58 protein-coding genes (2 of these 58 only partly in view) are annotated in these 57671 nt (G+C 65.2%); 13 read left to right on the forward strand and 45 right to left on the reverse strand.

All coding sequences use genetic code 11. The features are described 5' to 3' along the window. The 17 genes from QMK31_RS11430 to QMK31_RS11510 form a co-directional block, all read right to left on the reverse strand. Window positions 1-2 carry a 2-nt sliver of a YggT family protein gene (locus tag QMK31_RS11430; RefSeq protein ID WP_283501077.1) on the reverse strand. Its footprint begins 292 nt before the window's first position, so only 2 of the gene's 294 nt are visible here; its start codon straddles the left edge of the window (only 2 of its three bases are visible, at window positions 1-2); the stop codon falls past the left edge of the window. Between the two features lie 8 nt (window positions 3-10). Next, window positions 11-547 (reverse strand): cell division protein SepF, encoded by a 537-nt coding sequence (locus QMK31_RS11435; protein WP_283501078.1) that lies wholly within the window; start codon window positions 545-547, stop codon window positions 11-13. A gap of 32 nt (window positions 548-579) precedes the next feature. Continuing rightward, window positions 580-1317 carry a YggS family pyridoxal phosphate-dependent enzyme gene (locus QMK31_RS11440; RefSeq protein WP_283501079.1) on the reverse strand — a complete coding sequence of 246 codons (738 nt, stop codon included), beginning with the start codon at window positions 1315-1317 and terminating at the stop codon, window positions 580-582. 104 nt (window positions 1318-1421) lie between these two features. After that, a complete protein-coding gene (gene ftsZ / locus QMK31_RS11445) occupies window positions 1422-2633 on the reverse strand; it encodes a cell division protein FtsZ (protein ID WP_283501080.1) in 1212 nt (403 codons plus the stop codon). Window positions 2634-2945: 312 nt separating this feature from the next. Continuing rightward, complete coding sequence (locus QMK31_RS11450) at window positions 2946-4160, reverse strand: cell division protein FtsQ/DivIB (protein ID WP_283501081.1); 1215 nt, start codon at window positions 4158-4160, stop codon at window positions 2946-2948. A gap of 7 nt (window positions 4161-4167) precedes the next feature. Next, window positions 4168-5577, reverse strand: coding sequence for a UDP-N-acetylmuramate--L-alanine ligase (gene murC, locus QMK31_RS11455; RefSeq protein WP_283501082.1), 1410 nt, complete (start codon window positions 5575-5577; stop codon window positions 4168-4170). 53 nt (window positions 5578-5630) lie between these two features. Continuing rightward, window positions 5631-6725 carry a UDP-N-acetylglucosamine--N-acetylmuramyl-(pentapeptide) pyrophosphoryl-undecaprenol N-acetylglucosamine transferase gene (locus QMK31_RS11460; RefSeq protein WP_283501083.1) on the reverse strand — a complete coding sequence of 365 codons (1095 nt, stop codon included), beginning with the start codon at window positions 6723-6725 and terminating at the stop codon, window positions 5631-5633. Next, complete coding sequence (gene ftsW / locus QMK31_RS11465; RefSeq protein WP_283501084.1) at window positions 6722-8134, reverse strand: putative lipid II flippase FtsW; 1413 nt, start codon at window positions 8132-8134, stop codon at window positions 6722-6724. Before ftsW ends, QMK31_RS11460 begins: the two co-directional genes overlap by 4 nt. Before the next feature lie 5 nt (window positions 8135-8139). Continuing rightward, window positions 8140-9636: a UDP-N-acetylmuramoyl-L-alanine--D-glutamate ligase gene (gene murD / locus QMK31_RS11470; protein WP_283501085.1), complete on the reverse strand. Its 1497-nt coding sequence runs from the start codon at window positions 9634-9636 to the stop codon at window positions 8140-8142. After that, complete coding sequence (gene mraY, locus QMK31_RS11475) at window positions 9636-10727, reverse strand: phospho-N-acetylmuramoyl-pentapeptide-transferase (RefSeq protein WP_283501086.1); 1092 nt, start codon at window positions 10725-10727, stop codon at window positions 9636-9638. Before mraY ends, murD begins: the two co-directional genes overlap by 1 nt. Next, window positions 10724-12133 (reverse strand): UDP-N-acetylmuramoyl-tripeptide--D-alanyl-D-alanine ligase, encoded by a 1410-nt coding sequence (locus QMK31_RS11480; protein ID WP_283501087.1) that lies wholly within the window; start codon window positions 12131-12133, stop codon window positions 10724-10726. The genes mraY and QMK31_RS11480 overlap by 4 nt, the downstream gene beginning before the upstream one ends. Then, the gene (locus tag QMK31_RS11485; protein ID WP_283501088.1) at window positions 12134-13678 is read right to left on the reverse strand and encodes a Mur ligase family protein; all 1545 of its coding nucleotides are present in this window, start codon (window positions 13676-13678) and stop codon (window positions 12134-12136) included. A 15-nt stretch (window positions 13679-13693) separates the two neighbouring features. Further along, window positions 13694-15517, reverse strand: a complete 1824-nt coding sequence (locus QMK31_RS11490) for a peptidoglycan D,D-transpeptidase FtsI family protein (protein WP_283501089.1) — start codon at window positions 15515-15517, stop codon at window positions 13694-13696. A gap of 27 nt (window positions 15518-15544) precedes the next feature. Then, on the reverse strand, window positions 15545-16117 hold the full coding sequence (gene ftsL / locus QMK31_RS11495; RefSeq protein ID WP_283501090.1) for a cell division protein FtsL: 573 nt from the start codon (window positions 16115-16117) through the stop codon (window positions 15545-15547). Further along, on the reverse strand, window positions 16114-17070 hold the full coding sequence (gene rsmH / locus QMK31_RS11500; protein ID WP_283501306.1) for a 16S rRNA (cytosine(1402)-N(4))-methyltransferase RsmH: 957 nt from the start codon (window positions 17068-17070) through the stop codon (window positions 16114-16116). The genes ftsL and rsmH overlap by 4 nt, the downstream gene beginning before the upstream one ends. Before the next feature lie 99 nt (window positions 17071-17169). Continuing rightward, window positions 17170-17601 carry a division/cell wall cluster transcriptional repressor MraZ gene (mraZ, locus tag QMK31_RS11505; protein ID WP_092110083.1) on the reverse strand — a complete coding sequence of 144 codons (432 nt, stop codon included), beginning with the start codon at window positions 17599-17601 and terminating at the stop codon, window positions 17170-17172. A gap of 330 nt (window positions 17602-17931) precedes the next feature. Beyond that, a complete protein-coding gene (locus QMK31_RS11510) occupies window positions 17932-18309 on the reverse strand; it encodes an SCO2097 family morphological protein (RefSeq protein ID WP_283501091.1) in 378 nt (125 codons plus the stop codon). A gap of 119 nt (window positions 18310-18428) precedes the next feature. On the opposite strand from QMK31_RS11510, the gene QMK31_RS11515 reads away from it, so the two are divergent. Then, entirely contained in the window at window positions 18429-19619 is a 1191-nt protein-coding gene (locus QMK31_RS11515) for a polyprenyl synthetase family protein (protein WP_283501092.1), read from the forward strand. A gap of 57 nt (window positions 19620-19676) precedes the next feature. Here the strand turns inward: QMK31_RS11515 and QMK31_RS11520 are convergent, their stop codons facing one another. Further along, window positions 19677-20009, reverse strand: coding sequence for an Rv2175c family DNA-binding protein (locus QMK31_RS11520; RefSeq protein ID WP_502853032.1), 333 nt, complete (start codon window positions 20007-20009; stop codon window positions 19677-19679). 383 nt (window positions 20010-20392) lie between these two features. Here QMK31_RS11520 and QMK31_RS11525 point away from each other — a divergent pair, with 383 nt between their 5' ends. Both QMK31_RS11525 and pknB read left to right on the forward strand, forming a co-directional pair. Continuing rightward, window positions 20393-21559, forward strand: coding sequence for a LysM peptidoglycan-binding domain-containing protein (locus tag QMK31_RS11525; protein ID WP_502853117.1), 1167 nt, complete (start codon window positions 20393-20395; stop codon window positions 21557-21559). A 121-nt stretch (window positions 21560-21680) separates the two neighbouring features. Next, on the forward strand, window positions 21681-23618 hold the full coding sequence (pknB, locus tag QMK31_RS11530) for a Stk1 family PASTA domain-containing Ser/Thr kinase (RefSeq protein WP_502853119.1): 1938 nt from the start codon (window positions 21681-21683) through the stop codon (window positions 23616-23618). Window positions 23619-24142: 524 nt separating this feature from the next. On the opposite strand, the gene QMK31_RS11535 is transcribed toward pknB, so the two are convergent. The 3 genes from QMK31_RS11535 to QMK31_RS11545 form a co-directional block, all read right to left on the reverse strand. Next, complete coding sequence (locus tag QMK31_RS11535; RefSeq protein WP_283501096.1) at window positions 24143-25513, reverse strand: class II 3-deoxy-7-phosphoheptulonate synthase; 1371 nt, start codon at window positions 25511-25513, stop codon at window positions 24143-24145. 99 nt (window positions 25514-25612) lie between these two features. Next, entirely contained in the window at window positions 25613-26302 is a 690-nt protein-coding gene (locus tag QMK31_RS11540) for a lysophospholipid acyltransferase family protein (protein ID WP_283501097.1), read from the reverse strand. An 84-nt stretch (window positions 26303-26386) separates the two neighbouring features. Then, complete coding sequence (locus QMK31_RS11545; protein WP_283501098.1) at window positions 26387-27331, reverse strand: ROK family glucokinase; 945 nt, start codon at window positions 27329-27331, stop codon at window positions 26387-26389. Window positions 27332-27501: 170 nt separating this feature from the next. Between QMK31_RS11545 and QMK31_RS11550 the strand changes: the two genes are divergently transcribed. Beyond that, window positions 27502-29334 carry an AMP-dependent synthetase/ligase gene (locus tag QMK31_RS11550; RefSeq protein ID WP_283501099.1) on the forward strand — a complete coding sequence of 611 codons (1833 nt, stop codon included), beginning with the start codon at window positions 27502-27504 and terminating at the stop codon, window positions 29332-29334. 108 nt (window positions 29335-29442) lie between these two features. Here the strand turns inward: QMK31_RS11550 and QMK31_RS11555 are convergent, their stop codons facing one another. Genes QMK31_RS11555 through QMK31_RS11565 form a run of 3 tightly spaced genes read right to left on the reverse strand, consistent with a single transcriptional unit; the run spans window position 29443 to window position 34860 of the window. Then, entirely contained in the window at window positions 29443-29934 is a 492-nt protein-coding gene (locus QMK31_RS11555) for a peptide deformylase (protein WP_283501100.1), read from the reverse strand. A 52-nt stretch (window positions 29935-29986) separates the two neighbouring features. Then, entirely contained in the window at window positions 29987-31420 is a 1434-nt protein-coding gene (locus QMK31_RS11560) for a MinD/ParA family ATP-binding protein (protein ID WP_283501101.1), read from the reverse strand. 35 nt (window positions 31421-31455) lie between these two features. Continuing rightward, complete coding sequence (locus QMK31_RS11565) at window positions 31456-34860, reverse strand: pyruvate carboxylase (RefSeq protein ID WP_283501102.1); 3405 nt, start codon at window positions 34858-34860, stop codon at window positions 31456-31458. Between the two features lie 78 nt (window positions 34861-34938). Between QMK31_RS11565 and QMK31_RS11570 the strand changes: the two genes are divergently transcribed. Then, on the forward strand, window positions 34939-35751 hold the full coding sequence (locus QMK31_RS11570; RefSeq protein WP_283501307.1) for a ParA family protein: 813 nt from the start codon (window positions 34939-34941) through the stop codon (window positions 35749-35751). Window positions 35752-35890: 139 nt separating this feature from the next. Here the strand turns inward: QMK31_RS11570 and QMK31_RS11575 are convergent, their stop codons facing one another. The 7 genes from QMK31_RS11575 to QMK31_RS11605 form a co-directional block, all read right to left on the reverse strand. Continuing rightward, on the reverse strand, window positions 35891-36442 hold the full coding sequence (locus QMK31_RS11575; RefSeq protein WP_283501103.1) for a MerR family transcriptional regulator: 552 nt from the start codon (window positions 36440-36442) through the stop codon (window positions 35891-35893). Window positions 36443-36732: 290 nt separating this feature from the next. Further along, complete coding sequence (gene ftsR, locus QMK31_RS11580) at window positions 36733-37431, reverse strand: transcriptional regulator FtsR (protein WP_502853037.1); 699 nt, start codon at window positions 37429-37431, stop codon at window positions 36733-36735. Between the two features lie 29 nt (window positions 37432-37460). Beyond that, a complete protein-coding gene (locus tag QMK31_RS11585) occupies window positions 37461-37925 on the reverse strand; it encodes an FHA domain-containing protein (RefSeq protein WP_502853122.1) in 465 nt (154 codons plus the stop codon). Between the two features lie 145 nt (window positions 37926-38070). Next, window positions 38071-38688: a CDP-alcohol phosphatidyltransferase family protein gene (locus QMK31_RS11590; RefSeq protein ID WP_283501104.1), complete on the reverse strand. Its 618-nt coding sequence runs from the start codon at window positions 38686-38688 to the stop codon at window positions 38071-38073. A gap of 29 nt (window positions 38689-38717) precedes the next feature. Further along, window positions 38718-39233 (reverse strand): NUDIX domain-containing protein, encoded by a 516-nt coding sequence (locus QMK31_RS11595; RefSeq protein ID WP_283501105.1) that lies wholly within the window; start codon window positions 39231-39233, stop codon window positions 38718-38720. A gap of 45 nt (window positions 39234-39278) precedes the next feature. Next, window positions 39279-39833 carry an adenine phosphoribosyltransferase gene (locus QMK31_RS11600; protein ID WP_283501106.1) on the reverse strand — a complete coding sequence of 185 codons (555 nt, stop codon included), beginning with the start codon at window positions 39831-39833 and terminating at the stop codon, window positions 39279-39281. 39 nt (window positions 39834-39872) lie between these two features. Then, the gene (locus tag QMK31_RS11605) at window positions 39873-40352 is read right to left on the reverse strand and encodes a MarR family winged helix-turn-helix transcriptional regulator (RefSeq protein WP_283501107.1); all 480 of its coding nucleotides are present in this window, start codon (window positions 40350-40352) and stop codon (window positions 39873-39875) included. A gap of 141 nt (window positions 40353-40493) precedes the next feature. Between QMK31_RS11605 and idi the strand changes: the two genes are divergently transcribed. The 8 genes from idi to QMK31_RS11645 are packed head-to-tail and all read left to right on the forward strand — an operon-like array spanning window position 40494 to window position 46522. Next, a complete protein-coding gene (gene idi, locus QMK31_RS11610; protein ID WP_283501108.1) occupies window positions 40494-41033 on the forward strand; it encodes an isopentenyl-diphosphate Delta-isomerase in 540 nt (179 codons plus the stop codon). Continuing rightward, complete coding sequence (locus QMK31_RS11615; protein WP_283501109.1) at window positions 41026-42072, forward strand: polyprenyl synthetase family protein; 1047 nt, start codon at window positions 41026-41028, stop codon at window positions 42070-42072. The genes idi and QMK31_RS11615 overlap by 8 nt, the downstream gene beginning before the upstream one ends. A gap of 11 nt (window positions 42073-42083) precedes the next feature. Further along, window positions 42084-42992 (forward strand): phytoene/squalene synthase family protein, encoded by a 909-nt coding sequence (locus tag QMK31_RS11620; protein WP_283501110.1) that lies wholly within the window; start codon window positions 42084-42086, stop codon window positions 42990-42992. Next, the gene (gene crtI / locus QMK31_RS11625) at window positions 42989-44596 is read left to right on the forward strand and encodes a phytoene desaturase family protein (RefSeq protein ID WP_283501111.1); all 1608 of its coding nucleotides are present in this window, start codon (window positions 42989-42991) and stop codon (window positions 44594-44596) included. The genes QMK31_RS11620 and crtI overlap by 4 nt, the downstream gene beginning before the upstream one ends. After that, entirely contained in the window at window positions 44593-44913 is a 321-nt protein-coding gene (locus tag QMK31_RS11630; RefSeq protein ID WP_283501112.1) for a lycopene cyclase domain-containing protein, read from the forward strand. Before crtI ends, QMK31_RS11630 begins: the two co-directional genes overlap by 4 nt. Next, window positions 44910-45230, forward strand: coding sequence for a lycopene cyclase domain-containing protein (locus QMK31_RS11635; RefSeq protein WP_283501113.1), 321 nt, complete (start codon window positions 44910-44912; stop codon window positions 45228-45230). Before QMK31_RS11630 ends, QMK31_RS11635 begins: the two co-directional genes overlap by 4 nt. Further along, complete coding sequence (locus tag QMK31_RS11640; RefSeq protein ID WP_283501114.1) at window positions 45223-46122, forward strand: prenyltransferase; 900 nt, start codon at window positions 45223-45225, stop codon at window positions 46120-46122. Before QMK31_RS11635 ends, QMK31_RS11640 begins: the two co-directional genes overlap by 8 nt. Window positions 46123-46144: 22 nt before the next feature. Next, window positions 46145-46522: an RNA-binding S4 domain-containing protein gene (locus QMK31_RS11645; RefSeq protein WP_283501115.1), complete on the forward strand. Its 378-nt coding sequence runs from the start codon at window positions 46145-46147 to the stop codon at window positions 46520-46522. A 30-nt stretch (window positions 46523-46552) separates the two neighbouring features. On the opposite strand, the gene csrA is transcribed toward QMK31_RS11645, so the two are convergent. The 14 genes from csrA to QMK31_RS11715 all read right to left on the reverse strand — a co-directional run. Continuing rightward, the gene (gene csrA / locus QMK31_RS11650; protein ID WP_283501116.1) at window positions 46553-46909 is read right to left on the reverse strand and encodes a carbon storage regulator CsrA; all 357 of its coding nucleotides are present in this window, start codon (window positions 46907-46909) and stop codon (window positions 46553-46555) included. A 9-nt stretch (window positions 46910-46918) separates the two neighbouring features. Further along, window positions 46919-47941, reverse strand: a complete 1023-nt coding sequence (locus QMK31_RS11655; protein ID WP_283501117.1) for a hypothetical protein — start codon at window positions 47939-47941, stop codon at window positions 46919-46921. Beyond that, window positions 47916-49967: a flagellar biosynthesis protein FlhA gene (locus QMK31_RS11660; RefSeq protein ID WP_283501118.1), complete on the reverse strand. Its 2052-nt coding sequence runs from the start codon at window positions 49965-49967 to the stop codon at window positions 47916-47918. The genes QMK31_RS11655 and QMK31_RS11660 overlap by 26 nt, the downstream gene beginning before the upstream one ends. After that, complete coding sequence (locus tag QMK31_RS11665; protein ID WP_283501119.1) at window positions 49964-51124, reverse strand: EscU/YscU/HrcU family type III secretion system export apparatus switch protein; 1161 nt, start codon at window positions 51122-51124, stop codon at window positions 49964-49966. Before QMK31_RS11665 ends, QMK31_RS11660 begins: the two co-directional genes overlap by 4 nt. After that, complete coding sequence (locus QMK31_RS11670) at window positions 51125-51883, reverse strand: flagellar biosynthetic protein FliR (protein ID WP_283501120.1); 759 nt, start codon at window positions 51881-51883, stop codon at window positions 51125-51127. A 1-nt stretch (window position 51884) separates the two neighbouring features. After that, window positions 51885-52160 (reverse strand): flagellar biosynthesis protein FliQ, encoded by a 276-nt coding sequence (gene fliQ / locus QMK31_RS11675; protein WP_283501121.1) that lies wholly within the window; start codon window positions 52158-52160, stop codon window positions 51885-51887. Further along, window positions 52157-53035, reverse strand: a complete 879-nt coding sequence (gene fliP, locus QMK31_RS11680) for a flagellar type III secretion system pore protein FliP (RefSeq protein WP_283501122.1) — start codon at window positions 53033-53035, stop codon at window positions 52157-52159. Before fliP ends, fliQ begins: the two co-directional genes overlap by 4 nt. Then, entirely contained in the window at window positions 53032-53490 is a 459-nt protein-coding gene (gene fliO, locus QMK31_RS11685; RefSeq protein WP_283501123.1) for a flagellar biosynthetic protein FliO, read from the reverse strand. The genes fliP and fliO overlap by 4 nt, the downstream gene beginning before the upstream one ends. Beyond that, window positions 53491-54198 (reverse strand): flagellar motor switch protein FliN, encoded by a 708-nt coding sequence (gene fliN, locus QMK31_RS11690; protein WP_283501124.1) that lies wholly within the window; start codon window positions 54196-54198, stop codon window positions 53491-53493. It lies immediately after the preceding gene. Next, the gene (locus QMK31_RS11695) at window positions 54195-55106 is read right to left on the reverse strand and encodes a flagellar motor switch protein FliM (protein WP_283501125.1); all 912 of its coding nucleotides are present in this window, start codon (window positions 55104-55106) and stop codon (window positions 54195-54197) included. Before QMK31_RS11695 ends, fliN begins: the two co-directional genes overlap by 4 nt. A 61-nt stretch (window positions 55107-55167) precedes the next feature. Continuing rightward, window positions 55168-55998, reverse strand: a complete 831-nt coding sequence (locus QMK31_RS11700) for an OmpA/MotB family protein (protein ID WP_283501126.1) — start codon at window positions 55996-55998, stop codon at window positions 55168-55170. Window positions 55999-56021: 23 nt separating this feature from the next. Beyond that, the gene (locus tag QMK31_RS11705) at window positions 56022-56876 is read right to left on the reverse strand and encodes a motility protein A (protein ID WP_283501127.1); all 855 of its coding nucleotides are present in this window, start codon (window positions 56874-56876) and stop codon (window positions 56022-56024) included. Then, window positions 56876-57109 carry a flagellar FlbD family protein gene (locus QMK31_RS11710; protein WP_283501128.1) on the reverse strand — a complete coding sequence of 78 codons (234 nt, stop codon included), beginning with the start codon at window positions 57107-57109 and terminating at the stop codon, window positions 56876-56878. Before QMK31_RS11710 ends, QMK31_RS11705 begins: the two co-directional genes overlap by 1 nt. Window positions 57110-57271: 162 nt before the next feature. Next, window positions 57272-57671: the 3' end of a flagellar hook protein FlgE gene (locus tag QMK31_RS11715; RefSeq protein ID WP_283501129.1), read on the reverse strand. The gene runs 779 nt beyond the window's last position; 400 of the gene's 1179 nt are visible here — the last part of the coding sequence; its start codon lies beyond the right edge, outside the window — the gene reads right to left on this strand; its stop codon occupies window positions 57272-57274.

The following is a 57671-nucleotide window of genomic DNA, read 5'->3' on the forward strand; positions in this document are numbered from 1 at the left end:
ACACTTAAGTCTAGCCTTGCGCGAAGAAGGAGCTGTCCTCGGCGCCCTCTTCGGTGGTGCTGTCGCCGGAGACGACAACGTGCGACGGCGAGAGCAGGAAGACCTTGGCGGTCACGCGCTCGATCTTGCCGTACAGGCCCTGCGACAGGCCGCTCGCGAAGTCGATGAGACGGCGAGCATCGCCGTCGCTCATCTGCGACAGGTTGATAATGACCGGGATGCCTTCGCGGAAGGATTCGGCGATGGCCTGGGCGTCCTTGTAGGCGCGCGGGTGAACGGTGAGGATTTCATTCATTTCGGACGCAGCCACATCTTGGGGGGTCGAGGTCTTGCGCAGGGGGGTCACCGGCGCGCGCCCGGCATGGTTCTGGGCCGCGCTGGAGTGAGCGGCATTGTCGTGTCCACGTGCCGGAACGGCACTGACATGATTGGCGGAGCCGTTGTTGGCAGCGCCGTTGTTGTTGGAAGCACCGGCGGGCGCCTGGTACTCCAGCTCTTCGTCTGCCAGACCCAGGTAGACCATGGTTTTCTTGAGCGGGTTGGACATGTCGACCTCCGTGTTGGTTTGCTACTTCGAGATTAACCGAGCACCGGGCGATTGCCGGTGATTGCGGTGCCAATTCTTAGGTGTGTCGCCCCTTCGAGCACGGCCGCCGCGTAATCCTGGCTCATGCCCATGGACAGTGCGGTGGCCCCGGGAGCCTGCGTACGAATCTGCTCGCTGAGTTCACGCACCCGGGCGAAGGCCCGGCGCGGCTCAGCCGGTTCTCCGCTGGCGCCAAGCGGAGCAACAGCCATGAGGCCGAGCAAGCGCAGCCCGGAAGTGGCGAGAACATCATCAACGAGGGCCGACAAGTGCTGCGGGTTCACGCCGCCGCGCGCGTCATCGTCGGTGAGATTGACCTGTATGAAACAGTCGATGCCCGACTCTGTTGAGCTCAGCGCGGCGACGAGGGATGCACGATCAACCGAGTGGATGACGTCGGCATAGGCCCGAACCTGACGGGCTTTCTTGCCCTGCACCTGCCCGACGAAGTGCCAGACGAGGTCGAGATCGACCAGGTCTGCAGCCTTGGCCTGCGCTTCCTGATGCCGGTTCTCCCCCATGTTGCGCACGCCGAGGGAGTAGAGCTCCTCGATCAGGGACACCGGATGGAATTTGGTGACGACGATGGTGGTGATGCCGGCCGGGTCGCGACCAGCCACGCGTGCGGCGTCGAGAATGCCCGCACGCACCGCGCCCAGACGAGTGGGCAGATCCCCCGGCGCCGTCGTGTTCTGTGACGGGTCTGCGGGGTCCAGGTGAGAAAATGCCATGCTCTTGCTGCTCTGTTCGTGAGATGGGGTTCGGTGCAGGCGGCGAAAACGCTACGTCCCGGGGCCGCCGTGAAGGCGGCAGCCCCGGGACTGAAACAACTCGCCTATTTGAGGAAGTCGGGGATGTCCAGGTCGTCTGCTTCTTCTTCAAAGGCAGGGTCGGCCACGGTCACGCCGCTGGCGGAGTCCGAGCCGCCCCAGACGGAGGCCGCAAGCTCGCCATCGCTGTAGCTGCCCGAGTCGGTCGCTGGGGCTCCGGTGGCGCTGCCAGCGGATGCTCCCGCTCCGGCCGCGGCCGTTCCGGCACCCGCCGCGATTCCCGCCGCGACGAGGTCGGCGCGCCGCACCTCGACCGCCTTGGCGCCGGGCTCACCGCCGTCGAAGCCGGCAGCGATGACGGTAACCCGTACCTCGTCACCCAGGGTGTCGTCAATGACGGCACCGAAGATGATGTTGGCTTCGGGGTGCACGGCCTCCTGCACGAGGCGGGCCGCGTCGTTGATCTCAAAGATGCCGAGGTTGGATCCGCCCTGGATTGACAGGAGCACTCCGTGGGCACCGTCGATCGACGCTTCGAGCAGCGGCGAGGCCACGGCGAGTTCGGCCGCCTTGATCGCACGGTCAGCGCCGCGAGCAGAACCGATTCCCATGAGGGCCGAACCGGCGCCCTGCATGACCGACTTGACGTCGGCAAAGTCCAGGTTGATCAGGCCGGGGGTAGTGATGAGGTCGGTGATGCCCTGCACACCGGCCAGGAGAACCTGATCGGCGGTCGCGAAGGCTTCGAGCATGCTGATGCCGCGGTCGCTGATTTCGAGCAGGCGATCGTTCGGAACGACGATGAGGGTGTCGACCTCGTTTTTCAGCGAGGCGACGCCGGTCTCGGCCTGCGCCTGACGACGCTTGCCCTCGAAGCCGAACGGCTTGGTGACCACACCGATGGTGAGCGCACCGATCGACTTGGCGATGCGGGCGACGACGGGGGCGCCACCGGTTCCGGTACCGCCGCCCTCTCCGGCGGTGACGAAGACCATGTCAGCCCCGGCAAGGGCCTCTTCGATCTCCTCGGCGTGATCCTCGGCGGCGCGGCGACCCACCTCGGGATCAGCGCCGGCACCGAGGCCGCGGGTGAGGTCACGACCGACGTCAAGTTTAACGTCGGCGTCGCTCATGAGCAGAGCCTGAGCATCCGTGTTGATGGCGATGAACTCGACACCGCGGAGGCCCAGTTCGATCATGCGGTTGACGGCGTTGACGCCACCACCGCCGATGCCGACAACCTTGATGACGGCTAGATAATTTTGATTGTTTGACACGTCCGGCCTCCGGGTGGAACCCTAAACCTCTAGTCGAAGTTTAAAGTTATGCTGAGTATGCAATTCCTGATTACGAAAGTATGCGGACGCGGCGCGTCGCTGGGGAGGCGCGCCCGCGTGTCGCGAAGAACTCGTCGATTCTCTCCCTTGGCCCAGCTTCAGGGCCCAGTCGAGCTTCACTCGCCCGCACGCTGCTGGCGCCCCCGGCACGCCAGGCACGCCAGGCACGCCAGCAGTTTTCGGCAGCGCGTGCAGCATTGCGGCGCGCCACCGGGGCGGTTGGTGCTCGAACAGGGAACTCTGGGCCGCAAACTAGCGCAGTACGGCGCTGTCGGGTGACGAGACGTCGTATTCGTTCACCGTGCCGGCCGGGTGACCGATGAGCAGCGCCGCGAGCACGACCGCCTTGTACTCGGACTTCTCCGGGCTGCCCCAGACCACCCGTTCGCCGCCGAGCAGGCTCAGGGTGACGTCGTCCGTAGTGACCGCCGTCACCGAATCCAATTGAACACGGATGCGCTCCGGCAGCACGGCGAGCACCGCCGCAGCGGCTTTGAACCCCGCGCTGTCGATGCCGTCCGGCGCATCGACCAGTGGATAGCCAACGGTGCGTTCCGGCGTCGTCTCAATGACGACCCCCGCGGCGTCGACCAGGTCGAATCCGGTCGGACCGGCCAGCACCCCTACGGGCACCCGCTCGATGATGCGCACCACGAGCTTGCCGGGTGGGCGGCTCTCGGTGACATAGCTCTGGATGAGTGTGAACTGCGACAGCGCACCCTTCACCACGTCGGCGTCGATGAGCGGCAGCGGGGTTCCGAGCTGGTCGGCGAGGGCCGCCGAGACGTCCGCTGCCGGGATGCGGCTGGTCCCGACGACCTCGATCGTGCGCAGGGCCATGAGCGGTGAGTAGGCAGCACCGATGATGAACCCGAAAGCGAGCACGATCGAACCGAGACCGAGGATCCACGCGGTGCGCCGTCGCCTGGCACGTCCGGTGAACCGACGCACCTCGGCCCGTTCGAAGCGTTTACGGGCACGCTGCGCGGCCCGCAGCACCGACCGGGCCGCTCGTGCTCCCGCCGTGCCGCCGGAGTGCTCCACGGTCGGCACCGCCTTCGCAGCTGGCACCGCCTTCGCTGCTGGCACCGCCTTCGCTGCTGGCACGGCGGTGGCGGCCTGCCGCAGGACCGGCGTAGGAACAACCGTGAGCGGCGAAGCGGATGCGTCCCCCCCGAGCACGATCGGTTCCGTCGTGGTGTCTGACGGGTCGAAGCGTTTCGGCGCGCGGGCACGGTCGGTACCAGCGCGGCGCGTTCCCCTGGGCTTCGCCGCGTCGGGCTTCGCCGTCTTCGCCGGGCGGCCCGTCGCTGCAGCGGCGTCAGGCGTGGTGCGCGGCGCCGGCGTCGACTTGACGCGGGGTGTTTTCGCTGCCGCCTGTGCCGTTGGTTCCGCGGCCGGAGACGGCGCGCGGTCCGGCTCGCGTGGCGGCTTCCCGGGGCGGTCGAAGCCGGCCGGCCGCCTCACCGCAGCCTCATCCGTGAACCTGTTCGAGCGCGGCGAGCAGTTGGGGCACAATGCGATTCACGTCGCCGCAGCCGAGGGTCACGACGAAATCGCCTTCGCGGGCGATGCTGGCCAGGTAGTCGGCGGCATCCTGCCAGTCGGGCACGTAAGCAACGTGGGACGGGTCACGGAACCGCTCCGAGACGAGTGCGCCGGTGACACCGGGTTCTGGGTCTTCGCGGGCGCCGTAGACGGCGAGCACGATGGTCTGGTCGGCGAAGGCCTCGAGGGTGTCGGCGAATTCCTGGGCAAACAGCCGGGTGCGGCTGTACAGGTGCGGCTGGTGAACGGCGATGATACGGCCCTCGCCCACAACGGTGCGGGCCGCGGCGAGGGCAGCAGCGACCTCGGTCGGGTGGTGGGCGTAGTCGTCGTAAACGCTCACGCCGCCGACCGTGCCGTGCAGTTCGAACCGGCGCTGGGTGCCGCCGAAACCGGCGATGGCGTCGAGGCTGGCCGCCGGGTCGAAGCCGAGGCCGACCAGCACGGAGAAGGCACCGGCCGCGTTGATGGCGTTGTGCTTGCCGGGGACGCGCAGGGTGGCGCTGTAGTCCTGGCCCTGCCAGGTGACGCTGAAGCTGACCGGCCCGGTCGTGGTGATGGAGTGCACGCGTACCGTGGAATCGGGATGCTCGCCGAACGTGATCACGCGGGCGGCGGCATCCGCTGCTGCGATCGTTGCGGTGACCCGCACAGCGCCGACGTCGTCGGATGAGATAACGACGAGTTCGCTCGCCTTGCGGCTGAATTCGACGAAGGCGGCCTCGAAGGCTTCGAGTGAGCCGTAGTGGTCGAGGTGGTCGGGGTCGACGTTCGTGACCAGCGCAACCGCCGTGTGGTACAGCAGAAAGGAGCCGTCGGATTCGTCTGCTTCGACCACGAACAGGTCGTCGGCGCCGCTCGCGGAGCTGACCCCGAGGGATTCGATCACACCGCCGTTGACGAAGCTGGGGTCCTGGCCGAGGCCGAGCAGCCCGGTGACGATCATGCCGGTCGAGGTGGTCTTGCCGTGCGCGCCGGCCACTGCCACGAGGCGTTGGTCCCGAATGAGCCAGGCCAGGGCCTGCGCGCGGTGCAGCACCGGGAGGCCTCGTTCATTCGCGAGCACGTACTCGGGGTTGTCCTGCCAGAGGGCGCCGGTGACGACGAGTGTGTCGGCCGAACCGACGTTGGCCGCGTCGTGCCCGATGAACACGGTGGCACCAAGCTCGCGCAGCGCCGTGACGTTGGGTGATTCCTTCGCGTCAGAGCCGGTGACGGTGTAGCCCCGGTTCAGAAAGAGGCGGGCGATACCGCTCATGCCGGATCCGCCAATGCCTACGAAGTGCACACTTCCGAGCTGGTCGGGAATGGTGAGGGTGAGGTCTGGTTTGATCACGGTGGTGCGCTCTTCTCGATTGAAACCAATAAACAGGTCGTGCGGGCACTACGTTACGCGTGCGGCCGCGAGGTCGGCGACGCGAGTGCCCCGTGCACGAGGTCGAGCATGCGGGCCGTTCCGTCGCGGGCACCAACGGATGCCGCCCCCCGCGCCATCGCCGCCACCCGCGCCCCATCATCCAACAGGGTCACCAGCTCACGCTGAACCCAGGCCGGTACGAAGTCGGCGTCGTCGATCAGCACGCCCCCACCGGCTGCGAGCACGGGCGAGGCATTGAAGCGTTGTTCCCCGTTGCCGACCGGGTATGGCACGTAGACGGCGGGAATGCCGAGCGCGCACAGTTCGCTGACCGTCGCCGCGCCCGCCCGCGTCACGGCAAAATCGGCAGCGGCGAGGGCGAGGTCCATCCGATCGCAGTAGGCGACCAGGTGATAGTCGGGCACGCCGGGGTCGATGACCTCGGCCTTGAGACCGGTGATGTGTAACACCTGCCAGCCTGCGGCGGCGAGAGCCGGGGCGGACTCGACCATGGTGGCGTTCAGCCGCCGCGCGCCGAGCGACCCGCCGGTGACGAGCAGTACCGGGCGGCCAGGCCTGAGATTGAAAAACTTCAGCGCCTCAACGCGCTTCGCCGGGCGGTCGAGTTCTTCGATTTCGGGCCGCAGTGGCATGCCGACGAACCGGGCATGCCGAATGGGCGTACCTTCGAAGGCGACGCCAACGTGCCGGGTCAGACGGGCGCCGAGCTTGTTGGCCAGCCCCGGTTTGGCGTTGGCCTCGTGGATGACGATCGGCACCCCGACTCGTCGGGCAGCGAGGTAGGCCGGCGTTGAGACGTAGCCACCGAAGCCAACGACCACGTCGACGTGACGCGAGCGAAGAACCTGCGCGACCCCGGTCACCGCGGCGGCGAAGCGCGGCAGAAAGCGCACGGCGGCCGCGTTCGGCCGGCGCGGAAACGGAACCCGGGGTACGACGATGAGTTCGTAGCCGCGGGCGGGTACCAGGCGCGCCTCGAGACCCTCAAGGGTGCCGAGAACGAGCACCGTAGCATCCGCTTCACTGGCGCGGATGCGGTCGGCGACCGCGAGCAGGGGGTTGACGTGGCCGGCGGTTCCGCCGCCCGCCAGAAGGTACGTGGTCATGCCCGGTCAGCCTCAATGCGGTCGGTGTCGCGGTCGTCGAAATCGTTCTGGGGTTCGCTTGAGCGGTCGCCGCGCGCGAAAGACAGCACGATGCCGATCGCGACGAGGGTGGTGAGCAGCGCGGTGCCACCGGCCGAGATCAGCGGCAGTGGTACGCCCAATACGGGGAACACTCCGAGCACCACGCCAATGTTGACGAAGGCCTGGCCAATGATCCAGACCATGGCGGCGGCGGTCGAGACCTTCGCCTGCACGGTCGTGGCCGTGCGCATGATGCGCAGAAAAGCGAAGGCCAGCAGGATGAACATGCCGAGCACCACGATGCAGCCGATCAGGCCGAGTTCTTCGCCGATGATGGCGAAGATGTAGTCGTTGTCGGCGGCCGGCAGCCACGACCACTTGGCCTTGGAATTGCCGAGGCCAACGCCGAGCACTCCCCCGTTGGCCAGCGCCCAGGTGCCGTGCAGCGGCTGCCAGCAGCTTTGGGAAATCTCCCCGCTCAGCTCGGTGCAGCCCTCGTTGAGAAAGCTCATGATGCGAGTCAGCCGGTTGGGACTCGCGATGGCCAGCACGACCGCGCCGCCAACGCCAATTAGCAGCGGCACGGCGAGCAGGCGCAGCCTGACGCCGGCGAAGAACAACGCCCCGAACAGGATGCCGGCCATGATCATTACCGTGCCGAGGTCACCGCCGATCATGACGAGCAGCACCGCGCCACCGCCGACGCCGAATACCGGGATGAAAACGTGTTTCCAGTCGTCGAGCTGATGCTGTTTCTTGGAGAGGATCACCCCGAGCCAGATGACCAGGGCCACCTTGATGCCCTCGGACGGCTGAAACTGGATCCCGAAGATATTGAGCCAGTTGGTGTTGCCGCCGGTGCCCCGGCCGAGTCCGGTCGCCACGACCAGAAATTGCAGAAAACAGGTGATCAGCAGCGAAGGCCAGGCCACGCGCCGCCAGAAGGCGAGCGGCAGGCGGCTGACGACGAGCATCAGCGGGATGCCGATCAGGGCGAACATGCCCTGACGCAGCAGACCACCGAAAAAGCCCATATCGGCCAGAAAGGAGTCCACCGACGACGAGGAAAGCACCATGACGAGGCCGAAAATGACCAGGAACAGGGTGGTGCCGAGCAGGAGGAAGTAGTTGCCACCCTCGGCCTTGAACACCCGACCAAGATTGATTCGAACCTGTGGCCCGCCCAGCGTTTGCGCCGCCGGTTTCGCCGGTGCATCGGACGAACGCCCGGTGCGTGCGGCCGTAGCAGTACGGGGAGTCGCCCCGGTGCGGGACGTCGCCGCGGTGCGGGACGTCGCCGCGGTGCGGGACGTCGCCGCGGTGCGGGACGTCGCCGCGGTGCGGGACGTCGCCGAACGCGACGCGGGGTTGCGCGGCACCTGTACCATCCGCGTCACCTGCCTAGAAGATCGTGTACTGCCTGATTGAAAAGCCGGCCGCGGTCGGCGTAGCTCTCGAACTGGTCCATTGATGCGGCCGCCGGGGCCAAAAGCACGGTGTCACCGGCACGAGCCAGTTCAGCGGCCAGCCGAACCGCCCGCGTCATCACTTGTTCAGTGTCGTCCGCGTCGATCTCGAACACGGTCAGGTCGGGGGCGTGTCGCGCGAATGCCTCCCGTACTGCCAGACGATCAACACCGATAATGATCGCACCGCGCAGGCGGCCGACGTGTTTCTGCACGAGCTGGCCGATGTCGACGCCCTTGAGCAGCCCGCCGACCAGCCAGACGACCGACTCGTAGGCCGCCAGGGAGGCGTCGGCGGCGTGCGGGTTGGTGGCCTTGGAATCGTCGACCCATTCCACGCCGTCGCCAATGGCGACGGTTTCGATGCGGTGCGCGTCGAGGTGGAATGTTTCCAGCGCCGTGTGAATGGTGGCCGGCTCGACACCGTACGACCGGGCCAGGGCGCTCGCCGCGAGCACGTCCATAATAACGTGCGGGGCACCGAGGCCGGCCGCGACGAGGTGCGGCACGGTGGTGAGCTCAAGAGCGCGTTCGAACCGGTCCTCGAGAAAGGCCCGGTCGCAGAGGATGCCGTCAACGATGCCCAGCTCGCTCGGTCCCGGCACGCCGAGGCCGAAGCCGATCGCCCTGGCTCCGTCCTGAACATCGGCCTCCTGCACCATCGTGAGGGTCGCGGCATCCGCTGTGTTGTAGACGCAAGCCACGGCGGTGTTCAGGTACACCTTGGCTTTGGCGGCGCGATAGGCGGCAGCCGTTCCGTGCCAGTCGAGGTGGTCGTCGGCGACGTTAAGGCAGAGGCTGGCCCAGGGTGCCAGAGCGCCCGGTCCGCTCCGCGGCAGATGGTGCAGCTGGTAGCTCGAGAGCTCGACGACGAGTACGTCCCAGCCGGCGGGATCACGGATGGCGTCGAGCACCGGCACGCCGATGTTGCCGCAGGGGGCGACGCGGCTGCCGTGGGCGGCGAGCATGGTGGCGGCGAGCTGCACGGTGGTGGTTTTACCGTTGGTGCCGGTGACGAGCATCCACTCGGCGGCAGCGCCAACCTTGTCGCGGAGGCGCCAGGCCAGTTCGATATCGCCCCAGACCGGCACGTGGTTCTCGGCAGCCCACTGGAGCAACGGGTGGTCGGGGTGAAAGCCGGGCGAGACGATGATGACTTCCGGCATCTGCGCCGCGAGCTCTGCCGGTACCTCGCGCAGGTCTGCCTGCACGAACGGCACCCCGAGCACCCCGAGCAGGTCGAATCGTTCGTCGGGGCCGGGAGACGCCAGCACCAGCACGTCGGCGCCGAGTTCGGCGAGGGTATCGGCGGCGGCGAAACCGGTAACGCCGAGGCCGAGCACGGCCACGCGCAGGCCGCTCCAGTTGGCGTGCCAGCTGGTGAGCTGATCCAGGTGGTTGTGTGACGCAGCGTCAACACTCACTAGCGCGACAGCCATTCAAGGTAGAACGAGCCGACGCCGGCGGCGACGAGCAGGCCGCCGATGATCCAGAATCGTACGACGACGGTGACTTCGGCCCAGCCTTTAAGCTCGAAATGGTGGTGAATAGGGCTCATCAGGAAGATGCGTTTACCGTGGGTGATTTTGAAGTAGGCGCGCTGCACGATCACCGATCCGGCTTCCATCACGAACAGGCCGCCGATGAGCACGAGGAGCAGTTCGGTGCGGCTGAGGATGGCCAGGGCGGCGAGGGCGCCGCCCAGGGCGAGCGAGCCGGTGTCGCCGAGGAAGATCTTCGCCGGTGAGGTGTTCCACCAGAGGAATCCAATCAGGCCGCCGACGATGGTCGCGGCAACGATGGCGAGGTCGAACGAGTCGGGGCCGAGGTAACACTTGTACTGGTCGGCGGCATCCGCTCCCCCGAAGCAGCTCTGATTGGACTGCCAGAAGCCGATCACGACGAAGGAACCGATAGCGAAAATGGATGCCCCGGTAGCGAGGCCGTCGAGGCCGTCGGCGACGTTGACACCGTTCGAGGTCGAGGCGACGATCAGGCAGATCCACAACAGAAACACCGCGATACCGATGAAGGTGCCGAGTTTCATGAAGTCGATCGGCAGGTCGCGAATGAACGACACGCTGGTCGAGGCGGGTGTCTGGCCGTTGCGGTCGGCGAATTGTAGCGACAGGATGCCGAAGGCGCCGGCGACGATGACTTGCCCGAGCACCTTGGACCAGCCGCCCAGGCCGAGGCTGCGCTGATTGCGGGTCTTGAGGAAGTCGTCGAGAAAACCGACGAGTCCAAGGCCGACCATCATGAACAGTACGAGCAGTGGCGACGGCGTGAACGGTCGTTGTTCGATCAGCATGGCGGTGAAATAGCTGATCAGAACGCCCAGGATAATGATGATGCCGCCCATGGTGGCGGTGCCGCGTTTGGCGTGGTGGCTCTTGGGACCGTCGTCGCGAATGAACTGGCCCCAGCCGAACTTCTTGAACAGTCGAATGAACAGTGGCGTCAGGAACAGGGTGAACGCGAGCGAGAACGCACCGGACAGCAGTAAAACTCTCACGAGAACAAGTCTCCCAGTCGATCGCCGAGAAATCGCAGACCCGCGGAATTGGATGACTTCACGAGTACCGTGTCCCCCGGATTCACGCTGTTACGCACCAGTTCGAAGGCTTCATCCGGTGTGTCGACATAGGCCGATTCGCCGTCCCACGATCCCTCGTTGATGGTGCTGATGTGCATGCGACGCGCCTTCTGGCCCACCACGATCATCTGGGAGATGTTCAGACGCACAGCGAGCAGGCCGATGCGATCGTGCTCCTCGCCGGCCAGCTCCCCCAATTCGGCCATCTCGCCGAGCACCGCGATGGTGCGCCGGCCGGGGGTGCCGATCTGGGCGAGCGTCTTAAGCGCGGCGCTCATCGAGTCGGGGCTCGCGTTGTAGGCGTCGTTGATAACGGTGACATCGTCTTTGCCGCCCAGAACCTCCATGCGCCAGCGTTCGGCCCTGGTGGTCGTTTCAAGGGCGTCAACGATGTTCGTCAGCGACACCCCGAGTACCTCAGCGGCGGCGGCGGCGGCCAGCGCGTTCATGACATGGTGCTCACCGAGCACGGGGAACACAATCGGGGCGCTCTGCCCGTTGGCGAGGTGCAGGGTGAATGTCGTGCCGGTGCGACCGGAGTGCAGCTCGCTCGCTCGCACATCGACTTGGCCGTACTCGCCGAACCGCACGACGCGGGCGGGGGTGATCGCGGCCATCTGCGCGACGCGCGGATCGTCGGCGTTGAGCACCGCGACATCCGTCTCAAGCAGGTCGGTGACCATCTCCGATTTGGCGCGCACGGTGGCGTCGAGGTCGCCGAACTCGCCGGCGTGGGCGAGCCCGATGGTGAGCACGATGCCGATGTCGGGGCGGGCGAGGCGCACGAGGTGCGCGATAGCGCCCTCGCTGCTGGCGCCCATCTCGATCACGAGGAACCGGGTGTCGCCCGTAACCTCGAGCATCGTCATCGGCGCGCCGACCTGGTTGTTGAAGGAGCCACGCGGGGCGACAGTTGGACCGACGCGTTCGAGCATGCTGCGGAGCAGGTTCTTGGTGGTGGTCTTGCCGTTGGACCCGGTGACCGCCACGATTTTGAGCGCCCCGGCCGCGCGAACCCGTGCCACGACCGCGGCGGCCAGGTCGCCGAGCGCGGCGACAGTATCGGTGACGACGATCTGGGTAACCGGCAGGTCGAGCAGTCGTTCAACGATGAACAGTGCGGCCCCACGCTCAGCGGCGATGGGCGCGAACAGGTGCCCATCGGTGAGCGCTCCGGGCTTGGCGACGAAGATGGAGCCGGGTTCGATCAGCCGGGAGTCGGTTTGCACCGAACCGTCAACGAGGTCGGTGAACGCAGCGCCGTCGGTGAGGTGCAGCGCACCGTCGACGGCCTGGCTCACCTCGGCCAGGGAAAGGGCGATCATTTACAGCCACCCTGCGTCGCGAAGCGCCTGGCGGGAGTCATCCCTGGCCGAATACGGCAATTTTACGCCTTGTACCTCGTGGTAATCCTCGTGGCCTGGGCCGGCGTACAGAATGGTGTCTCCTTCGTGTGCGAGTGACAACGCCATGCGGAATGCCGCACGCGGGTTAGCCACTTCGTAGAACTCGCCGTCTGGCACGGCGTCACGCGCTGCTGCCAGCAGTACGGCACGGATGCTCGCGGCATCTTCGAATCGCGGGTGAAAGTCGGTCACGACCACGATATCGCTGCCCTGGGCGGCGATCCGCCCCATATCGGCGCGTTTCGTGCTGTCGCGGTCGCCGTCGGCGCCAAACAGCATGATGAGCTTGCCGGGAGTGAATTTGCGCAGGGCGGCGAGCGTGTTGAGAAAAGCGTCGGGGCTGTGACCGTAGTCGATGTAGACGAGCGGGCCCCGATCACCGGAGATACGTTCGGCACGCCCGGGAATGAAAGCGACGATGCCGCCGTCCCGGCCGAGGGTGTGTGCGATCGCGTCGAGGTCGAACCCGCTCTCGACGAGCATGACGATGGCTAAGGCCGCGTTGGCGGCCATGTACCAGCCGAGCAGCGGCACCCTGGTGTGCAAGCGGCGACCGTCGGGTCCGTCGAGTACGAAGTCGGTGTGACTGGAGGATTCGCCGACCACGGTCATGTGCCAGTCCGCCTCTACATCGGCCCGGTTGGTGATGGTCGTCACCGGGATGCGACATTCCTCGGCGAGTCGTCGGCCCCAGTCGGTATCTACCGTGACGACGCCGCGGTGCGACCGGTCGGGCTGGAACAATTCGAGCTTGGCCTGGAAGTAGTCGTCCATCGCTGCGTAGTCGTCGAGGTGATCGTGACTGAGGTTGGTGAACGCGGCGACGTCGAAGACGAGCCCGTCGACCCGATAGCGGCTGAGCGCCTGCGCCGACACCTCGATGCCGACGGCGCGCACTTCGGCCTCGTTCATGCGGGCTAGCAGAGCGTGCAGTTCGCTGGCTTCCGGCGTCGTCAGCGCACTCGTAACGGCGAGGTCGCCGATGCGGCGTTCGGCGGTCGAGGTCAGTCCCGATACGACGCCGAGTTGGTTCAGGATGCCGAAGAGCAGGTAAACGACGCTGGTCTTGCCGTTGGTGCCGGTCACGGCGAACAGGGTCGCCGGGTTGTCAGCGGTGCGGTAGATCCAGGCGGCGACAGCGCCGAGCGCGGCGCGGGCATCCGGTGTCACGAGCACCGGGAGACCACTGGCGCCGGCGAGCAGCAGGCCGGCCTCATCGGTCAGGATCGCCACGGCTCCGGCTTCGGCGGCAGCCGCGGCGAAGGTCGCCCCGTGCAGGTGCTGGCCGGGGACGCCGACATAGAGGTCACCTGGCTGCACCGTGCGCGAGCTCAGGCTCACTCCGGTGACTTCGAGACCGTCGATGTCTCCACGTAGTTCTAGATCAAATTCGGCAACCAATCCCGACAACGACCGCGGAACGGGGTGCTCGGGACGGAGAGCCGACGGCGCCAATTCAGACACGCAGGGCTCGCTTTCTTACCAGGTGGAAGGGAGGTCAGGCGCAGTCGCGCCGGAGGGAACCGCCCGGTACTTTTTCAACACCTGGCTCATGATCTCCTGGAAGACCGGAGCCGGTGCGGCAGACGTGTTCAGTTTAACAGGGTCGGCGATGCTGACCGAGACGACATACTGCGGATCGTCGGCGGGGGCGAAGCCCGACACCGAGACCAGATACCCGTTGGAGTACCCGCCCTTACCGTCAGGCATCTGCGCGGTTCCGGTCTTGGCCGCGACGCGATAGCCCGGGATTTTCCATTTGCTCTGCACCCAGCTCTTCTGGTAAACCATCTCCAGCACGTCGCTCGTGTCATTCGCCGCGCTCTCCGACAACACCCGGGTGCCGGTCGCATCCGGCACGTTCGTCATCGAGCCGTCGGGCTGGCGGCAGCCTTCCACCAGTTGCACCGGCATCCGCACGCCGTCGTTGGCGATGGTCTGGTAAATGCTCGACACCTGCAGAGCAGTCGTGGTCAGGCCCTGCCCAAACATGGTCGCGTAGCTGGTCTGGTTGTCCCACTCGTCGACGGGATGCAGGATTCCGCCGTCTTCTCGGGGGAACCCGGTTTCGGTGGGGGTTCCGACGCCAAAGGCCTTGATGTAGTCGTAGCGCTGCTTATCGGTGAGCAGTTCGCCGAACTTGGACATGCCGGTATTGCTGGAGTCGATCAGCACACCGGTCATGGTCATCTGCTGGTCGGGGTGCGAGTGGCTGTCGTTAATGTTGGCGCCGTTGGACGGCAGATAGCGGTACGGCGCCACGACACCGGTGCCCGGCGTGGCGACGCCGGCATCCAAAACGGATGCCGCGGTGAGCGCTTTGAAAGTCGAGCCGGGTTCAAAGGACTGGGTGAACGCGCGCGAGCCGCGATCGTCGGGATTCTCGGTGCCGCCGACGTTGTTCGGGTCGACCGAGGGATAGTCGGCCACGGCGAGGAGCTTGCCGGTCTTGGCGTCCTGCACGACTGCGGTTGCCCAGGCTGCACCGGTCTCCTGCGCCCGGGCCGCGAGGGTCTGCTGCACGAACCACTGCAGATCGGAGTCGATGGTGGTGACGACGTCACCACCATTTACCGCAACGGTGCTCGTGACGCTACTGCCGGGAATGCGCACCCCGTCGGCACCCTTCTCGTAGGTTTCCGAGCCATTCGTGGAGGCCAGGCAGGTGTCCTGCCCGGATTCGAGGCCGGCCTGCGGCACGCCCTCCCCCGACAGGAAGCCGAGCACGTTTCCGGCGACGGCTCCGTTCGGGTAAACCCGGCTCGGGCTGTTTTCGGAGTAGGTCCACGGAATGTGCAGGTCCTGAACGGCGCGAAGCACGTCGACGTCGACTTTCTGGGCGATATAGGCGAAGTTCGCCTTGGCGTTCGCTTCGAGGGCCGTCGACAGTGTTGACAGGATGGCGTCACCGGTCTGGCCGGTAGCGGCACCGATTTCGGCGGCGGCTTCAGCCACCGAGATTTCAACCTTCTTGCCGTCGACGATGCGCTTGAACGGGGTCGCGTTTACCGGAGACATGGTGATGTTGTAGCGCATAACCGTTCCGGCCAGCACGACGCCATTGGCGTCGACGATCTCGCCCCTTGAGCCGTAGACGACCTGGCCGACCGAGCGGTTACCCACGGAGTCGGCGGTGAGGGAATCGGCCTGCACCACCTGGATATCCACGAGCCGCACCAGGAACACGCCGATCACCGCGAACAGCACGACAACGGTGAAGAAGGTGCGGCGACGGCTCGACCGGGAATTGGTCGGGTTGTTTCGGGCGCCGGTCTTACGGGCACTGCTGTTGCGCACGTTCATCTGCCCATCATGGTCGACTCGAGAAAACTATCGGGTAGTGGGCGCCGCGAGTCCCGCAGGAACTACCGGGGCGCTCGTGATCGATACGGCACCGCTCGTTGCCGCCACGTCGTCCGGAAGCTGCGTGAGTGGAGTGCTGCCGGTCAGGAGGGCATTGGGTACGAGGCTGGCCGCTCCGGCCTGCGAACCCGACGCCGAGGCCGGCGCACCCAGAACAGCGCCGTCGGAGAGGCGCAGGTAGACGGGGTTGGAGTTGCTGATCATGCCGAGGCCCTCGGCGTTGGCAGCCAGACTCTGTGGGGACGATACCCGCACCAGGTCTTCGCTCACGCTGGCGGCGGTGCGGCCGAGCTCGGACTGGCTCGACTGCAGGCTGGAAATCTCGTAGGCGCCCTGGGAAATTCCGACGCTGAGCAGCAGCTGGGCGACGATGATGGCGGCCATGCCGGCCACCGCGGTGAGAGCGTAGAAGATGCGCGGGCGGGTCCGGCGGTTCGGGGCGGGCGCGACGAGGCGAAAGCCGCGGCGGGACGGCGCCGCGAGCGGTTCGCGTTCATTCGACTCGTGTTCAATGAACGCGCGTGCCAGGTTGTCGCTCATGCGGCGGCCCTTCTCAGTCTTTCAGCGGCGCGCAGCCTGACCGGCGTCGCGCGGGGGTTGAGTGCCTTTTCTTCGTCGGAGGCCAGTTCGGCACCGCGCAGGAGCAGGGAAAACAGCGGTTTGTGTTCGGGCAGTTCCACCGGAAGCCCGGCAGGAGCCGTGGAACCGGATGCGGCGGCGAGGGCCCGCTTGACGATGCGGTCTTCGAGCGACTGGTAGGCCATGACGACAATGCGACCGCCGACGGCTACCCGGTCGAGCGCGGCGGGAATGGCGCGTTCGAGCACAGCCAATTCCTGGTTGACCTCGATGCGCAAGGCCTGGAATACCCGTTTGGCAGGGTGACCGAGCCGTTGGATGGCGACCGGGGTGGCCCTGGTAATCACGTCGACGAGCTGGGCTGACCGCACGAAGGGAATCGTTTCGCGAGCCTCGACGATGGCTTTGGCGTAGCGGGCGGAGAGTTTCTCCTCGCCGTAGTCCTGGAAGATGCGTTTGAGGTCGCGTTCGCTGTAATCGGCGAGGATGCTTTCGGCAGTCAGACCGGCGGTGCCGTCCATGCGCATATCAAGCGGGGCATCCTTGGAGTATGAGAAGCCGCGTTCGACTCGGTCGATCTGCAGCGAGGAGACGCCGAGGTCGAATAGTACGCCGGCGACCTCGGTGATGCCGAGGTCGTCGAGGGCCGTTCCGATGCCGTCATAAACGGTGTGCACGAGATGCACCCGGTCGCCGAAACCCTTGAGTCGTTCCTCGGCGATGGCGAGGGCCTCGGTGTCGCGGTCAAGACCGACGAGAATGAGATCGGGAAAGCGCGACAGAATCGCTTCGGCGTGGCCGCCCATGCCGAGTGTCGCGTCGACGAGCACGGCGCCTGGCCGTTCAAGCGCGGGCGCGAGCAGCTCGACGCAGCGTTCAAGCAGGACCGGGGTGTGGATTTCGTTGCTGGCCATAATGCCGGGAAAGTCCGTGAGGCCTGATTCCCCTCCATTTCGTCCTGGCACCGGGGAAGTGTGTCAGGGCAAAAACGGCTGGGAGTCAGGCATCAGGGGCTAGAAGAGTCCCGGAATCACCTCCTCCGTCGTGTTGGCGTACGAGGTTTCCTGCTCCGCGAGGTATGTGGCCCACGCTTCGCTGTCCCAAATCTCGACTCGGCTGCCAGCACCGATGACGGTCAGTTCCCGGTCAAGCCCCGCATAGCTGCGCAGGTTGCCGGGGATGGTGACGCGGTTTTGTTTGTCCGGCGTTTCGGAACTCGCCCCAGACAGGAACACCCGGAGGTAGTCGCGAGCTTGCTTGCTCGTCACCGGTGCCTGGCGGATCTTGTCGTGGAGGGTTTCGAATTCGCGGGTGCTGAACACGTAGATGCAGTGTTCCTGTCCCCGGGTCATCACCACGCCGGTGGAGAGTTCGTCCCGAAACTTCGCGGGAAGAATGATGCGACCTTTTTCGTCGAGCCGGGGGGCGTAGGTGCCAAGGAACATGCATCACCCCTTTCTTCCGGCCAGATTCAGGTGTAGCTCCACTTTACTCCACCTTCAACCACCAACCTAAGATTTTACGGTGAATTCTGTAATTTGATGCGATTTACTCTCAAATTCATTGGTATCCAGCCGTGGAGGAAAATGGAGTGCACTTCGCTAAAACGACTGTTTTCGCCCTGCTTTAGGGCACAAAAAAAGGGCCGATCAGATGATCGGCCCTGCGAAACTACTTTTCTATGAAGTTATAGGAGCCCGGTGGAGGGGCGTGGTGTGGGCGTCGAACCACTCTCGACCGTCAAGCTGCTGACCCTAGAGCGACTGACACTCGAGCTACTGCCCGTCTTGCCGGCGGTCCCACCGTTCGTTGAGGCGATCCATGAAGCCCTGGGCTGATTTAGCCTGCGCCGGGCGGCGACCTGGAGCGGACGGCCCCGGTACGGATCGAATGGCTTTGCCGGGCGTCACGGCGATCAGCACACCGCCGAACATGACTATGAAACCGAGAATGCCGAGCCACAATTGCGCGATGGCAACGCCGGCGATGAGGGCGACGATGCCGGCGACGGCGAGCAGAACGCCGATCGCTATAGAACGATAGTTCGGGCGAAGCCTCGACGCTCCAACGCTGGCGACAAAGTCGGCATCGTTGTGATAGAGGCTGCGCTCCATCTCTTCAAGGAGTCGCTGCTCCTGTTCCGAAAGCGGCATCTCATTCCCTCCAGTTACGGGATCGAGCGGGTAGGTTGACAGAATCGAACCGGACAAGCTCAAATCAGTTAAAGCTAACTGCTCAATTCTAACCCCGCCGTGATGGCTAGGCTATACGGGTGCCCGAAAGCAAACACCTGGTCGATTTGGTTCAATCCCGCATCGACGAGTACCTCATGTCCCGCGAACCAATTGTGACCCTGATCAGCTCTGATTTGGCTCCTCTGATCGACTACTCACGGCAGTTTCTCAGCGGTGGAAAACGGTTCAGGGCCCAGTTTTGTTACTGGGGCGCCCAGAGCGTTCTGCCGCGGGATTCCGGGCCGAAACCGGACCAGCCCACGGCGAGCGAAACAGCGGCTTTCGCGGTCGACGAGGGTGGCGCATCCGCTGCCCTGGCTCTCATCGCGGCCGGAATGGCGCCCCGACTCGAAGCCGTAGTGTCGGCAGCCAGCGCGCTGGAGATTTTTCACGCCGCGGCGCTCGTGCACGACGACATTATCGATAATTCCGACACTCGGCGCGGTGCGCCGAGCGCCCACAAGCTTTTCGAACGTTTGCACCAGAGTGAGGGTTGGGCCGGCGATCCGGTTTCGTTCGGGCGGGCGTCGGCGATTTTGCTCGGTGACCTGCTGCTCGGATGGAGCGATGAGCTGCTCGACGAGGGGCTGCATGAGCTCACCGATCGGGTCTCGGCCCGGCGGGCACGGCGGGAATTCAACCACATGCGCACCGAGGTCACCGCCGGGCAATACCTCGATATTCTCGAGGAGCGAGCTTGGCTGGCCCAGCCAGAAGCGGAGCTGCTCGACCGGGCCCTGCGGGTAATCGTCTACAAATCGGCCAAGTACAGCGTGCAGGCTCCGCTGGTGATCGGGGCGGCGCTGGCCGGCGCCTCTGACGCCCAGCTCAACGCCCTGCGCGCGTTCGGCCTGCCGCTTGGCATGGCTTACCAGCTGCGCGACGATCTGCTCGGCGTGTTCGGTGACGCCGCGGTGACCGGCAAACCGAGCGGTGACGACCTGACCGAGGGCAAGCGCACTGTGCTGGTCGCGCTGGCGCGGGAGCGGCTCGACGACGCCGACCGCGCGTCACTCGACGCCGAGCTCGGCGACCCCACCCTCGATGCTGCCAGGATTGGCGCTCTGCAGCGGCTCATCACCGGCAGCGGCGCGGTCGAACGAGTCGAGGCGCTCATCGAATCGCAGGTGGTCGAGGCCGTTGCGGCGCTGCAATCAGCGCCGATCAGCGCAGAAGCCAGGCAGAACCTGCTGGACCTGACCGAACGGGTGACGCGCCGGGCGTTCTGAACCGGCGGCCTGCCGCCCACTCGGGCGGGGCTTAGGCCACGCCCACTCGGGCGGGGCTTAGGCCAGGGCCTGGGCGACCCGACGAACTTCGGCCTTGCGTCCGGCCCGGAGGGCTTGAATCGGGGGAACGCCGAGGCTGTCGTCGACCTCGAGCAACCAGGTCATGGCCTGCATGTCGGTGAAGCCGTCATCGGCCAGCACGAACAGGGTGCCGCGCAGTTCGGGAACGGGAGCGCCGTCGCGCAGAAAAAGAGCCGGTACCGATACGACGTTGTCCCGCCGGATGGCCAGCAAATACTTGTCGTCAATCAGGTGCCGCACGCGGCTCTGGCTCATTCCGAGCAGGTTGACAAGGGCAGGAATAGTCAGCCACTCGGGCTCTGTAGACACGTCGCTCACCCCCTTAGCTTCCCATGATTCGGGGCCGCGAAAAAACCTCCGGCCGTTTTCTGTCGTGATCAGTGCCAATTCATGCTGCCCATTCAATTGACTCCCCTTCACAATTGTGAAAACCTCACAGTGGGGATTGCTATACGCGACTCGATGCCGTACGAAAGTGAGGTACGGATCGGCCGCGTGCGCACAATGAACGGAGCGCCATGTCGACCAAGGTGAAAACGAATACAACGGAAGCTGCGGCGTCGTCCGGACGCAGCGCGACCGCTTCCGGTGTTGCTCGTGTTGGCGTTGCCGATCTATCCGGCGCAGAGACTCCGACGAAACAGCGGGCGAAGAAGCCCGGTGACCTGCGTTCGCGCCCGGCACTGTTGACCGTGCCGATCGTGCTCGTCAGTACCCTCGCGATCAGCCTCAATCTGGCCGCGCCCGCCCAAGCGCAGGCCCTCGCGAAGAAGCCGCTCAAGTCCAAGCTCGCTGAGGCCTCTCCCGTGGTGGCACTGGCGGCGGTCGCCGCCGTGCAGGTCGCCCCGATACAGGTCGCCCCCGTGCAGTATTCGGTCGTGGACGGCGACACCGTGAGCGGCATCGCCGCCCGGTTCGGTCTTTCGACGGCGGCCGTGCTGGCGCTGAACGGTCTCGATTCCCGGGCCCTGATCTTCGCGGGCCAGGTTTTGACCCTGACCCAGGCGGCGGCGCCGGCCGCAGCCCCGGCCGTGCCGGCGGCATCCGCTGGCAGCTACACCGTGCAAAGCGGTGACACCATCAGCGGCATCGCGTCGGCCCACGGGCTCAAGACCGCCGATGTTCTCGGGGCCAACGGGCTGACCGGGAGCAGCGTCATTTTTCCCGGCCAGGTTGTTCTGCTGGCCGCGGCGCCGGCGATGGAGGCGGCGGTGTTCGTGGCGCCGGTAGCCGCAGCCGTGGCCACGCACACGATCGCCTCGGGTGAGACCATCACGGCCGTGGCCAGTGCGGCCGGGGTCAGCGTGCAGGCCGTGCTCGACGCCAATGGCCTGGGCTGGTCGAGCATTATCTACCCGGGGCAGGTGTTGACCCTGCCGGTCACCGGCCCACCGGCATCCGTTGCGGCGGCTGCCGCTCCGATCACGGTTGCCACGGCCGGTGTGGTCACCCCGATGTCGGAAGAAATGCGCCTGAACGCCCAGACGATCGTGTCGGTCGGGCGCGGCGCGGGAGTGGGCGATACCGGTCTCGTCGTCGCCCTGGCTGCCGCAGCCCAGGAATCGGGGCTGCGCAACGTCGACCACGGCGACCGCGATTCCCTGGGCCTGTTCCAGCAGCGCCCGAGCGCCGGCTGGGGCACCCCGGAGCAGGTACTCGACCCGGTGAGGGCCAGCCTTGCCTTCTTCGGCGGCGCGAGCAACCCGAACCCCGATGTGACCAGGGGTCTGCTCGACATTCCCGGCTGGGAGACGATGAGCGTCACCCAGGCGGCGCAAGCCGTTCAGATTTCGGCTTACCCTGACTACTACGCCAAGTGGGAAACGTCGGCGCGGGCCTGGCTCAGCCAGATCGGCTAACTTCGGTGCGGTCCAGACAGGGCCCGTTGACCCCCGACCGGGACGGTTTCTGCGCGCCGCGCGCCGGTGGCGTCACCAAATTCCGTAGAATCAAGGAGTGAGCGTTCCCTCGACCGACCCGATGATCGGCCGTCTAATCGACGGCCGGTATCAGGTGCGCTCCCGCATCGCGCGCGGGGGCATGGCCACGGTCTACCTCGCCACCGACCTGCGGCTGGACCGCCGGGTCGCCATCAAGATCATGCACGGCCATCTCGCTGACGACAGCGCGTTCAAGATCCGCTTCATTCAGGAGGCCAGGTCGGCGGCGCGACTGGCCCACCCCAACGTCGTGAACGTGTTTGACCAGGGCCAGGATGCCGACATGGCCTATCTCGTGATGGAGTACCTGCCGGGGATCACGCTGCGCGACCTGCTCAAGGATTACGGACGACTCACCGCGGAGCAGACCCTCGACATTCTCGAAGCCGTGCTGAGCGGGCTCGCCGCCGCCCACAAGGCCGGCATCGTGCACCGCGACGTCAAACCGGAGAACGTGCTGCTCGCCGACGACGGCCGCATCAAGATCAGCGACTTCGGCCTGGCCCGCGCGGTCAACAACAACACAGCGACGGGCCAGGCCCTGCTCGGCACCATCGCCTACCTCTCCCCCGAGCTCGTCACGCGCGGCATCGCCGACGCGCGTAGCGACATCTATGCCCTCGGCATCATGACCTTTGAAATGCTCACCGGCGAACAGCCTTACGTGGGCGAAGCTCCCATGCAGATCGCCTATCAGCACGCCAATGACACCGTGCCGATGCCGAGCAGCCGGGTCTCGGACATTCCCCGCGAACTCGACGAACTCGTGCTCTGGTCCACCGCGCGCGATCCCGAAGACCGTCCCCGGGATGCCAGGGTCATGCTCGACCAGCTGCACGATGTGAGCGCTCTCGTGCGCGGCGGCACCCAGGAACTGGCCATGCAATCCACCATGGTGCTGCCCGCAAGTATGCGCACCGGTGCCAATGCCCTCGCGGATGCCGAAACGCAGGTTCTCGGCGCCAAGCTCGCTCCCACAAAACCTCCCGCCGCGACCCTGCTGGGCATTCACCCGGTCGGCACCGGCCCGGTCGGCCCCCCCGACAGCGGCGACCTCCTGAGCAAGAAGGCGGACAAACGAAAGCGCCGTGGCTTCTGGCTGTTTACCCTCGTCATCCTCATCGCGGTTGCCCTCGGCGGAACCGGCTGGTATTTCGGGTCCGGCCCCGGGTCTGACGTGTCCTTACCCGACTTCGCGACGGCCTCCCCCGAGGCCGCCTCGTCGCAGCTGACCGAGCTCGGTCTGGTCCCTCAGCTCGGCGGCGCGTTCAGCGCCTCCATCGCCGAGGGACTCGTCATCGGCACCGATCCGGATGCCGGCAGCCGCGTCCCACAAAACAGCACCGTCACGGTCATCGTTTCCCAGGGCCTACAGCCCATCACCCTGCCGACCCTGGCGGGATTGCCGCAGGAGGCGGCATCCGCTGCGATTACCGATCTGAAAGCAGTGGTCGGCAGTATCGACCCTGTATTTAACGGCGACGTTGCCGAGGGCTCGGTCGTATCCGCCAGCAAGGAGTCCGACGGCGCCGACGTCTCGGCCGGCGGCGCCTACTTCGAAGGCCTGACCGTGAACCTCGTCGTCTCACTCGGAGCTATCCCCAATGTCGACGGCAAGACCGTGGCTGAGGCCACCGACATTCTGGTCGGCAAGAACCTACTCGTGGTCTCGGGCGAACAGACCTACAGTGACACGGTCGCTGAGGGTGACGTCATCACCGCCCAGGTGCCAGAGGGCACCCTGCGCGAGGGTGCCACCCTCACCCTGGTGATCTCCCGCGGGCCAGAGCCGGTCATCGTGCCCAACGTGGTCGGTAAGTCGTGGGCGGACGGCAAGAAAGCCCTTACCGATCTTGGCTTCGAGTTGATGTATGACACCCGTCTCGATGCCGTCGGACTATTGCTGAAGATTTCAGCGACTGACCCGGTAGCGGGTACGTCAGTCGCAAAGGGAAGCAAAATCTCAATAAGCCCGTAGGGCGTCCTTCCCCTGCCCAGTGGTGCATCGGAAGCCTGGCCGGCTCAGTTCGAAAGGACCTAACGCCCCGGGCCCACCTTACGAACGTGGGCCCGGTCTATATGCTGGGCCCACGGACGGGGCCCGGGCCCGCACCGCGCCGCACCGCACCGCACCGCTTCGCACCGAACCGCACCGAACACTGGTGGAATACTTTTGAAGAAGCGGCGGGAGGTTGCCCGCGTGGTTGCGCACGTTGGAGCGAGAAACGGATGCCGAGTGGCCAGCGCACCTAAACCCGGAGAATTTCGGGACCGAAACTCGGTGATTTTCGCGACACGCCGCACATTCATATCTCGGACACGGCATGTCGCAATTTTTTCCGAGTTTGCATGCAGCGGAGCTGGCGCTTGCTCCCGCCCGAGGCAGCAGCCGGCATCCGCCGGCGATTGACCGCACCGGCGCTGGGCCCACCCTACGACCCTGGGCCCAGTTTATAAACTGGGCCCAGGGTTCGGGCCCGGGCCCCGTCCGGAGAAGAGAGGCTAGCGGGCGGCGAGCTCCTCGGCCACCAGGAAGGCGAGCTCGAGGGACTGCATGTGGTTCAGGCGCGGGTCGCAGAGGGACTCGTAGCGGGTCGCCAGGGCGGCCTCATCGATGTGCTCCGAGCCGCCGAGGCACTCGGTGACGTCGTCGCCGGTGAGCTCGACGTGGATTCCGCCCGGATGCGTTCCCACAGCGCGGTGCGCCTCGAAGAAGCCCTTGACCTCGTCGACGACATCATCGAAACGCCGGGTCTTGTAGCCGGTGGGTGTGGTGACGCCGTTACCGTGCATCGGGTCGGTGACCCACAGTGGCGTCGCTTCGCTGGCCTTGATGGCCTCCAACAGCGGCGGCAGGGCGTCGCGCACCTTGCCGGCACCCATGCGGGTGATGAAGGTCAGGCGGCCAGGCTCGCGGTTCGGGTCGAGTTTGTCGACAAGGCGCAGCATGTCATCAGCTGAGGTGCTCGGGCCGAGCTTGACGCCGATCGGGTTGCGCACCCGCGATAGGAAGTCCACATGGGCACCATCGAGGTCGCGGGTGCGTTCTCCGATCCAGATGAAGTGAGCCGAGGTGTTGTACGGCGTTCCGGTGCGGGAATCGATGCGTGTCATCGGTCGCTCGTAATCCATCAGCAGACCCTCGTGGCTGGTGTAGAACTCGGTTCGGCGCATGGCCTCAAAGTCGGCGCCACAGGCGATCATGAACTTAATCGCCCGGTCGATGTCCTTGGCCAGGCCTTCGTAGCGCTGGTTGGCCGGATTCTTGGCGAAGCCCTGGTTCCAGCTGTGCACCTGGCGCAGGTCAGCGAAGCCACCCTGAGTGAACGCGCGAATCAGATTGAGGGTGGACGCCGCGGTGTGGTACCCCTTGACCAGGCGGGCCGGGTCGGCTTCTCGCGATTCCGGGGTGAAGGGGTATCCGTTGACGATGTCGCCGCGGTAGGCGGGCAGTGTGACGTCGCCGCGCGTTTCAAAGTCGCTCGAGCGGGGCTTGGCGAACTGGCCAGCCATGCGCCCCATCTTGATCACGGGCATCGATGCGCCGTAGGTGAGCACGACCGCCATCTGCAGCACGGTTTTCACCCGGTTGCGGATCTGATCTGCCGTTGCACCGCTGAAGGTCTCGGCGCAGTCGCCGCCCTGCAGCAGAAAACCCTGACCGCCGGCGGCTTGGGCGAGTCGGTCGCGCAGAATGTCGACCTCACCAGCGAAGACCAGCGGCGGCTGGGTCGCCAGCTCAGCGGATGCCGCAGCCACCTTGGCCGCGTCGGGCCAGGTGGGCTGCTGCTTGATCGGCAGGGTGCGCCAGTGGTCCAGACCCGCGATGACAGACGCTTCTGCGGCAACGATGGGCTCGGTGGGGTCTACCACGGAATAGTTCCTGTTTTCTCTGCTGGACCGGAAACGTGTACCGACCCGAAATGGATGATGTTCTGCAACGCTGGGCGCGCAGACAGCGCTTCTGGCAGCCTATCGCGAAAGGCTGGCTCGCTTCTCTTTGACGGAGGAGGCGTAGACGTCGACGTATTCCTGGGTGCTCAACCGCTGCAGCTCATACATGAGTTCGTCCGTGACGCTGCGCAGTACGAAGCGGTCGCCTTCCATACCCTCGAAACGGGTGAAGTCGAGCGGTTTACCGATGACGATGCCGATGCGCCGCACCTGCGGAATCCGGGTGCCGGTCGGCATGGCTTTCTCGGTGTCGATCATGGCCACCGGAATGACCGTCACACCGGACTCAAGCACCATGCGCGCCACTCCCGTGCGACCCCGATACAGGCGGGCGTCCGGGCTGCGAGTGCCCTCCGGGTAGATTCCGAGAATGCGGCCTTCACCGAGCACACGCAGGCCCGTGTTGAGGGAATCCTCAGAGGCCTTACCGCCCGACCGGTCGATGGGCAGCTGTCCGGCCGCGGTGAGAAACTGCCGCGTCGCCCAGCCCTTGAGGCCCCTACCGGTGAAATAGTCGCTCTTGGCCAGAAAAGCCACCCGGCGCGGTACGACCAGGGGCAGGAAGACCGAGTCGATGAACGACAGGTGATTGCTGGCCAAAATGACCGGGCCGGTCTTCGGAATATTCTCCAGGCCGATGATCCACGGTCGAAACAGGGTGAGCAACAGCGGGCCGATGACGATGTTCTTCATGATCCAATAGAACATTCGCACTCCTTTATCCCAGTACGAAAGCTTAGTCGCCCCGCCGCCGCACAGCGGATGCCGCGCGCGGCCCACCCACCCACGTCCTCAGCGCACCGCGTGCAGCCGGGCCAGGTCGGCCGCGCCGACCACGCCCGCATCATTGACGAGCTGGGCGATCGCGAACTCCGCTTCCGGATGGTAGCCGCGAGCCGGCAAATAGTCGAGGTAGGCCGCCCGAATCGGTTCGAGCAACAGGTCGCCGGCGGCGGCCACTCCCCCACCGAACACGAACACCTGCGGGTCCAGCACCGCGCCGAGGCTCGCACAGGCCTGACCGAGTGCACCGCCCAGTTGGCGCAACGCCGCGAGGGCACCGCCATCGCCCTCTTCGATCAGCCGTCCGACGTCTTTGCCGGACAGCTTGCCGCGCCGCTCGCGTGCGCCGGCCAGGCCGAGACCGATGCCGCCGGCATCCGCGAATTCGTTGGCGATGCGCAGCAGCGCCCGACCCGATCCATACTGTTCCAGGCATCCGTGCGCGCCGCAGCCGCATGGCAGCCCGTCGGGTACCACACGCAGGTGGCCCAGCTCGGCGCCGGCGCCGAAACCGCCGCGAAACAGGGCATTGCTGGTGACGATCGCGCCGCCCACGCCGGTGCCGATGGTCAGTGTGACCATGTCGGTGTACGGACGGCCAGCACCGAACCGAAATTCGGCCCAGCCGGCGGCATTAGCGTCGTTTTCGATGATGATGGGCAGGTCGAGCCGGGCCTCGAGCTTGTCGCGGAATGGTTCGTTCCGCCAGCTGATGTTCGGAGCGTAGTACACGGTCGACTGGGCCGAGTCGATGAATCCGGCAGCGGCGACCCCTGCCGCCACAACGTCTTCGCCCTCGGACAGGCTCAGAACCATCGCCACGACGGTGTCTTCAATCTCGCCCGGGTTTCCCGGCGTGGTCGGTTGTCGATCAGAGCGGATGATGGTGCCCGCCTCGTCGACGAGTGCACCGGCAATCTTGGTGCCCCCAATATCGATACCTATGGAGTGCACGGGGCACCTTTCGTTCGGGACGATCGGATGGTTGATGAGGCGAACCGGCGGCGGCCCCTGACACCATCTAGAGTGTAGTAAACCAGTTTGCCGCTGCACGAAACACCCGCTCACTGCAGAAATTTGGTTGCAGGGGCAGTGGAAGTTCAGCCGGTACCAAAGGAGTTGCCGTGAAACAGTTTGATATTCCCGCCGTCGTTCCCGCCGATCCTGGTGCTAATATCACCGACCTGCTCCTGGATCGCCTCGCCGCGACGCCGGATCTCGTACTTTTCTCGTTGCCCAGGGCCGGACAGTGGCTGCCCGTCACCACCCGGGAGTTCCATGCGCAGGTGGTGGCGCTGGCCAAGGGCCTCGTCGCCGGGGGCATCGAGCCCGGCGACAAGATCGGGCTCATCTGCAAAACCCGCTATGAGTGGACCCTGATCGACTTTGCCGTCTGGTTCGCCGGAGCCATTCTGGTGCCCGTCTACGAAACCAGTTCTCCCAGCCAGGTGCAGTGGAATCTCAGCGACTCGGGCGCCTCGGCGGTCATCGTCGAAACCGCCGACCATTTCGCCCGGTTCGACGAGGTGCATCCGGAACTGGCCGACATCCGCTCGGTCTGGCAGATCGATCTGGGCGACCTCGACAAACTCGTCGCGGGGGGTGCCGGCGTGACGGATGCTGAGATCGAACGCCGTCGGGCCCTCGCTGTGGGCGACGACATGGCCACCCTCATCTATACCTCCGGATCGACCGGAAAGCCCAAGGGCTGCGTGCTCACCCACGCGAATTTCCTCGAAACCAGCCGCAACGCCGCGGTCGCGCTCCGGGAGGTTCTGGTTCACCCCGAAGGCGCCTCAACCCTGCTGTTCATCACCACGGCCCACGTCTTCGCTCGCTTCATCTCGGTGCTGTGCGTGCACGCCGGCGTGCGCGTTGGCCACCAAGCCGACACCAAAACGCTGCTGGCCGCGCTGGGCAGCTTTCAACCGACCTTTCTGCTCGCGGTACCACGGGTGTTCGAAAAGGTCTACAACTCGGCCCAGCAGAAGGCCGTCGCCGGCGGCAAGGGCAAAATCTTTGACGCTGCCGCTCACGTGGCCGTCGAGCACTCCAGACTCGAACAAGCCGGAACGTCGATTCCGCTGGGCATGAAGATCAAATTCGCCCTGTTCGACAAGCTGGTGTACAGCAAGCTGCGAGCCGCCATGGGTGGCAAAGTCGTCTGGGCGGTCTCCGGTTCCGCCCCGCTCGGCGCCCACCTCGGTCATTTCTTCAAGAGCCTCGGCATCGTCATTCTCGAGGGCTATGGCCTGACCGAAACCACAGCCCCCGCGACCGTTGGGCTCGCCACCCGGGCCAAGATCGGCACCGTCGGCCCGCCGCTGCCCGGCGTCTCAGTGCGCGTTATGGATGATGGCGAGATCGAGGTTAAGGGTGTCAACGTCTTCAAGGAATACTGGAAAAATCCCGAGGCCACGGCGGCGACGTTCGACGACGGCTGGTTGAAGACCGGTGACATCGGTGATTTCGACGCCGACGGCTTTCTCACGATCACCGGGCGCAAGAAAGAGATCATCGTGACGGCCGGCGGCAAGAACGTCGCTCCCGCCGCACTCGAAGACCCGATCCGCGCCAATCCCCTGATCGGCCAGGTCGTCGTCGTCGGCGATCAGAAACCTTTCATCGGTGCGCTCATCACCCTCGACCCCGACATGCTGCCGGTCTGGCTCAACAACAATCAAGAGGATGCCGGTATGTCGCTCGCGCAGGCATCCCGCAATAAGACCGTGCTCGCGGAGATTCAGCGCGCAGTCGACCACGCCAATGAGGGCGTGTCCCGGGCGGAGTCGATTCGCAAGTTCACCCTGTTGGCGGTGGAGCTCACCGAGGACAGCGGGCACCTGACGCCGAAGATGAGCATCAAGCGCAACATCATCATGCGCGACTTCGCCGACGAGATCGAGGCTATGTACTCGAATGCACCGGCTACCGAAGGGATATCGTTGCGCGAGTGATTGGGCGCTCGGGCCGGGCCTGGCTCGGCCCGGCTGGCTCATAATTGGTGGGTCGGGCCCGGAAAAACATTCCGCTCCCCGCTCAAAGATTGGGGTCGGCTGGGCGGGCTAGAACCAGGTGGACTCTCGAATTTCTTTCATGGCGGCCCGGCGGTTTTCTTTGTCCAGACGGTCGATGTAGAGGTAGCCGTCGAGGTGATCGGTTTCGTGCTGCAGGGCCTGGGCCATGATGCCGCTGCCGGAGAGGTCGATGGGGTTGTTGTCGAGGTCGATGCCGGTGACCCGGGCGAAGGGGTAGCGTTTGGTCGGGTACCAGAGGCCGGGTACGGAGAGGCAGCCCTCATCGACGAGATCGGGCTCGCCGGAGAGCTCCGTGACGGTGGGGTTGAGGATGTAGCCAATGACGCCGTCAACGTTGTAGCTGAACGCACGCAGGTTCACACCGATCTGCGAGGCGGCGACGCCGGCTCGACCGGGCAGTCGCACACTGTCAACCAGGTCCTGCACGAGGCCGCGCACCCGTTCGTCGATGGTCACGATGGGGTCGGAGGCGGTTTTCAGCACCGGATCTCCGAAGAGACGGATCTGGCGTTCGGGCACGGGGAAACTCCTCGGATGGGCGGGTGGTGAAAGACGAGCGCGGGGCGGCCGGCTACGGGTTACGGTCGGCGGGCAGACCCTCGACGACAAGCTCGGCGAGCGTACGGGCGGCGAGCCGGGTGATCGACTTGAGGTCTTTGTAGGACACGACGCTGCCGGCGGCGAGCTGAGGGTCGTAGGGAATGCGCACGATTTCACGTACTCGAGAGCGGAAGTGCGACTCGATCTCTTCGAGCCGAACCAGGTTGGTGCCCTGGGTGGCGGTGTTGAGCGCGACGATGGCGTTGCGCACGAGGTCACCATAGCCGTTGGCTTCCAGCCAGGTCAGCGTTTCGGAAGCGAGGCGGGCCTCGTCGACACTGCCGCCGGAGACGATCACGATGGAGTCGGCACGTTGGAGGGTGGCCCGCATGACCGAGTGCACGATGCCGGTGCCGCAGTCGGTGAGGGCGATCGAATAGTAGCGGGCCGCCAGGTCGGCGACCACATTGTAGTCATTCTCGTCGAAGGCTTCCGAGAGCAACGGATCTGTGTCGGAGGCGAGGATGTCGAGGCGGGTCTCGTCTCGGGAAACGAGCGCCGAGAAATCGGTGAAGTTGCCGATTGACGCCGCCTTCGACACGACGTCACGTACTGTCGAACGGGTCTGCTTGCTGACCCGTTCCGACAGTGTGCCGCGGTCGGGGTTGGCGTCAATGGCGATGATGCGGTCGTCGCGGGCATCGGCCAAAGCCATGCCGAGCAGCGTCGTGACGGTGGTCTTACCGACGCCGCCCTTGCGGGTGAGGATCGGCACGAACCGGGTACCGCCCTCGAACTGGCGGCGGATACGTTCGCTCATCTCCTTGTACGCCAGCACCTTGGCGGAGTCGCCGAGGTTGACCAGGTGCAGGGTGGCCGCGTAGACGAATTCGGGCCAGGCACCCTGCGGCGCCTTTCGAGTCTTACGGTTGACGGCGAGCAGGCGGTCCGAGGTCAGCATGGCCGCCGACTCGGGGGCGGTGCTGCCCTCGGAGCGGATGCGGTCGCGCCGAACGGATGCTGCGGCATCCGTTCTCGAGAGCGATTCGATCGCCGAACTGGCCCCGGCAGCTCGGGCCGGCGCCGGCGTGCTGATCTCGACGGTGTGGGTGGCCGGGGTCGACACGATGCGGGTAGTCGGGAAGACGCTGCCGGCACCGCTGCCGGCACCGCTGCCGGCCTTGGCGCGACCGGGGGCGGCGACCGAACGGCGGGGTCCGGCGGGCAGCTCGATCGGCACGCTCAGACTTTCGGGCAGGGAAGCAGCGAGGTTATCGATCGTGTGGGGCGGCAGTTCACTGTGGTAGTTGGCACCGTCGAAATTGGCACCGTCGACATTGGCACCGTCGTAATTGGCACCGTTGTCACCGCGGCGATCATCACCGGCGTTCTCGTCGCGGGTTCGCCGGGCGGCAGACACCGGGCGCGCAGGCGCGCTCTGGTCGTCACTACGTTTGTCTGACACGATACTTCCTCAACTGGTCGATAACGGCCCTAAGCCTAGCGCGGACGCACCGTGACGAGCAGATCGCCCGCATCGACCTGCTGGGTGAGCGGGATGGCAACGCGTTCGATGGTTCCCGCGATCGGTGAGGTGATGGCGGCTTCCATTTTCATGGCTTCGATCGAGGCGACACTCTGGCCGGCTTCGACCGGGGCACCTTCTTCGACCTGCAGGGTGACCACGCCGGAGAAGGGGGCGGCGATCTGGCCGGGCTGATTCGCGTCCGCTTTTTCAGCGATTTTGATTTGCACGGTGATGCTGGTGTCGCGCACGAAGACCGGGCGTAGCTGGCCGTTGAGAATGGTCATGACGGTGCGCATGCCCTTGTCGTCGGCTTCACCGATCGCTTCCAGGCCCACGTAGAGGCGCACGCCCTTGGCGATTTCGACGGCGTGTTCCTGACCCTGCTGCAGCCCGTAGAGGTAGTCGACGGTGTCGATGACGGAGAGGTCACCGTAGGTTTCCCTGATCTGGTCGAACTGGCGCGTCGGTGCCGGAAACAGCAGCTGGTTGAGCATCGCGCGACGTTCGGCGCTCGTGGCCGCAAGCGCGCTGCGTTCCCCCGCGGTGATCTCGGTGACACCGACGCGCACGTTGCGGCCGGCGAGTACCTTGGTGCGGAACGGTTCGGGCCAGCCGCCCGGCAGGTCGCCGAGCTCGCCGGCCATGAAACCGATGACGGAGTCGGGCACGTCGTAGTTGCCCGGATTCTGCTCGAAGTCGGCCGGGTCGGCTTTCACCGCGGCGAGGTAGAGGGCGAGGTCGCCGACAACCTTCGACGACGGCGTGACCTTGGGCACCCGGCCGAGGATGGTGTTCGCGGCGGTATACATGTCTTCGATCAGTTCGAAGTGGTCGGCCAGACCGAGCGCGACGGCTTGGGTGCGCAGGTTCGACAACTGTCCACCGGGAATCTCGTGCGTGTACACGCGGCCGGTCGGTGCGGACAGGCCAGATTCGAACGGGGTGTACAGGGTGCGCACGGCTTCCCAGTAGGGTTCAAGGTCGGTCGTCGCCTTGAGCGAAATGCCGGTATCACGTTCCGTGTGGGCGAGGGCGGCGACGAGAGAGGATGCCGACGGCTGACTGGTCGTGCCCGCCATCGGAGCGGAGGCCACGTCGACGGCGTCGGCGCCGGCGCGCGCCGCTGCGAGCAGCGTGGCGAGCTGGCCACCCGGGGTGTCGTGGGTGTGCACGTGCACCGGCAGGTCAAACCGCTCGCGGAACGCGGCCACGAGCTTCTCGGCGGCGCTCGGGCGGAGCAGCCCGGCCATGTCCTTGATGCCGATCACGTGGGCGCCGCTGGCGACGATCTGGTCGGCCAGACGCAGGTAGTAGTCCAGGGTGTAGAGGTTCTCGGCCGGGTCGAGCAGGTCGCCGGTGTAGCAGACGGCAACCTCTGCCAGCGCGGTGCCGGTGTTCAGCACCGCGTCGATGGCGGGGCGCATCTGCGACACGTCGTTGAGGGCGTCGAAGATGCGAAAGATGTCCACGCCGGTGTCGGTCGCTTCGCGCACGAAGGCGTCGGTCACCTCGGTGGGATACGGGGTGTAACCAACGGTGTTGCGGCCGCGCAGCAGCATCTGCAGGTTGATGTTCGGCAGCGCTTCGCGCAGGCTCGCCAAACGCTCCCACGGGTCTTCCCCGAGGAACCGCAGGGCCACGTCGTAGGTCGCGCCGCCCCAGGCTTCAACCGAGAGCAGCTGCGGCGTCAACCGGGCGACATACGGTGCCACGGCGACGAGGTCTTTCGTACGCACCCGGGTCGCCAACAGCGACTGGTGGGCGTCGCGGAAGGTCGTGTCGGTGACGGCCAGCGCGGTCTGCGCTCGCAGGTCGGCGGCGAACCGGGTCGGGCCGAGCAGCTGCAGCTTCTGGCGCGACCCGTCGGGAGCTGGCTGGGTGGTGTCGAGCTGGGGCAGCTTGTCGCGCGGGTGCACCATCGTGGGCGGCACCCCGTTGGGCTGGTTCACGGTGACCTCGGCGAGCCAGTTGAGAATCTTGGTGCCGCGGTCCTTCGATTCCCGTCCGCGCAGCAGCTCCGGACGCTCGTCGATGAACGAGGTGCTCAGGTCGCCGGCTGCGAAGTCGGGGTCGTCGAGCACGGCCTGCAGGAAGGAGATGTTGGTGGAGACGCCTCGGATGCGGAACTCGGCCAGCGCTCGCTTGGACCGTACAACGGCGGCCGCATAGTCGCGGCCGCGGCAGGTGAGTTTGGCGAGCATCGAGTCAAAGTGCGGGCTGATCTGCGCGCCCGGGTTGATCGTGCCACCATCCAAGCGGATGCCGGCCCCGCCCGGTGAACGGTAGGTGGTGATCTTGCCGGTGTCGGGCCGGAATCCGGCCGCGGGGTCCTCGGTCGTGATGCGGCACTGCAGCGCGGCACCGCGCAGACGGATCTCGCCCTGGGTCAGGCCGATCTGTTCCAGGGTCTCCCCCGCAGCAATGCGAATCTGCGCCTGCACCAGGTCGACATCGGTGACCTCTTCGGTCACGGTGTGCTCGACCTGGATGCGCGGGTTCATCTCGATAAACACGTGCTGCCCGGCGCGTTCGCCGACGGTGTCGAGCAAAAATTCGACCGTGCCAGCGTTGACGTAACCGATCGACCGGGCGAACTTGATCGCGTCGGCGTAGAGCTGCACCCGGATCTCATCGCTCAGGTTTGGTGCCGGAGCGATCTCGATGACCTTCTGGTGACGACGCTGCACCGAGCAGTCCCGCTCGAACAGGTGCACGGTCTCGCCGGAGGCATCAGCCAGAATCTGCACCTCGATGTGGCGCGGGCGCAGTACGGCCGCTTCGAGGAACATTGTGGCGTCACCGAAAGCACTGTTCGCTTCCCGCATGGCCTCTTCGAGGGCTCCACGCAGCTCGTTCTTCTTCGCGACGCGACGCATGCCGCGCCCGCCACCACCGGCGACGGCCTTGGCGAAGATGGGGAAACCGATCTCATCGGCCTGGCTGATCAGCAATTCCACATCGGTCGACGGCTGCGTCGACTTGAGTACCGGAACCCCGGCCGCAATGGCGTGTTCCTTCGCGGTGACCTTGTTGCCGGCCATCTCGAGCACGTCGGCGCCCGGACCAATGAACGTGATCCCGGCCGCTGCGGCAGCGTCGGCGAGCTCCGGGTTCTCCGACAGAAAACCGTAGCCGGGGTAGATGGCATCGGCGCCACACTCCTTGGCTACGCGAATGATTTCGCTGACGTCGAGATAGGCGCGAACCGGATGCCCCACCTCACCGATCTGATACGCCTCATCCGCTTTCAACCGGTGTAAAGAGTTGCGATCCTCGAACGGAAACACCGCCACAGTCTTGGCTCCGAGCTCGTAAGCCGCGCGCATGGCACGGATCGCAATCTCTCCACGGTTGGCAACTAGAATTTTTTCAAACATGCAAGCCTTTCGAGGGCGTACGCGGCGCACAGCTAACGGTTAGGTTCTCTAACACTAGTGAAGGTAACGTTGCTACTCATGCACGTACTCAGCGTAAGTTCCCTTAAGGGTGGTGTCGGCAAGACCACGGTAACCCTTGGTCTGGCTTCTGCTGCCTTCGCCCGTGGCGTGCGAACACTCGTTGTGGATCTTGATCCACAGTCCGATGTATCAACCGGCATGGATATCCAGTTAGCCGGTCGCCTCAACGTCGCCGATGTTCTCACTTCGCCCAAGGAGAAAACCGTTCGCGCGGCTATCGCCCCGAGTGGGTGGACCCGCAACGGTCCCGGCACGATCGACGTTATGATCGGCAGCCCGTCGGCGATCAACTTCGACGGTCCGCACCCGAGCATCCGAGATATCTGGAAGCTCGAAGAAGCCCTCTCGACGATCGAAAAAGACTACGAGCTCGTGCTGATCGACTGCGCGCCCTCCCTGAACGCCCTCACGCGCACGGCGTGGGCCGCGAGCGACCGGGTCGCCGTCGTCACCGAGCCCGGCTTGTTCTCGGTCGCTGCGGCCGACCGTGCGCTACGCGCGATCGAAGAAATCCGTCGTGGGCTGAGCCCGCGACTGCAGCCGCTCGGCATTATCGTGAACCGTGCCCGTACGGCGTCGCTTGAGCACCAGTTTCGGATCAAGGAGCTGCGTGACATGTTCGGACCCCTCGTGCTGAGCCCGCAGTTGCCGGAGCGTACGTCGCTGCAGCAGGCCCAGGGGGCCGCGAAGCCGCTGCACATCTGGCCAGGTGACAGTGCTCTGGAAATGGCGGGCTACTTCGACCAGCTGCTCGACCGGGTGCTGCGCACGGCGCGCATCGGGGAGTACGCCGAGGCACCCGCGGTTTAGCTCGTCCTAAATTTTCGTCGCCATCTGGCTGGGCTGCATGCGCGACTGGCAGGCCAAGCGCGCGCAGCGTGAGCACGATGGGTAGCACGACCGGGGCGGCGCGAACTGCGGGGCGCCCGGGGCGGCAAATTTCTCGGGGCTAGGAGATTTTGCGGGTGGTGCGACGGGCGGCCAGCTCATCCGTGGGGTCGACGGGCTGCATATCGAGCTCGACCAGGCTGGTCTCCACCTCGCGAAGGACTTTGCCGACAGCGATGCCGAAGACGCCCTGGCCGCGGCTGACCAGGTCGATGACCTCGTCGTTGGAGGTGCACAAATAAACGCTCGCCCCGTCGCTCATGAGCGTGGTCTGGGCCAGATCGCTGATGCCCGATTCGCGTAGCTGGTTGACGGCGGTGCGAATCTGCTGCAGGGAGATGCCGGTGTCGAGCAGACGTTTAACGAGCTTGAGCACCAGAATGTCGCGGAAGCCGTAGAGGCGCTGGGAGCCGGAGCCGGCCGCGCCGCGCACTGTTGGTTCAACCAGGCCGGTGCGGGCCCAGTAGTCGAGCTGGCGGTAGCTGATGCCGGCGGCGCGGGAGGCGACAGCGCCCCGATAGCCGGAGTTCTCATCAAGCTCGGGCATGCCATCGGTGAACAGCAGTCCTAAAGAGTAACGCGAAGCGTCAGCATCAGGCTTGAGCTCACTCATAGGGTTTGCCTCTCGGGGGTTACGTCGTGCGGTGGCTGAATGCTTCGATTGTGCGAGCATCAGACACTGTGGTGCGGAATTGAACTTGCGTGCGGTGGTGTTGGCGTGCGGTGGTGCTAGTTTGCGAACATCTTGCTGTGACGATTCCCTCTACGGTACCGAGGTGCGGGGCTTGCAGGCCTGACATTCGCGTGACCGGTTTGGCGTGTCGGTCGAGCGGCCAGAGCCGCAGGTGAGCGACTGACTCCAGACGACAACTTCGCCGCTTTGTGCCGGAGTCAGTCTACGACCTACTGAGTCAGTCGGCCCAGCGCGGAGCGAATCAGGCTGCCGCGGATGACCTCGAGCTGGCCGGCGATCTCGACGGCCATTTCCGCGGCCTTGGCCCGGCTCGAGGCGTCTTTGCGGCGCGCGAGCGGCACGAGGGCGCTTTCGATGAGTCCGAGTTCGCGTTCGGCGGCCCCGCGAAAGCCACGGAGGTGGCGCGGCTCGATGCCGCTGCGCTGCAGCTCGACCAGGGCGCGCAGCACGGGCAGAACGCCGTCACCGTAGTGCTCGGCGGGCAGGATGATGGAGGCGGAGACGGCGTCGTGCAACAGGGTCGCGGACGCGCCGGCCTCGCGCAGGAGTTCGTCGCGGGTGAGGCGACGCACGGTTCCGAGCATCGACGGCCCCGGGGCGGTTCCGCCCGGCAGCGCGGGCGACAGGCCGGCATCCAGGTCGTCGAGATAGGAGCGGATGACTTTCAACGGCAGGTACTGATAGCGCTGCATCGACAGAATCAGTCTCAGACGGTCGACGTCACTGGTGCAGAACTTGCGGTAGCCGGATTCCGTGCGGGCCGGAAAGACGAGCCCCTGTTCTTCCAGGAAGCGCAGCTTGGACGGGGTCAGGTCGTTGAATTCCGGGGTGAGGCGTGCCAAAACTTGCCCGATGCTGAGCAGCGGCGCCGATCCGGGGACGTGAGCTTTCGCCGCCGACACAGACACGGACCGGGCCTGGGCGGAATTTGCCGCCACTACTCGCTCGCCGCGCGGGCGAGGTCGAGGCGCGAGGCGTAGAAGGTGAGGCGGAACTTGCCAACCTGCACCTCGGCGCCATCCGTCAGCGCAGCGGTTTCGATGCGCTCACCATCGAAATAGGTGCCGTTGAGCGAGCCGAGGTCTTTCACCGCGAAGGCGGTCCCGTTACGCAGGAACTCGGCGTGACGGCGCGACACTGTGACGTCATCGAGGAATATATCGGCGTTGGGGTGGCGACCGACGCTCGTGAGATCGGCGTCGAGTAGAAATCTGGCCCCGGCGTTGGGTCCGCGCCGAACGACCATGAGAGCCGATCCGGAGGGCAGCGCCGCAATGGACTCCTGCTCTTCAGCCGTCACGTTCGAGTCGATCGACGCGATCTGGGCGGCGAACTCCTGGCTGAAGTTCATCGTCGTGTCGGTGCTGAGCATGTCGTGCACCGTCGTGGATTCGCCGGGCATTCCGCTGTCGGAGGATGCTGGGGTGGACTGCGCCTTGCTGGGCATTGCTTCGCCTGTCGTCGGGTTCTCTGGCTGATCTGTGGGCACGGGCTCGTTCTGCTCGTCGGAACTATGCTTTCCGGATAGATCGACCATCATGCACCTCCTATCCTTCCAGCGTATCGGAAGATACACCCTCAAGGACCCTGGGCAGCCGAATCACGCGCATCGTTTCAATGGCGTAGATGATGCCTGCCCACCAGTAGACGAAAGCACCCCAGATGGCGAAAGCCCACCCCACCGGCTGCGACCACCATTCCAATTGCGGAAAGGCCTGCCCGAGCATGATCATCGGCAGGGCGTAGAACAGGCAGAAGGTGGCCACCTTGCCCAGCTGGTGTACCGGCAGCGGGCCGAAACCGAAGTTCGCGAGGATGATTCCGAGGACCAGCAGGAACACGTCGCGTCCGAGGACGACCAGAACGATCCACCACGGCACGAGGTCACGCCAGGCCAGCCCGATCAGCGCGGCGAAAATATAGAGGCGATCCGCGGCGGGGTCCAGGAGCTGGCCGAGCCGGGTGATCTGATGCCAGCGGCGGGCGAGAAAGCCGTCGAGCCAGTCGGTAAAACTGGAGATGCTGAGCACGACGAGAGCCCAGGCATCCGCTCCCTGGGCGAGCAGCACGAGGAACACCGGCACCAGAAGCAGGCGCAGAAAGCTGAGCACGTTGGGCAGGGTCAGCACCCGATCGCTGACGACTCCGTTCGCTGCCCCTGTCACATTGCTGAGTCTATCGAGACGAGACGCGATCAGCGGAGCCGCCCGCGCAGGGCCGGCCAGCTTGAGGCGAAACCGGGGTGGAGTTCGAGCGCGCTCACGGCATCGGACGATACCCAGCGCAGGGCGATGCTTTCCTGATCGCTGATGACGGGTTCGAATTCTTCAATCGCCTCCACCACAACGGTGGTGTACGACCAGAAACCCAGGTCGAAGAGGGAGGTGAACTTGAGCTGCACCAGATCGGCGGGTACGCCAGCCTCCTCTCGGGCTTCGCGCAGGGCGGCCTCGATCGCTGACTCGTTCTCGTGGCGGGCACCCCCCGGCAGGCCCCAGGTGTCACCGAAATGACTCCAGACCGCACGGTGCTGCAGCAACACACCGAGGCGTGGGTGGTGCACGAGCAGTCCGGCCGCGCCGAATCTGCCCCAATATTTTCGGCCGTCGGGTGCGTGCACCCACGCGTCACCGCTGTCACGGTTCGGTGCCGGCTGCGGGAGGGCCGACCCACGCGGGTCGGTCAGGTCAGCGCCCGAACTCTCAGTCATGCACTAAGCATGCCCGTCCCCGGCGAGAAAACGAATTCATCCGCTCTAAATGGATATGATCGCGTGCACGGGGGCGGTACCGAGACGCAGACGACCGTGCAGCTCGGTGAGTTCGAGCACGACGCCGACGCCGGTCGGGATGTAACCGGCCCGTTCGATCAGGCGTGTGGTGGCCGCGATGGTGCCACCGGTCGCGAGCACATCATCGAGGATGAGCACACGGGTACCCGCCGGAAGCTGACCGATTTCGAGTTCGAGCCGGGCCGAACCGTATTCGAGGTCGTATTCTTCGGTTAACACCGTGCCGGGCAATTTGCCGCCCTTACGCACGGCGAGGACGGCCACGTTGGCGGCGTAACCGACGGCCGCGGCCAGCAGAAAACCGCGCGCTTCGATGCCGGCGACGGCGTCAAAGCGCCCGCGGTGCTGGTCGGCCAGGTCGTCGATGATCGCGCGAAACGCAGCGGCATCGGCGAAGACCGGATTGAGGTCGCGGAACAGGATGCCCGGCTGGGGAAAATCGGGGTATGAGGCCAGGAGGGCCTCGACGTGCGCGGCAGCCGACAACGGCGACGAGGGCAGCGGGGAGAGTTGAGTCACTGATTCATCTTAACCGGATGACCGGGCTGCGACTGCTTCCTAGGACGTGACCGTGCCGTTGGGCAGCTTCTCCGCAGAGGGCATGACGGCGATCGCGCTCATCGCGTCGAGAAAACGCACCACGGCCAGCTGCTGGTCAGCGGTGAGCTCGAGGGCGACCTGCATCAGCTGGTCGTGCGTTCCCGCCAGCGCTTGGCGCATTTCTTCATGCGACGACTGGCTGGCAAAGAGTCGTTGCGCCCGACCATCGTCGGGGTTTACCTCGCGGCGAATGTGACCGGAGGCCGAGAGCCTCGAGAGGAGCTTCGCGGTGGCTGCCGACGAAATGCTGAGAAATTCGCTGAGATCTTTGGGGCTGGCTACCCGGTGCTGGCGTTCGCAGGCGATCAGGTGACGAATGGCCATCAGGTCCGTTTCGTTGACGCGCATCTCCGCCTGGGCTCGATGACGCATGGCGGCGTCGGCCACTCGAAACCGGCGCACGGCACGTAAAACTTCTAAAGCCGAAGAAACCCCCATTTTCTTAGGGTCATACCAGTACGCACCCTGCGCTGGGGGTTTACGCTCATCGTGGGACATAAGCCCATGGTAACGTGGGCAGTCGCTAACTTGGTTAGTTATTTAATTGTTAATCAGCTTGAACCGAGAAGGGAAGCCCCCGTGCAGACCGCCGACGCTCTTGACGAACGTGTGATCCTTCTCGACGACGAGGGACGTCACATCGGCACCGCGCCTAAGCACAGCATGCACGGATCAGATACCGTGCTGCACCTGGCCTTCTCCTGCTACGTTTTCAATTCGCTCGGCGAAGTACTCGTTACCCGCCGGGCCTTGAGCAAAAAAGCCTGGCCGGGAGTGTGGACCAACTCGTTCTGTGGGCATCCGCTGCCCGCCGAACCGCTCACGCAGGCGGTCGAACGCCGGGCCAGTTACGAACTCGGGCTTCAGATTGAAGCGATCGACCTGGCCCTGCCCCTGTTCCGCTACCGCGCCACGGACAGCAGCGGCATCGTTGAGAACGAGATCTGCCCGGTCTATCTGGCCAGAACCGACCAGGAACCGACGCTGAACCCCGACGAAGTGGCCGAATACGTCTGGACCCGCCCGGCGGATCTGTACCGCGCGATCACCGACGCCCCGTGGGCGTTCAGCCCGTGGATGGCCTTGCAGGTGCACGAGCTGGACAGTTTTCGTGCTTGACACCGTTCCGGCGGGCGTCGAGACCGAACTGACCCGGTTCTTCGCTGCAGCGCGCCTGCGAGCGACCGATTACGGCGAACACTATGTGGCACTGTGGGATTCGCTGGAACAGGCCAGCAGTGGCGGTAAACGCGTGCGCCCGGCGCTGGTTTTGGCAGCCTACGCCGGTTTCGGCGGCCGCGACCAGTCCCTCGTCGCTCCGGTCGCTGTGAGCTTTGAACTGCTGCACACGGCGTTTGTCATTCACGACGACGTTATCGACCGTGACCTGGCCCGCCGAGGGGTGGCCAACATCGCCGGCCGGTTCAACGACCGCGCCCTGACGCACGGCGCCGCCGCCGATCAGGCCGGGGTCTGGGCTGTGGCCGCTGCCATTCTCGCCGGCGACCTCGCGCTCAGCGAAGCGCACCGTGCGCTCGCCAAACTTCCCGTCGACGTGCGCACCCGGTTGCGCCTGCTGGACCTGCTCGACCGAGCCGTGTTCGTCTCGGCGGCCGGGGAGCTGGCCGACGTCACCAACAGCTCGGCGCGGCATCCGCTCACCGTGGCCGAGGTCATCACCACCCTCGAGAACAAGACCGCCGTGTACTCGTTTGAAGCGCCGCTGCAGGCCGGGGCCGTGTTGGCAGGGGCATCGGCCGAAGCGATTCGTCTGCTTGGGCGCTACGGGCGCCTTGTTGGCGTGGCGTTTCAACTCACGGACGACCTGCTCGGGGTGTTCGGCGATCCGGTGAAGACCGGCAAGAGCGTGACGGCTGACCTGCGGGAGGGCAAGCAGACCGCTCTAATCGCCCACGCTGGAGGCACAGAGAGCTGGTCGCTCATTGCGCCGTACCTCGGCAAGATCGACCTGAGCGATGAGGAAGCCGAGCGGGCCCGCGAACACCTGCGGGCCTGCGGCGCGAAGGCGGCCGCTGAAGGGCTCGCCTACGACCATTCCCGACTGGCTATTGAAGCCCTCGACCCGGCCGTCATTCCCGCTGAGCTACGGGCGAGTCTGACCGAGCTGGCCGGCGCCGCCGTTAACCGGGCCCGGTAATGGGACCGCTAATGGGACCGCTGCGAACGTCGCCGCGAACGAGCGACACTCAGACCAACCTGAACAAGTACGCGAAAACGGCACGGGCCAGTTCGACGACCGTGATCGGCCAGTACTCCACCTCGTTCGGGCTCGCTGCCCGCCTGCTCGACTCCCGGGTGCGCACTCCCGTGCGTACGATCTACGCCCTCGTGCGCATCGCCGACGAAATCGTCGACGGTGCCGCCAGCGAGGCCGGAGTCCCGGTCCACGAGCAGCGCCAGCTGCTGGACGAGCTCGAACTCGAGACCGAGCGGGCGATCGTGCGCGGCTACAGTACCAATCTCGTCGTGCACGCCTTCGCCGCGACGGCGCGGGAGTCGGGCATCGATTCCAGCCTGATCGGGCCGTTCTTCGCGTCGATGCGACGTGACCTGGACCCGGCACCGTTCACGGCCGAGGGCGTCGCCGAGTACATTTACGGCTCGGCCGAGGTGATCGGGCTGATGTGCCTGCGCTGTTTCGTGCAGGACTCACCGCGCACCGCTGCCGAACTCGCCGTACTCGAAGAGGGTGCCCGCCATTTGGGCGCGGCCTTTCAGAAGATCAACTTTCTGCGGGACCTGTCCTGTGACCGTGAGGAGCTCGGCCGCAACTACTTTCCGGGGATTGATCCGCTGAACCTGACCGACGCGGAGAAAACCGTGATCCTCGACGACATCGACGCTGACCTGGCCATCGCCAGCGGCGTGCTGCCGATGTTGCCGCCCGGCTGCCGCCGCGCCGTCACAGCAGCCCAGGGCCTGTTCACCCGGCTGTCCCACCGGCTGCGGTCGACCCCGGCCGACCAGCTACTGCGCGCCCGCATACGGGTGCCCGACGGAGAGAAACTGATGATTGCCCTAAACGCCACCCTCGGCCGCGGTGCGTGGAAGCGATGACCCGCACCATCGTGATCGGCGGCGGTATCGCCGGTCTGGCCAGCGCTGCCCTGCTCGCCAGGGAAGGCCACGACGTGACCCTGCTCGAGGCGCGCGCGCAACTCGGCGGGCGGGCCGGGGTCTGGGAAACCGACGGTTTTCGCTTCGACACTGGGCCGTCCTGGTATCTCATGCCGGAGGTATTCGAGCATTTCTACCGCCTGTTCGGCACTGACGCAGCGGAGCAGCTCGACCTTGTGAAGCTGGATCCCGGATACCGCGTGCGCTTCGAGGGTGACCCGACTCCGGTGGATGTGCTCGCCGACCGGGCCGCCAACATCCGCTTGTTCGAATCGGTGCAACCGGGCGCTGGCCGTGCGCTCGACCGCTACCTCGATTCGGCGACCGAGACCTACGACATGGCCGTGAAACGGTTTCTGTACTCGAGCTATGAATCGTTCCGGCCGTTCCTGGTGCCCGATGTACTGCGGCGCCTGGGGCGGTTGGCCCGCCTGTTGCTGCAACCGTTGAACAAATTCGTGGCCGGCTACGTCACCGACCCTCGGCTGCGCCAGATTCTCGGCTACCCGGCTGTTTTTCTGGGGTCGGCACCGAACCTGACCCCGTCCATGTACCACCTCATGAGTCATCTCGACCTCGCCGACGGTGTGCTCTACCCGCAGGGCGGTTTCGGAACACTCCTGGACAGCATCGCCGCGATCGCCAGCGCCGAGGGAGTTCGGATCGTCACAGACGCGCGGGTCACCGCGATTCGGGTGACCGACGACCGGATGATCGCCGGAGTGACCTACGTTGATGAGGCCGGCCAGATCGTGCGCCTCGACGCCGACAACGTCGTCTCCGCCGCCGACCTGCACCACACCGAAACCGAACTGGTACCGGCCGAACTGCAGACCTATTCCCAGCGCTGGTGGGACAAGCGGGTGTCTGGGCCCGGGGCGGTGCTGGTCATGCTTGGCGTGACCGGGGAACTCCCCCAGCTGAAGCACCACTCGCTGTTCTTCACGACGGACTGGGGCAAGAACTTTGGCCAGATCTTCGGCAAGCACCCCTCGGTGCCTTCGCCGGCGTCGCTCTACGTCTGCATGCCGAGCGCCACGGACGCCTCGGTAGCGCCGACCGGTCACAGCAACCTGTTCGTGCTGGTGCCTGTGCCGCCCGACGTGAACCTCGGGCACGGCGGAATCAACGGCGCCGGTTCGCGGGCGATCGAACTGATCGCGGACGCTGCGATCGAGCAGGTCTCGCGCTGGGCCGGAATCAGTGACCTGGCCGACCGCGTCGTGGTGCGGCGCACCGTCGGCCCGGCCGACTTCGCCGACGACCTCAACTCGTGGAAGGGCGGTGCTCTCGGCCCCGCGCACACCCTGCGGCAGAGCGCCTTCCTGCGCGGCTCGAACATGTCAAAGAAGATCTCGGGCCTCTACTACGCAGGCGGCACCACTATTCCCGGCATCGGCCTGCCGATGTGCCTGATCAGCGCCGAAATTCTGCTCAAGCGGATGCGCCACGACACCTCGACCGGACCGCTCGCGGAGCCGTTGCCGCCCCGGCCGACGCGGGCACCTGGGAGCCCCGTGGAGTCTGCGCACGAACGGTCGTGAGTGTTCTGTACCTGCTGACGCTGTTGTTCTCCCTCGCGGGAATGATCGTGCTGGACTGGCGCTTTCGTTTGTTCTTCTGGCGCTCCCCCGGCAGGGCGGCCCTCGTACTCGGCGCAGGGGTGTTGTTCTTTCTCGCCTGGGACCTGCTCGGCATCGGCCTGGGCATCTTCTACCGGGGTGACACGGTACTGATGACCGGTCTGCAGTTGGCGCCGGAACTGCCGCTTGAGGAGCTGTTCTTTCTTACCTTTCTCTGCTATCTCACCATGAACCTGGTGCAGGGCGCCCGGCTGGTACTGCACCGGAGGGCGGTGTGACCTACCTGCTGCTGAACGGCGTCTTTCTTGTACTCGCCGCCCTGCTGGCCGTCGTCGCGGTGCTGCGCCGCTTAATCTCGGCCCGTTTCATCGCCGCGGTCGCGGTTGCCCTCACGCTGACTCTGCTGCTCACGGCCGTATTCGATAACCTGATGATCGGGGCTGGTCTGTTCAGCTATGACCCGGAGCACATTTCGGGCCTGTTCGTCGGTCTCGCCCCGATCGAAGATTTCGCCTACCCGCTGGCCGCGGCGATCCTGCTTCCGGCCCTGTGGCTGCTGGTGGGCGGTACTACGTTAGGACGAACGGATGACTGAGCAGCTCGGCACGGCAGGATGGAAGTCCCGGCAGGTCGTGCTTTCGTCGCGACCGCTCAGCTGGATCAACACCGCCTTTCCCTTCGCCGCGGCCTATGTCGTGACGACCGGGCGCATCGACGCTCTGCTGATCGTGGGCACGCTGTTCTTTCTGATTCCGTACAACCTGCTGATGTACGGCATTAACGATGTTTTCGACTACGAGTCCGATCTGCGCAACCCCAGGAAGGGCGGCGCTGAAGGCGCCCTGCTGCATCCAGCCCTGCACCGCACGGTGATTGCCGCGGGGGTTTTGAGCGCGGGCATTGTGGGCGGGGCGATGGTCGTGCTGGCGGGGGCTGGGCATCCGCTGTCGTGGGTGGTACTGGTCGTGAGCCTGTTCGCGGTCGTGGCTTACTCGGTGCGCGGGCTGCGCTTCAAGGAACGGCCCATTCTCGACTCCATCACATCGAGCACCCACTTCGTCAGCCCGGCGGTCTACGGCCTTGCGGTGGCCGGCGCCACGATCAACTTCGGGTTGCTCGCGCTGCTGGGGGCGTTCTTTCTGTGGGGCATGGCCAGTCATGCCTTCGGAGCGGTGCAGGACGTCGAACCCGACCGCCAGGCCGGGATCGCGTCGATCGCCACGGCGCTGGGCGCCTGGCCGACGGTGCGGCTGGCAATCACGTTCTGGGCTCTGGCCGGCCTGCTCATGCTCGCGACACCGTGGCCGGGGCCGCTCGCCGCCGTGCTGGCGGTTCCGTATATTCTCGCGGCGCTGCCGTTCTGGTCGGTCAGTGACGCCGACTCGGAAATAGCCAACCGCGGCTGGAAACGGTTTCTCTGGCTCAATTTCTTTACCGGTTTTGTCGTGACCATGCTGCTGATCTACTCGGTACGGCAGGGCGCCTGAGTCCTTCTATTACAGTGAATGGATGGAGCTTACTTCTGCCCGCGTCGACAGCTGGAGCTGGGGCGTGCGCCTGTACAAGACCCGCTCGATGGCCACGGCCGCCTGCCGGGCCGGGCACGTGCGGGTGAACGGCGACAAGGCCAAGGCCGCTCAGGCCCTGCACATCGGGGACGAGGTGCGCGTTCGAAACGACGGCTTCGACCGGGTGCTGATCGTGTCGCGTCTCGTCGTCAAACGGGTCGGCGCTGTCGTTGCCGCCGAGTGTTACGTCGACAAGACTCCCCCGCCGCCGCCGCGCGAAGAGGTGGCCCTGGTGCCGATGCGCGACCGCGGCGCCGGGCGGCCGACGAAGCGCGAGCGCCGGGAGATCGACGAACTGCGCGGGCACGTCAACGAATGACGCGGTAAAAAACTGCTGCTGGTCGCCGCTTCAAACCCGCTTTGGCGGGTGTGGCCGAGCAGGCTTGGCTGCGGCGTCCGTCGCAGCAAGAGGCTGCACCGAGGGCGGCTGGGCCGACTGTAGCGGGGCCGACTGTAGTGGGGCCGACTGCAAAGCTGCGAGGGCACCGAGCGAACGCTTGATGCGCTCTTCCGCCTCGGTGTCGATGTGACTGGCAGCGAGGTTGGCTTCGCTGACCGCGCGAAGAACCTCGTCACGCTGAATCTTCACGCCGCGGGGTGCGTCGATCCCGATGCGCACACTGTCGCCGCGGGCGTCGAGCACGGTGATGACGATATCGTCACCGATGAGGATCTTTTCCCCCGGTTTGCGTGTCAGAACGAGCATTCTTCCAGCCTACCGTTCGCGTTCGCGCGGTCGGGTCTTGGGCGCTGCCGCCCGACGACCGGTCGGCGCCGCGGCCACCCGGCCATCCATCCACTCCACCGGCAGTCCGAGGTCGTCGACCGTGGCCGGCGAGGTGGTGAACTGGCGTCCGAGAGCGGCCACGGCGTGCACCGGAACGGTGCCGACGACCATGTTGACCCAGCGGATGGTGTCCTCGGCTTTTCGACTCGCATCAACAACCACCCAGACCTGGTCGGCGCCAAGCGCGAGGAGCGCTGCCGACCGGGAGACCGAGTCGGAGGCCGGGTCGAGGCCGTAGGCAATGAAGGTGCTGTGCCCAATCTCGACCCCGTGAGCCCTGGCCAATACGGCACCGCGCCGATCATCGACGCGCTCGATCGTGTTCTCGATCAGGGTGCCAGAAATGCGAAGCTCCCCCGCGCCGGCAACCCGCAACATCAGGCGAGCGATCGTGATTGGATCGTCCTCCAGCCCGACGATGAGTACCAGGTCTCCGGCCCGCGTCAGCGGTGCCGGCACCGGCGGGCGGGCGAGCACGGGTGCTCCGGCCGGACCGGCCGGGTTGAGGTACCCGGGGGACGTCGGGTTGGTTACAGGGTTGGGCACACTCTTGGGCACAGAGTCGGGCACAGGGTTGGGCACAGCCGCCCGGCCCGTGGCGAAGGTGAGCTCATCCATGAGCTTGGCGAACCCCTCAGAGTCCGTCGACAGCTGCGGCGACGCCGGGGCGGGGTACATCTCGGCTTCGGCTTCATCAGCGGTATCCAGCAGCGCGGCTATGCCAAGCCGGGCCGAGATGTCCAGGCCGGCGTGGGCTGACTTTTTGCGCTGGGCCGTCTCCATGACTTCTACGATGATTTCATAGTGCTGCCGCGCAAAGAATCCGCGAATGCCCCCGACGGTGACCCGCTCGGCAGCAATGATGGTGGCGTTGGCACCGTGCTCGGCGGCGACGCGCTCCTGCAGCTCGCGCAGGCTAGGCCCCTCAAGCAGAAATCGTTTCGGCTCCACGGACCACACCCACTGTCTCAATGGTCACATTCGCCGACGTTACTTCCTGGTACGACAATACCGGCAGTCCGCCGGTCTGAGTGGAGATGAGGCGGCGAATGGCCGGCCGAAGCGCAGGCGCGCACACCAACACCGCGGTCTGACCGCTGGCCTCAACCTTGGCTACCGACGTGCGTACCGAGGCGAGCACGGTCTCAAGGCGCGAGGGATCCATCAGAATCTGGGTACCAGAATCAGACGGTCGCAGCCCCTCAAGCATGGCTTGTTCCAGGGTCGGCTCGATCATGATCACGCGCAGCAGGCTGCCCTCCAGGTACTGTGCCGTCAGTGCCGGGCCCAGCGCCTGGCGGGCAGCTTCGACCAGTCCTTCCGCATCGTTGGATGCCTTGGCGCGCAGCGAAAGGGCCTCATAGATGCGCGGTAGATCGTTGATCGGAATCTGCTCAACCAGTAGGCCCTGCAACACTCGCTGCACCTCAGCCAGCGAGAGCAGGCCGGGAATGAGATCGTCCACGGCCGACGGATTGACCTGTTTGACGCCGTCCGTGAGTACCCGCACATCTTCGCGGGTGAGCAGGCGCGCCGCATTCGTGGTGATGATCGAGGACAGATGGGTGACGACGACCGAGACCCGGTCGATCACGGTAGCACCGGCCATTTCGGCACTGTGCCTCATTTCGCTCGGAACCCATTTGCCAGCCAGGCCAAACACCGGCTCGATCGTGACCTGCCCGGGCAGGGCATCGAGCGCATCGCCGAGAGCGAGCACCTTGCCCGCCGGAGCGAGGCCTCGCCCATATTCGACGCCGGCGATGCGAATGACGTAGGTCGACGATGGCAAGTCGACGCTGTCACGCGTGCGCACCGGCGGTACGACGACGCCGAGATCCATCGCGATCTTGCGCCGCAGACCCCGTACCCTGGCCAGCAGGTCGTCGCTGGCGCCCGAGACCAGGTCGACGAGGTCGGGTGAGAGCATGATCTCGAGTGCGTGAACGCGCATCTGCTCGATCAGATCTTCGGTCGTGTCGGTTTGTGGAGCACTCTTCTCCGAGGCGGTGGTGGCCGCGATGCTCGCCTGTTTGGTGATCTCACCCGCTTTGATGCGCTGGGCGATGAGGATAAGCGCCATGCCGACGATCAGGAACGGCAGTACCGGCATGCCGGGAATGAGGGCCATCAGCACTGCGGCGGCGCCGGCGATGGTCAGTGCGTTGCGGGACTGCGTCAGTTGAGCGGATGCGGTCGACCCGATGTCGGTCTCAGCGTTTGACCGCGTGACGATCATGCCGGTAGAGACCGCCATGAGTAGTGCCGGAATCTGCGTGACGAGGCCGTCGCCGATGGTCAGCAGGGCGTAGGTGTTGACGGCCTCGCCAATCTCCAGGCCGCGCTGGAGCATGCCAATGGCGATGCCACCGATGATGTTGATGATGATGATGATGAGGCCGGCGATCGCGTCGCCCTTGACGAACTTCGATGCGCCGTCCATTGCGCCATAGAAGTCGGCTTCGGCCGACACCTCCGCGCGTCGATCCTTAGCCTCGGCATCGGTGATCAGACCGGCGTTCAGGTCGGCATCGATGGCCATCTGCTTGCCGGGCATGGCGTCGAGGGTGAATCGGGCCCCCACCTCTGCAACACGTTCGGCACCCTTCGTGACGACAACGAACTGAATGACGACCAGGATCAGAAAGATGACCGCGCCAATAATGATCGAGCCGCCGACGGCGACGTGCCCGAACGCCTCAATAACCTGGCCGGCGTAGCCTTCGCCGAGGACCAGCCGGGTGGATGCCACGTTGAGACCGAGACGAAACAGGGTCGCGACCAGGAGCAGCGAGGGAAAGACCGAGAAGTCCAGTGGCTTCTTCACGAACATCGTCGTGAGCAGGGTGACCAGGCCAAGCATAATGTTCAGGATGATCAGGATGTCGAGCAGACCGGCGGGAATCGGCACGACCAGCAGCAGAATAATGCCGACCACGCCGACCGGAACGGCGAGCTTGATGAGATTGCGATTCACGAACGGCCTCCGGCAGTCTGCGGTGATGATGATGACGATGATGACGATGACGATGACGATGACGATGACGCGGCAGCGAGTGCGCTCATCGTGTGCGTACCCGCGGAGCTCCCCCGCTTCTGCAGGGCCATGACAAAGGCGAGCACCCTGGCCACAGCGTTGTACAGTTCGGTCGGAATCTCGTCGCCGATTTCGCACGCCGCGTGCAGTGCTCGCGCGAGCGGTACATCCTGCACGATCGGTACCTGGTCGGTCTCGGCCTGAACGCGAATGCGGGCAGCGACATGGCCGACGCCCTTGGCCACCACGCGCGGTGCCGATTTGCCCGGCTCATATTTGAGAGCGACAGCCACGTGGGTGGGGTTGACCAGCACGACGTTGGCATCGGTGACCGAGGCGATCATTCGGTTGCGACTCATCATCAATTGGCGGGAACGACGCTGCGATTTGATCAACGGGTCGCCCTCAGAGGCCTTGTTCTCGTCTTTGACCTCTTTTTTGGTCATCATCGTTTTCTTACGATTGCGTTTCATGATGACAAAAATGTCGGCGGCAGCCAGTACGAGGCCGGCCGCGACGGCCGCTTGCAGCAGCGCGGCAGTTCCGCTGCCCGCGGCGAGGAGCAGCTCCGATACCGGCAGTCCCCCCGCGGTCAAGAGCACCGGCATCAGACCCTGAATCACCGAGTACAGCACAAACCCGACGGCGGCCGTCTTGGCGAGCACCTTCACGCCCTCCCAAAGAGCCTGGGTGCCAAAGACACGTTTCATGCCCGTGACGAGGTTGAACTGCTCATACTTTCCGGTGAACTTCTTAAAGTGGATGCCGCCCTGCAGCGCCGCTCCGCCCAGCACGACAACGAGTACTACGACGAAAAATGGCGTCAGAATATCGGTTAACGAGGCCAGCCCGTTACCGAGGGCTTCCACCGCCACGCTCGGATCCGGATTACTCGCCAGGGTGTTGATGAGATACATCTGGTCGGTACCCGCCGCAGCGCCCGCCGAGATCGTGACGGGCAGCATAACCCCGGCGGCGCCCACGCCGAGCCAGGCGGTGACGTCCTGCGACTTTGACAGCTCGCCCTTTTCACGAACCCGCTTCATGCGTTTCTGGGTAGCTTGTTCCGTCTTTTCGCCGGAATCAGCGTCAGACAATTACCTCACCCCCATGAGCGCGTCGAGCGCCTGCCCGGTGAGGGACGAAACAATGCGCGGCAGGGCAACGAACACCGTCGCGGCGAGGCTCAGCGTGATGAGAATCTTCAGCGGAAATCCGAGCGCAAACGCGTTGAGCGCGGGGGCGACCCGCGTGAGCAGGCCGAGGCCGGCATCCGCTAAAAAGAGCACGACCAGCAGGGGGCCGGCGATCTGCACGGCAGCGAGAAACATCTGGGTCGTGGCGGCGATCATGGCCTGGGCCGGTGCAGCCAGGTCGATTCCTGAGCCGAGCGGAATGGCGGTGTAGCTGCGAAACAGGCCACCGAGAACCAGCTGATAGGCGCCGGAGGCGAACATCAATGCGAGGGCGGTCATCTGGAACAGGCGGGTGAACTGGGCGCCGTTGACCATGGACTGGGGGTCGAAGCCCTGCGCCATCTGAAATCCGCTGAACATGTCGATGAGGCCACCGGCAGACTGCACGGCGGCAAAGACCAAATAGACGAGAAAACCCAGGGTAGCGCCGACCAGAATTTCCAGGATCAGGGCACCGACGAACCCGGCGGTGTTCTGCGAGACGTAGCCGGCGGTGACCCGCGGCGATACGGCCAGGGCCAGTCCGATGGCGAGCATGGCTTTGATCCGTGCCGGAAATGCGCGGTAGGAGAAGGGAGGAGCGACGACCAGGAAGGCGACCATGCGAACGCCGGCGAGCATGACCGCTTCGATCCAGGCGAAATTGAGGTTGAACTCCACGTCAGCCGCCGCCGAGCAGTGACGGAATCTTTTCGAACATCGAGTTGGTAAACGCCACCGACTCGGCGATCATCCAGTGGCCGCAGATGAGCAGGGCCAGGGCGACGGCCACCGCCTTCGGCACGAACGACAGCGTGACTTCCTGAATTTGGGTGATCGACTGCAGCAGCGAGATCGCGAAGCCAACAACGAGGGCCGTGATCAGTACCGGGGCAGACAATTTTGCAGCGAGAATCAGCGCCTGCAGGCCGATATCGAGCACCGCATTGGTGTTCATGTGTTCAGCTGATAACTGCCGATGAGGCTCGTGATGATGAGCCCCCAGCCATCGACAAGCACGAACAGCAAAATTTTGAAGGGGAGCGAGATCATGACCGGCGGCAGCATCATCATGCCCATCGACATCAGCGCAGCCGAGACGACGATGTCGATGACCAGAAACGGAATGAAGATGACGAAGCCGATGATGAACGCGGCGCGCAGTTCAGAGATCATAAACGCCGGGATGAGGGTTAGCAGGGTGACGTCGTTGGGATTGTCGGGATTGGGCTGATCGGCGGCCCTGGTCATCAGCGCGAGGTCTTCCCCGCGCGTGTTGGCGAGCATGAATTGTCGCAACGGCTCAGAACCCAGATTGAGCGCATCGGTGAAGTTGAGCGAACCGTCCAGGTAAGGCTGCAGGGCCACGGTGTTGATGTCGGTCAGTACCGGCGCCATGATGAACAGCGACAGAAACAGTGCCAGTCCCGCGAGCACCTGGTTCGGTGGGATCGACGGCAGTGCCAGGGCGTTACGGGTCATGGCGAGCACGACGAAAATCTTCGTGAAGCTCGTCATCATGAGCAGCAGCGCCGGTGCAACCGAGAGCAGGGTGATGCCCAGCAGCGTGACGATCGCCGATGAAGGGGCACCGTCTGGCCCGTTGATGTCGACGCTGAGCCCACCGCCACCGGTGTCGCTCGGATCGGTCGGATCGGTCGGCAGGGTGGGGTCGACGGGGCTGTCCGGCATTGCCGGATCAACGGGCAGGGCGTGCACGACGCTCACGCTCAACCAAACCAGGGCCGCGGTGATGACGATGACCGACAGAATTAGCAGGCCGAGACGGGCGGAGGTCTGCCGGCTCACGGCGCGGTTTGCCGCGGTATTCACCGTCCCTGCCGAAGCAGTGCGGCGGTCTGACGCCACGTCGACGGCGACAGAATCGACCCGGCTAGCCCAGCTGGCCTGGCGGCCGTCGGTACCGCGGCTGCGTCATCCGCTGTGGCCGCTGCCAGTGATCGGGCAAAGGCGGTGCCGGCACTATCGGGGCTGCCGAGTGCCGCAACCGCGGCGTCGAGGGTGGACGGAGAGACGGAAACGAGGGACTTTTCGTGCAGCACGGTCACGGCCTGTTCGGTCACGCCGAGGACGAGACGCGTACCATCGACCTCAACGACGACGACGGATGCCTTCTGCCCGATGGGCTGACGGCCCACGACGGTCACAGGGTTGATACTGCCCTTGGCCAGCACCCCCCGCGACAGGCGTCGTTGCAGGTACCAGAGCAGCGCAAGTACCACGCCCAGGGATAGGACGACGCGCACCGCAACAATAAGGGTGTCCACTTACGACAGGCCCTCCGCGACATCGAGAATCTGGGTGATCCGTACGGCGTAGTCCTGATCGACGACGACGATTTCGCCGTGGGCGATGAGCCTGCCGTTGAGGAGGATATCGGCCGGCGCTCCGGCAGAACGATCCAATTCGATAACGGCGCCGGGCTTGAGTGACAGAACGTCGCGCACGGACATGCGGGTGCGCCCGATCTCCACCGTCAAGGACATCTCGACGTTACTGATGCGCCCGAGATTTCCCATGACGCTGCGGCTCTGTGCCGCGCCGGGCCCGCCGACGAGACCGTTTTCGCGCACACGAATGGCAAACCAGCCAGTTACTACTCCGCCAGCGCTCAGCTCGAAGATCTGTGTGTCGTCGGCGGCGAACAACGCCGAGGCGTCTTCAACGCGGGAATCACCGAGGACGCCGATTCCGAGCACACTGGAGGCACTCTCGAGAGCCGGGCGCAAAACGTCTTGGCTGGATACGAGCTGGGAGTTCGCTCCGGCTGCGGCGTCCAGGGAGGCCGAGTCGCTGAGCACCACGGCCAGGTCGGCCGATGTCGTTCCGACAAAGGAGGCCACCACGGCCAACCCGACGCGTGTGGTGAGCTCGGCACTGCCCAAATGGGGCAGGGCCTGAAGCGGCACCGTCGTAGGCAATACGCGGATGAGAGCGTCAACGGCGGCTTCGGGAATGGATCGGGTAGAAATCATTGAGCTGTCTCCTCGGTATCAATGACGATGCACGCCAGCCGCGAACCGTTGGCTCCGACGGCCGCGCGGGCCAGCGGCTGGCCGTCAACGGTCAGATTGAGCGGACGGTGCTGGGGGTGCGGAATGTGCAGAACGTCGCCGATAGCCAGCGACAGAATGCGGCTGGGCAGTACGTGCGCTGTCTCCAGACGAAGCGACACGTCAACGGGTACGGCCGCAATCTGGGACTGCAGAAATTGCGCGGAGTTCGACGTGGTGCTGGTGGGATTCGCTTCGCCCAGTTGCGGCATTAAAGCCGCGGCAGGAATCGCTACGGTCGCCGTTGCCGTGACCTTTTCCACTCGAATCGAGAAGGTCGCGACCACCATCAGGTCGCCGGTGGCGGCCGCCTGGGCGAACTGCGAGTTGTATTGGATCGCCTCAACGCCCATCTCATCAACGATGAGTGGTCCGAAGGAGTAGCGCAGATCTTCGAGGCTCTCGGCGATGAGCTTGCGAATCAGGGCCAGCTCGATTTGGGTAAAATTGCGTTCATCGAGCACCGGGGTGCTGCTGTTGCCACCGAGCATGTGATTCACCCAGGAAAGTGCCGAGGTGGTGGGAAACTGAATAACGGCGCGCGCTTCCAGGCCAGCCACCGTGCACAGCACCATGGCCGTTTTGGGCGGCAGGGAACCCGCATATTCGTCGTACGTGGCCATGACCACCTGCTCGCAGGAGACAATGCACAGCACGCGTACGCGTGCGGTCAGCTGCGTACCCCACTGTCTCGCGAAAGTCTCAAATGCGAGTTCGAGTACGCGGGCGTGTTCGCGAGCCAGGGTGGTCGGTCGACGAAAGTCGTACAGTTCAACGCTTTTCGCCGCTATCGCGGGCGCGCTGCCGCCGACCTGATCCTGGACTGTCACGATGGGACTATCGGCCGGGTTAGCCGAAAGGTAAGAAGCCTGTACCAGCGGATACATCCACTCAGCTCACCGCGGCGACGCCGGGAATGAGCGCCCGCACGCTATCGGGCTGGTTGGACAGCACCACGATATCGACTCGGCGGTTCTGCGCCATATCCTGGAGGGTGGATCCGGTGTTCTCCGGCTGAGCCGATCCGAAGGCAACGGCGGATATCAGGTCTCCGGCGACGCCGCCCTGTTCGACCAGGCGACGCAACACCTGGGTAGCACGGCTGGCTGAGAGTTCCCAGTCTGTGGGGAAGGTCGCTGACTGGCCGTGCTTGTCGGCGTGCCCTTCCACCGATATTTTCTGCCCGGTGGCCATTAGTGCCGGGGCTGCGGCATCGAGCACGGCAGCTGCCGCCGCGGTGAGTTGGGCGCTGTCTGGTGCGAAGAAGGTCTCGCTTCCCACCAGCCCGAGGGTCAGTCCTCGGTCGGTGATGTGAAATTCCACGAGGTCTCCAACTCCGGCTGCGGTTAGGCTGCCGCCGACGGCGACCGCCAGCTCGTCAAGCTTCGCGACCTCCTGCGCGGCCGCTGTGGCGTTGGCGGTCGCCTGCGCACCAGCGTCGGCCGGGTCGACGGCTTCGGCCGAGTGCGTGACCTCGGTGGGCGATTCTCCCTCGTTATCGACGAGGTCAGCCGGAACGACGACTCCCTCGGCTGTGTCGACCTTGCCCGCGTTGACGGCTCCGAATCCGGTGGCCAGGGAGTTGGCTAGTTGCTCATACTTGTCTTGGTCGACCGTCGACATGGCGAACAGCACGATGAACATGCACATCAATACGGTGACCATGTCCATATAGGAGGCCATCCACCGCTCGTCGGGGTGAACGTCCTCCTCTTCAACCATTTTGCGACGTTTGGCGCGCACACTCATGCTGCCTGGGGAAGGTCTTTGTCCTTACCCTTTCCTTTACCCTTGGCGTTGGCCTTGCTGGTGCCGGAGCTACCGCCGGCATCCGCTGCACCGACTTTGGGCAAAAGCTCGGCGGGAACCATGGCGCGCAGGCGGTCGCCGAGCAGCCGAGGCTGGCTGCCGGCCTGCACGGCCAGGGCGCCCTCCATGACGAGGGTCATGCGATCGACCTCAAGGTCGGCGAGACGGCGCAGGCGTGAGCCGAGTGGCAGCCAGATAAAGTTGGCCGATAGCAGCCCCCAGAGCGTAGCGACAAAAGCGGTTGCGATCATCGGGCCGAGGGTGGCTGGCGTCGACAGGTTTTCCAGAACGTGGGTGAGAGCCACGACGGTTCCGACAATGCCAATAGTCGGTGCATAGCCGCCGAGGCCGGTGAAAAATTTGGCAGCGTTTCGATTGGAACGCGCGGTCGTGGCGATCTGGTCTTCAAGCAGCATGCGTAGTTCATCGCCGTCTGTGCCATCGGCGATGTTTTGCAGGGCCCCGCGGAGGAATGGATCGGTGACTTTATCGGCCTCTTGGTCGAGGGCGAGCAGGCCCGAACTGCGCGCGGTTTCGGCGAGCCCGACGACCTGGTCAATGACGGCTTGGGGCGGGGTTGTCTTGCCGAGGAACGCACCGGGCAGTGCCTTGAAGGCCGAGGTGAAGTCCTTCATGGTGCCGCCGGCGAGGCCGACAGCGATGGTGGCACCGAACACCAGAATCATCGGCGCGGGAAGCAGAATGGCCGTGACCGAGGAGCCCTCGATGGAGATCATGGCCAGAAGCGCGCCAAAGGCGAGCACGAGGCCAATGAGAGTTGCGGGATCCACTACAGCTTCCTGGGGCCTCGTGGCAAATCGCCCGCGTTCGGGTCGTACGCGAGCGCGATCACGTGTGCACGGTAACTGGCAATCTTCTCGATCACTTCTTCCATGGACTCGGTGACTATGAAGTTGGCGCCGTCAACCATAACCAGGGTGGTGTCCGGGTTCGCGTGGATGCGTTCGATCAGGTCAGGATTTATCGCAAAGTGACTGTCGTTCAGCCGCGTTAGTACGATCATCTGCTCATCCCGTCTCGAACGACTCGGCGGAGGCGTCATGGTGTACTGTCGGCCGCCGCACCGCTCAGGTTAGGAACTGCGGCTAGTTCATCGGCCGCCGACACGACTCTGGCCCCGACGGGTGCGGGGCCAGAGTGGTTAAGAGTCGTTCAGAGTGGCCGGTTAGCGCTTGAGGTTGGTCAGCTCCTGCAGTACCTCATCGGAGGTGGTGATGATGCGGGCGTTGGCCTGAAAGCCGCGCTGGGCAACGATGAGGTTGGTGAATTCCTGCGACAGGTCAACGTTCGACATTTCGAGGGCACCGCTGGTGAGCGAACCGAGGCCGGCCGCACCCGGGGTGCCGAGCGCCGCACCACCGGAGTTGAACGTGGCACGGTAGGCCGAAGAACCGGCTTTTTCGAGTCCGCCCGGATTGACGAACGTGGCGAGGGCGATGCGGCCGATGGCCTGCTGCTGTCCGTTGCTGAACAGACCGACGAGCGTACCGTCGGCGCCGAGCGTGTAGGAGTTGAGCGTGCCAGCCTCGTTGCCGTTGTCGGTCTTGCCTGCCACGGTATTGAGT

The sequence above is a fragment of the Cryobacterium sp. PH31-O1 genome, assembly GCF_030063455.1.
Taxonomy (GTDB): domain Bacteria; phylum Actinomycetota; class Actinomycetes; order Actinomycetales; family Microbacteriaceae; genus Cryobacterium.

Excerpts from the sequence above, each read along its gene's own strand:
- QMK31_RS11585 (WP_502853122.1), bottom strand. The coding sequence starts at position 37,925 with ATGCCCGGCGAATCCACGACGGTGCACGACATGCTCAGCACCGACACG.
- QMK31_RS11640 (WP_283501114.1), top strand. The coding sequence starts at position 45,223 with ATGACTGAGCAGCTCGGCACGGCAGGATGGAAGTCCCGGCAGGTCGTG.
- QMK31_RS11435 (WP_283501078.1), bottom strand. The coding sequence starts at position 547 with ATGTCCAACCCGCTCAAGAAAACCATGGTCTACCTGGGTCTGGCAGAC.
- crtI (WP_283501111.1), top strand. The coding sequence starts at position 42,989 with ATGACCCGCACCATCGTGATCGGCGGCGGTATCGCCGGTCTGGCCAGC.
- mraZ (WP_092110083.1), bottom strand. The coding sequence starts at position 17,601 with ATGTTCCTTGGCACCTACGCCCCCCGGCTCGACGAAAAAGGTCGCATC.
- fliN (WP_283501124.1), bottom strand. The coding sequence starts at position 54,198 with ATGATTTCTACCCGATCCATTCCCGAAGCCGCCGTTGACGCTCTCATC.
- fliQ (WP_283501121.1), bottom strand. The coding sequence starts at position 52,160 with ATGAACACCAATGCGGTGCTCGATATCGGCCTGCAGGCGCTGATTCTC.
- QMK31_RS11480 (WP_283501087.1), bottom strand. The coding sequence starts at position 12,133 with ATGATCGCCCTTTCCCTGGCCGAGGTGAGCCAGGCCGTCGACGGTGCG.
- pknB (WP_502853119.1), top strand. The coding sequence starts at position 21,681 with ATGATCGGCCGTCTAATCGACGGCCGGTATCAGGTGCGCTCCCGCATC.
- csrA (WP_283501116.1), bottom strand. The coding sequence starts at position 46,909 with ATGCTCGTTCTGACACGCAAACCGGGGGAAAAGATCCTCATCGGTGAC.
- ftsW (WP_283501084.1), bottom strand. The coding sequence starts at position 8,134 with ATGGTACAGGTGCCGCGCAACCCCGCGTCGCGTTCGGCGACGTCCCGC.
- QMK31_RS11440 (WP_283501079.1), bottom strand. The coding sequence starts at position 1,317 with ATGGCATTTTCTCACCTGGACCCCGCAGACCCGTCACAGAACACGACG.
- QMK31_RS11565 (WP_283501102.1), bottom strand. The coding sequence starts at position 34,860 with ATGTTTGAAAAAATTCTAGTTGCCAACCGTGGAGAGATTGCGATCCGT.
- QMK31_RS11510 (WP_283501091.1), bottom strand. The coding sequence starts at position 18,309 with ATGCCGCTTTCGGAACAGGAGCAGCGACTCCTTGAAGAGATGGAGCGC.
- QMK31_RS11460 (WP_283501083.1), bottom strand. The coding sequence starts at position 6,725 with ATGACCACGTACCTTCTGGCGGGCGGCGGAACCGCCGGCCACGTCAAC.
- ftsL (WP_283501090.1), bottom strand. The coding sequence starts at position 16,117 with ATGAGCGACAACCTGGCACGCGCGTTCATTGAACACGAGTCGAATGAA.
- QMK31_RS11700 (WP_283501126.1), bottom strand. The coding sequence starts at position 55,998 with ATGGTTGAAGAGGAGGACGTTCACCCCGACGAGCGGTGGATGGCCTCC.
- QMK31_RS11570 (WP_283501307.1), top strand. The coding sequence starts at position 34,939 with ATGCACGTACTCAGCGTAAGTTCCCTTAAGGGTGGTGTCGGCAAGACC.
- rsmH (WP_283501306.1), bottom strand. The coding sequence starts at position 17,070 with ATGGCCAGCAACGAAATCCACACCCCGGTCCTGCTTGAACGCTGCGTC.
- QMK31_RS11575 (WP_283501103.1), bottom strand. The coding sequence starts at position 36,442 with ATGAGTGAGCTCAAGCCTGATGCTGACGCTTCGCGTTACTCTTTAGGA.
- QMK31_RS11490 (WP_283501089.1), bottom strand. The coding sequence starts at position 15,517 with ATGAACGTGCGCAACAGCAGTGCCCGTAAGACCGGCGCCCGAAACAAC.
- QMK31_RS11605 (WP_283501107.1), bottom strand. The coding sequence starts at position 40,352 with ATGGGGGTTTCTTCGGCTTTAGAAGTTTTACGTGCCGTGCGCCGGTTT.
- QMK31_RS11710 (WP_283501128.1), bottom strand. The coding sequence starts at position 57,109 with ATGATCGTACTAACGCGGCTGAACGACAGTCACTTTGCGATAAATCCT.
- QMK31_RS11540 (WP_283501097.1), bottom strand. The coding sequence starts at position 26,302 with ATGTTCTATTGGATCATGAAGAACATCGTCATCGGCCCGCTGTTGCTC.
- QMK31_RS11620 (WP_283501110.1), top strand. The coding sequence starts at position 42,084 with ATGGGACCGCTGCGAACGTCGCCGCGAACGAGCGACACTCAGACCAAC.
- QMK31_RS11595 (WP_283501105.1), bottom strand. The coding sequence starts at position 39,233 with ATGACTGAGAGTTCGGGCGCTGACCTGACCGACCCGCGTGGGTCGGCC.
- QMK31_RS11645 (WP_283501115.1), top strand. The coding sequence starts at position 46,145 with ATGGAGCTTACTTCTGCCCGCGTCGACAGCTGGAGCTGGGGCGTGCGC.